We start from the raw sequence: 56,265 nt of genomic DNA, 5'->3' as shown, positions 1-56,265 counted from the left end.
ACGGCCGGGTCCGGCCCCGAGGAGGTGATGTCGGCCGTGCTCTCCACGGGCCGGCCGTCCACCGCCCACACGGTGCCGTCGTCGGCGTAGAGGCGGGCGGTGACGTGGTGGGTGCCGCGCGGCACGAGGCGGGTGTCCAGGCGGTAGGCGGCGGCGCGCAGCCGGGCCACGGGACGGCCGTCGACGAAGAGGTGCGCGAGACCCCGCCCGGCCACCGCGCGGCCCGCCGCCCCGGCCGGGGAGAAGCGGAAGTTGCGCACGCTCAGGCGTACGTCCCAGCCGCCGGCGGCGTCGGGCTGTACCTCGATGCCGATGTCGGGGGCGCCGCCCTGCCCGACCTCGCGGTAGGACCTCCCCTCCTGGTCCCGGTCCTGAAGGATCTCGCCCACCGGTGTCGCCGACCCGGCACCCTCCCGGGCACCGCCGGAACCGCAGCCCGCGGATCCGGCCAGCAGGAGGACACAGAGCGCGAGCGCGGCACCGGGTCTCCGTGTCCACGTCATGTTCGGGAGCGTAGAACAGGCGTCCGGTCCGGCGGATCGTTCTCAAGTCGGGTTCAGGTCATCCCCCGAGAGGATGCCGCGCGCCCCCCTTGCGTCGGGGAAATCGCAATCCTACGGTACTCCATAGGAATCGAGCGGCAAGGGAGCAGCGATCATGGGCGATGGGGGCAACCCCCGCACGAGCGGGTTCGAGCACGGCGAAGCGCGGAAGACCGCCGAGGGGCTGGCCTACCTCTCCGGCTTCGGCAACGAGCACAGCTCGGAGGCCGTCCCGGGCGCACTGCCCGTGGGCCGCAACTCGCCCCAGCGGGCCCCGCTCGGGCTGTACGCGGAGCAGTTGAGCGGTTCGGCGTTCACCGAGCCGCGGGCGCACAACCGCCGCTCGTGGCTGTACCGGATCCGCCCGTCGGCCGCGCACCCGGCGTTCACCCGGAGCCACAACGGCTCGATCCGCACCGCCCTCTTCACCCAGACCGTCCCCGACCCCAACCGTCTGCGCTGGAACCCGCTGCCCGACCCGGCGCCCGAGACCGACTTCCTGGCGGGTCTGTGGACGCTCGGCGGCAACGGTGACGTCACCCAGCGGACCGGCATCGCCGTGCACCTCTACACGGCCAACGCCTCGATGGACCGGGTGTTCAGCGACGCCGACGGCGAGTTGCTGATCGTCCCGGAGCGCGGGGGGCTGCTGCTGCACACCGAGTTCGGGCTGCTCCATGTGGAGCCGGGACATGTGGCGCTGATCCCGCGTGGCGTCCGCTTCCGTGTGGAGCTGCCCGACACGGCACCCGACGGCGAGCGGAGCCCGGCCTCCCGCGGCTATGTGTGCGAGAACTACGGCGCGCCCTTCACCCTCCCCGACCTGGGCCCGATCGGCGCCAACGGGCTCGCCAACCCCCGGGACTTCCGTGCGCCGGTGGCGGCCTACGAGGACGTCGAGGGGCCGGTGGAGGTGGTGAACAAGTTCTGCGGCAACCTGTGGACGGCCACCTACGACCACTCCCCGCTCGATGTCGTCGCCTGGCACGGCAACCATGTGCCGTACACCTATGACCTGCGCCGGTTCAATGTGCTCGGCTCCATCAGCTATGACCACCCCGACCCGTCGATCTTCACGGTGCTGACCTCCCCGTCGGACACCCCTGGCCTGGCCGGTGTCGACTTCGTGGTGTTCGCGCCGCGCTGGCTGGTGGGCGAGGACACCTTCCGGCCGCCGTACTTCCACCGCAATGTGATGAGCGAGTACATGGGCCTGATCGAGGGCGCGTACGACGCCAAGGCGGAGGGCTTCGTCCCGGGCGGCGGCTCGCTGCACAACATGATGTCGGCGCACGGCCCGGACCGGGAGACCTTCGACCGGGCGAGCGCCGCGGAGCTGCGGCCGCAGAAGATCGACGACGGCCTGGCGTTCATGTTCGAGACCCGCTGGCCGCTCACCCTCACCCCGCACGCGGCCCGCGCCGAGCACCTCCAGCAGCGCTACGACGACGTCTGGCAGGGCCTGGAGCGGCACTTCCGCGCCTAGCAGGCCCCTTGCACTGATCATTTCCTACCGGTACGGATGGCCCGTGACCTCCTTCGCCCCGGACTCCATCGTCCTGAACCGCAAGCTGCCGCTGTGGTACCAGGTGTCGCAGTCACTGCGCGCCTCGATCCTCGGCCGCTCGCCCCAGGACCCGTTGCGGCTGCCCACCGAGGAGCAGCTGGCCGGGCACTACGGCGTGAGCGTGCTGACGATGCGCCAGGCGCTGAAGGAGCTGGAGGACGAGGGGCTGATCTCGCGCCACCGCCGGCGGGGCACCTTCATCGAGCCGCACGCGCGCCGGGGCTCCCCGGTGCGCCTGCTCGGCTCGGTGGACGCGATCGTGGCCCAGCAGTCCGGCATGACGACCGAACTGCTGGACCACGGCAGCGCGCCGGTGCCGGGCGAACTCGCCGAGTTCTTCCCGGATGTCCGGGAGGTGTCGACGTACCACCGGCTGCGCAGCGACGAGAAGACCGGTGAGCCGACGAACCACGCCCGCAACTACGTGCGCCCCGAACTGGCCGCCCGGATCGACCTGGACGACCTCGTCCGGTGGCCGATGACCAAGGTGCTGCGGGACGTGGTGGGGGCGGACATCAGCCGCATCACGGACACGGTGGAGGCGCGGCTGGCCGACCCGGAGACCTCGAAACTGCTCCAAGTCCCGCTGCTGAGCCCGATCCTGCACTACACCGGGGTGACGTACGACCCCGACGGGCGGCCCCTGGACGTGGCCGTCATCCACTACCGGGGCGACCGGTTCTCCTTCACGGTGACCCTGGACGCGACATGAGCGCTCCGCCCGCGTCGTGGTGTCCGACCGCGCGCCGCCGGGTGCCGGTCGCGCCGTTCCCCGCGCCCCTGCGGGGTGCCGGACACGTCGTACGATGCCCAGCGTGACGCACGACGACGCTCCGCCGCTGGCGGACCTCATGCCGTGGTCCGTCGCACCGCCACGGCTCGGCCGGGGCTGGCCGGCGGCCCCCGACGCGGGGTCCCTGAAGGCCCGCTGGGACGCCCTGGTCAAGGCCGAGGGCCCCGACCGCGAGGCGCTGTTCGAACCGACCCGTTCGCGCACACTGCACACGGCGGTCGGCCAACTGCCCGGCCGAAGCGGCACCGACAGCGGCAGCGGCACGGAGAAGCTGGTGCGCGCCTCGGGACCCTGCCCGGAGCCGGTGCGCGTCCTGCTCGCGCCCTACGACGAGCAGTGGCTGATCCCCGACCAGCGGCTGATCGACGCGGCCCGCCCGGAGCTGTGGCGGGTGGCGGACGAGCGGCAGGTCTTCGTGACGGAGACGCCCGGGGCCGCCCCTCCCCTTCTCGTCACCTCGCTGCTCCCGCTGCTGCGCCCCGGCCGCGTCCGCCCGCTGTTCCGCCGCCCGGGCGGTCGCGAGCCCAACCTCGCCCCGGGCCTGCTGGAGCACCTCGGCAGCAGGCTGGGCGGCACCCCGGCACCGCTGGACATGCTCGCCTGGATCACGGCCACGGCCCGCCCGGACCTCACCGTCCCGCTCACCGGCGACGCCGGCACATGGCAGCGGGGCCTGGAGTTGGGACACCGGATGCTGTGGCTGATGCGCCGCGCCGGCGAACGCCCGAAGCTGCCCGGCGGCCGCCGCCCCTACGTCCGCGCCCCGCTGCCCTCCCGGCCCGTGACCCTGCGCTACGACCGCGACGAGGAGGCGCTGTTCCTGGACGAGGGCCGCATCTCCCCGGTGCCGCCACAGGCCTGGGACTTCGAGGTCGGTGGAGTGCGCGTCCTGGAGCAGTGGTTCACCACCCGCGTCGCCCTCCCCGAGCCGGGCACGCTCGCGGCGATCCGTCCCGCCACCTGGCCCCAGACCTGGACGTCGGAGCTGCTGGAGCTGATCACCGTCCTCGCCCTCCTGGCCGAGCTGCGCCCCCTGGCGGAGCCGGAGCTCCCGGACCCGGTCACGGCTGCGGACCTGCGCGAGGTTGGTGTCCTCCCGGTGCCGAACGCGGCCCGTCGCCCGGCGTCGGTGCTGGAGGGGCCGGAGGAGGGCCCCGAGGGGCAACTGGCGCTGCTCTAGCCGCGCCGGCGCTTCAGCGCGCCTCGGGGTCGAAGGCGTCCAGGACGCGTTCGAGCGCCCGCCGGAAGACGCCCTCCAGATCGACCGGCCCGCTCTGCTCCATGAAGGCCGCGGTCATCCGCGGATAGGCGCCGGTGGCGATCTGGCTGCCCAGATAGGCCATGCGGACCGCGTTCTCCTCCTCCGCCGTCCACGGCATGGAGCGGGTGCGCTCGGCGGTCGCGATCTCGTTCCCGGTGTAGGTCGTCACGACGCCGTTGAGGAGCGCGATCAGCTCCGTCTTGGTGCCGCCCGGCGCGTCGAGCGGTTCGAGGCAGGCCAGGCAGTGCTCCAGGTAGCGCAGGGTGTTGGGGCTGAAGCCGAACACCCCCGGCATCAGCCGCGGCACCCAGGTGTGGCGGTACATGATCGCGCGCGTCTCCTCCGCGTTGCGGAGCATGTCGGCGCGCCAGTCGCCGGTGGGCTCGAACATCTCGTGCTCGGCGCCGATGGCGTCGATCATCAGCTCGTACAGGTCCTCCTTGCGGGGGACGTAGTTGTACAGCGACATCGTGCCGCAGCCCAGTTCGGCGGCGACATGGCGCATCGTCACCCCCTCCAGCCCGTCCGCGTCGGCGATCCGCACCGCCGCCGCAGCGATGTCGGCACGGGTGAACGCCGGTTTCGGCCCACGGCCGGTGCGCTCGGGGCGCGCCCAGATCACTTCGGGTACGGCCGCTCGGCCCGCCATCGATCATCACCTCGGCCTCCATCCTAGTTACGTACAGCGTACGTAGTGCGCTATGGTCCTGCCATGACTTCTACGTACGCTGTACTTAGTGAGGGTCTGGAGAAGCGGTTCGGGGAGGTCCATGCCCTGCGCGGGCTGGACCTCGCGATCGCCGAGGGCACCGTCTGCGGGATCCTCGGGCCGAACGGCGCGGGCAAGACGACGGCCGTACGGCTGTTGACGACGCTGCTGCGGCCGGACGCGGGCTCCGCCCGGGTCGCGGGGCACGACCTCGTCCGCGAGCCCGCCGCCGTACGCGCCAGGATCGCCGTCACCGGGCAGGACACCTCGATCGACGGGGACCTCACCGGCCGCCAGAACCTCCGGCTGTTCGGCCGGCTGCACCGGGTGCGCGGCCCGGCCGACCGGACCGCGGAGCTTCTCGACCGCTTCGGCCTGACCGAGGCCGCCGACCGCCCCGCGTCCACCTACTCCGGTGGCATGCGCCGCCGCTTGGACCTCGCGGCCAGTCTGATCCGCCGCCCCGACGTGCTGTTCCTCGACGAGCCGACGACCGGCCTCGACCCGGCCAGCCGCACCCTCATCTGGGACGTGGTGCGCGCCCTGGCCGCCGAGGGCACGACCGTGCTGCTCACCACCCAGTACCTGGAGGAGGCCGACCAACTGGCCGACGACATCGCCCTGGTGGACCGGGGCCGGGTCGCGCACACCGGCTCCCCCGCCCAGCTCAAGTCGCTCGTCGGCGCGCACGCCGAGGTGGTGGTGCCGGACGCGGAGGTACTGGCGCGGGCCGCGGCCGTGCTCGACCGGCTGACGGGCGCGCAGCCGTCGTTCGACCACGAGCGCAACGCCGTCGGCGCGGTCAGCAAGGACCCGACGCTCACCATCCCGCTGCTGGTGCGCGCCCTGGACACGGCCGGGGTGCCGCTGCTCGACGTGAGCCTGCGCCCGCCGACCCTCGACGACGTGTTCCTGCGCCTGACGCAGACCACGACCGCCACGACCGACGAGAAGGAGCGTGCCGCATGAGCATGCTGGCGTACGACGGGACCGCGATGCTGGGCCGCCAGCTGCTGCGGATGCGGAACAACCCCGGGCTGCTGATCCTCACCCAGACGATGCCGATCAGCATGCTGCTGTTCTTCGGCTACGTCTTCGGCAGCGCGCTGGCGGTGCCGGGCGAGGCGTACCGGTCGTTCCTGGTGCCCGGCCTGCTGGTGGCGACCGCCTCGGGCGGCATCATGACCGGCATGTTCCAGGCGGCCGGGGACACGCACCGGGGCGTGACGGACCGCTTCCGCACACTGCCGATGAGCCGGGCGGCGGTGCCCCTGGGGCAGGCCGCGGCGGATCTGGTCGCCACGGCGGTCGGGACCGTGCCGTTCCTGCTGGTGGGTCTCGCGGTGGGCTGGCGGGTCGAGGGCGGTCCGCTCGCGGCTCTGGGGGCGTTCGCGCTGCTGATGCTGTTCCGCTTCGCGTGCACCTGGGCCGGGATCTACCTGGGGCTGCTCACCCGGAACGAGGAGGCGGCCGGTCAGCTGGGCGGTGCGACGTTCCTGCTGCCGCTGCTGTCCAGCGCCTACATCCCGACGAGCGGACTGCCGGGCTGGCTGCGGACGGTCGCGGAGTGGAATCCGATCAGCGCGCTGGCGACGGCCCTGCGGGACCTCTTCGGCAACGCGCCGGTGCCCGACGGGGCGGCCTGGCCGGTGGCTCACCCGGTCGCGGGGTCACTGCTGTGGTGCGCCGTACTGCTCGGGGTGTTCGTGCCGCTGGCCGTGCGCCAGTACGCGCACGGGGAACGGTGAACGGGCGGCCGTGGCCGCGGACATGGCCCCCGGTCGCCGCCGGGCGGGGATGAGGCACCGACGGGGGACGTGCCGCGCTCGGGAACACACCTGGCGACGCTGCGAGCCGCGGGGATGACGGACGACGAGTGTCGCAGCGCTGCGCCAGGGGCGGTGTGACCGCCCGAGCGCGGACCCCTACCTGCTGCCGAACAGTGAGCGACGCAGTCGGCGCAGCGGCGCGAAGAGCGAGACGCGACGCACGCGCGCGCCCCTGCCACTGCGGTCGTGCGGCTGACGTGCGGTCAGTTCCCGCATCAGCGAGGTCGCCTCGACCGTCTCCCGCTGGGGGACGGCGGGGCCGCCCAGCACCGAGAGGTGGCGGTCGAGGCGCGAACTGGTCGCGCTGCTCCCGCAGGTGATCGCAGGGACCCTGGCCCTGCTGCGCACTGTTATCTGATCCATGTCACTCCCCACCCGTACGAGTCCACCCGGCCCGGGCAGGTTAACCCTATCGCCCCGGCCGGGCACTCGTGTATCGCGGTCACAGGATTCACCTTCCCCATAAGGGGGTTGACGATGTATCTCCGATTACTCTCCGAATCCAACAGATTTCAGGGCGAGTTGGACGATCGGCGGGGTAGTGGGCTGCGGCGATCCCCCGCCGGGCTCGACGGTCACGGCCAGTGACGTCGCGGAGGTGCCCAGACCCGTCGCGACCAGGGGCGTGTCGCCCTCGAAGAGGCCGAGGGAGCGCGGTTGCGCGCCCGGGCGCATGAGCCACAACTGGTGCACGCGGCCGCCCGCGGGCGTCCCGTATCCGCCGAGGGTGACCACCGCGCTCCCCTCCGTGGCGGAGGCGACCACTCCGATGGTGCGGCCCCGGCCGTCCCGGCCACTGCTCGCACGGGCGTCCGGAGCTGCCAGAACGTGGGCGATCTCACGTGACCGATCTTGCTCGGCGGTCAGCCGGTCCTGGGTCCGGTTCGCCTGCACGGCGAACAGCGACGCGACGACGAGGGCCGCGGCGGCGGTGGCCGTGGCGAAGGGGACGAACAGCGGGATCCGGCGCCGTCTCGGTGGCGGCTGGGCACCCCACACATGGGGCGGGAGCTGCGTCGCACGCGCGCGTGCCGGCTCGCGCGCCGCGCTCGGCTGCGGCGCCGGGTCCTGGGGGGTGGTCCGTACGGCGAGCATGACCCGGTCGCGCAGGGCGGGCGGCGGCGGGGCGGCCGTGGACCATGCGAGCCGGACGGCGTCCTCGGTCAGGGCGCGCACCTCGGCGGCGCAGCGGCCGCAGTCGCGCAGGTGCTTCTGGAAGCGGACCCGCTCCGGGGGTTCGAGGGCGTCCAGCGCGTAGGGCGCGGCGAGCGAGTGCAGGTCCTCGCGGCGGAAGAGGCTCATGCCACTCCTCCCAGGCACTCGCGCATCCGGGTCAGCCCGTCCCGCATGCGGGTCTTGACGGTGCCCAGCGGCAGGGAGAGCTGCTCGGCCACTTCACGGTACGTGTAGCCCTCGTAGTAGGCGAGGGTCACCGACTGGCGTTGCAGGACGGTGAGCCGGTCCAGGCAGCGGCGCACCCACTCGCGTTCGAGGCCGGCCTCCACCTCCTCGGTGACCTGGTCGAAGGCCGGCTGGTTGGCGCGCAGTGCCTCGCGCTGCTCGCGCTCCCCGGCTGCCCGGGCGCTGCGGACCCGGTCGACGGCGCGGCGGTGGGCGAGGGTGAGGATCCAGGACATCGCACTGCCCCGGCCGGGGTCGAACCTCGCCGCGGAGCGCCACAGTTCGAGCAGCACCTCCTGAGCCACCTCCTCCGACTGGGCGGGGTCGCGCACCACGCGCCGTACGAGTCCGAACACCGGGCCGGACACCACCTGGTACAGCTCCTCGAAGGCTTTCTGGTCCCCACCTGCCACGAGCAGCAGCAGCTCGTCCGCCTCCACTCGGTCCCCCTCTCCGAGGCCGCACCGGGCCTGTCCCCTCACGCGAGGCATTCGCAACGCACACACCTCCGGACGGTGTTACGGATCAGCGCGCCGAAAACGCGGGTCGCCCGGCGATGAAACAACTTTCCCCACTCGCCGTAAGAACGTTTGAGATTCGACCAATCCGCTCTGCCGACCGCTCCGAATGGCGTGTGTCAGGCAAGTTGGCACCGAGGACGGACGGCATGACACCTACCTTCAGGACCGGCGCGGGGCGCCGGAGCATCGCGACCGTGATCTGTGGTGCGCTGGCGACCGGCGGGCTCGCCGCCGCCGGTGTGACCGCGCTGGCCCCTGAGGAGGCCTCCGCCTCCAGCCACCGCGAGGCTCCGCTGATCTCGGGGACTCCGCAGTACGACAACACCGACGTGTACGCGTTCGTCAGCCCGGACAAGCCGGACACGACGACCATCGTCGCGAACTGGATCCCCTTCGAGGAACCGGCCGGCGGGCCCAACTTCTTCCCGTTCGCCGAGGACGCCCAGTACGACCTGCGCATCGACAGCAACGGCGACGCGCAGGAAGACCTGCTCTTCCGCTACACGTTCAAGACGCACACGAAGAACGACAAGACCTTCCTGTACAACACGGGCCCGGTCGAGAGCCTCGACGACCCCGACCTCAACATCACGCAGACGTACGACCTCGAGCTGATCAAGCTGAAACACCTGAAGGCCGTGTCGAAGACCAAGGTCGCCGACGACGTGCCGGTGGCGCCGTCGAACGTGGGCAAGGCGTCGATGCCGGACTACAACACCCTGCGCAAGCAGGCGGTGCATGAACTCGCCGGTGGCGCCCAGACGTTCGCCGGGCAGGCCGACGACCCGTTCTTCCTGGACCTGCGCGTCTTCGACCTGCTGTACGGCGGGAACCTCTCCGAGGTCGGCAACGACACCCTCAAGGGCTACAACGTCAACTCGATCGCCCTCCAGGTGCCCAGCAGCCTCATCACCGAGTCGCACGAACAGCCGATCGTCGGCGTCTGGTCGACGACCCAGCGCAAGAACGCCAAGGGCTACTTCTCCCAGGTCTCGCGCCTGGGCAACCCGCTGGTGAACGAGGTCGTCAACCCGCTGAAGGACAAGGACAAGTTCAACGCGTCCACGCCGCGGGACGACGCGGACTTCCTGGAGAACGTCACCAACCCGGAGCTGCCCAAGCTCATCGAGGCGATCTACAAGATCCCGGCGCCGGCCGAGCCGCGCAACGACCTCGTCGACGTCTTCCTCAAGGGCGTCAAGGACCTCAACCAGCCGCCGCACGTGACGCCGTCGGAGCAGCTGCGCCTCAACACCTCCATCAAGCCGGCCGCCAAGCCCAAGCGGCTGGGTGTCCTGGACGGTGACAACGCGGGCTTCCCGAACGGCCGTCGCCTCACCGACGACGTGATCGACGCCTCGCTCCAGGTCGTCGAGGGCGAGCTGCTGGGCGAGAAGAACGACCTCGGTGACGCGGTCGACAAGAACGACAAGAAGTTCGAGAAGTCCTTCCCGTACGTGGCCCTGCCCACGGAGGGTTCGCGCGGCCCGCTCGCCAAGGGCGTGGACGGCGGCAACGACGTCCGCAGCCAGCTGGGCGACGCGCTGCGGCCGGCCGGCGCCGAGGGCTCGGACGACACGCGCCTGATGGCCGCCTCCGCCGGGGCCGGGGCGGGCGGCATCGTCCTGATCGGCGCGGCCCTGATGTGGTGGCGCCGTATGCGGAACCGGGCCTACTGACCCGCTCCGCTCCCCCGAACCGGCGCGGTCCGTTCCCCGTCCCCCACGGCGCGGGCCGCGCCGCCGACTCCACCGCCCCACCAGCACATCCGATCGAGGAGAGGTCATGCCTGCGCGTACGACCGACAGCACACCGGAGACGCCCGACGACGACCGCGCGCCGTCGACGGCCCCGGAGCCCTGCGCCGGTGACGACGCGCACGCCCCTTCTCCGGCCGGGGAGACAGCCGAGGGCAAGGGAGAGGAAGCGGGCGGGACCGAGGCCGACTCCGGTGAGCGGGTCGCCGCGGTGCGGCGGGCCGCCGACGGGGGGCGGCGGTGGCGGGCCCTGCATCTGACCGGGTGCGCCGTGTTGCTGGCGGTCGCGGTGACCGGTGGGGCCGTCGCGGTCGGGGGCGGGCAGGACCGCGGGGCCGGTGCCGACGCCGTCTCGGCGGCCGGGGCGCTGTCGCCCGGCGATCTCGCCCGGGGGGATCTCGACGCGGGGGTCGCCTCCCTGCAGAAGCATCTGCGGGCCCAGCCACGGGACTTCGGCAGTTGGGCCACCCTGGGGGTCGCCTACGTCGAGCAGGCCCGCACGAAGGGTGACCCCTCCCGGTATCCCCAGGCCCAGAGCGCCCTGAAGCGCTCCCTCGCCCTGAAGCCCGGCAACGACCAGGCCCTGGCGGGGCAGGCCGCCCTCGCCGCCGCCCGGCACGACTTCCCCGGCGCGCTGGCCCACGCCGACCGGGCCCTGAAGCAGAACCCCTACAACGAACGCGCCCTGTGCACCCGGATCGACGCCCTCGTCGAACTCGGCCGGTACGGCGACGCCGCGAAGGCCGCCGACACCGCCGACGACAGGCGTCCCGGGATCCCCGTCTTCACGCGGTACGCGTACGTGCGCGAGCTGCGCGGTGACGTCCGCACGGCGCGTGAGGTGCTGGAGCGCGCCCTGGACTCGGCGCACGGGCCCGCCGACGTCGCGTACGTCGCCACCGCTCTCGGTCAACTCGCCTGGAACCAGGGCGAGTACAAGACGGCCCTCGACCACTACGCCCGTGCCCTGGCCGCCGACGACGCGTATCTGCCCGCCCTGGAGGGCCGCGCCCGCGCCCAGGCCGCGAGCGGTGACCGGAAGGCCGCCGTGCGGGGGCTGGAGCAGGTCGTCGCCCGGTTCCCGCTGCCCGGCCCGCTCGTCGCCCTCGGCGAGCTGTACGAGGACCGCGGCGCCGACGGCGACCGGGCGAAGGCCGGCGACCAGTACGCCCTCGTCGACGCCTGGACCGCCCTCGCCCGCGCCGGCGGCGCCAACACCGACCTCGAGACGGCCCTGGCCGCCGCCGACCACGGCGACGAGAAGGAGGCCCTGCGCGCCGCCCGCGCGGAGTGGGACCGGCGGCACAGCGTGCACACCGCCGACGCCCTCGCCTGGGCCCTGCACATCAACGGCCGCGACGAGGAGGCCCTGCCGTACGCCCGCCGGGCGACCGCCACCGGTTACCGCAACGCCGTCTTCCTCTACCACCGCGGCGTCATCGAGCGCGCCACCGGCGACCAGCGAGAGGCCCGCGCACACCTGAAGGCCGCGCTGGATCTGAATCCCGGTTTCTCGCCGCTCGGCGCGCGTGAGGCCCGTACCGCACTCAAGGACCTGGAGGGCAACCGGTGACCTCGCGCCGGCTGTTCGCGTCCGGCGCCGCCGTCCTCACGGCCGCCTGCGCGCTCACCCTGCTGCCCGCCGCCACGGCGAGCGCCCACCCGCTGGGCAACTTCACCGTCAACCGCTACGACGGCCTGGTCGCCGCCCCCGGCGAGCTGCGGATCCACCACGTCGAGGACCTCGCCGAGATCCCGGCGACCCAGGCGGGGCCGGACATCGAGCGGCTGGGCATCGCCATGTGGGCCCGCGAGCGGTGCGCCACGGCCGCCGAGGACAGCCGCGCGACCGTCGACGGACGCGCGGTCGCCCTCACCGCCGAGCGCAGCCGCGCGCGCGTGCGGCCCGGGCAGGCGGGGCTCGACACCCTCCGGGTGGAGTGCGAGCTGACCGCGCCGCTCCCGTCCGAGCAGAGGACGCTGTCCCTCGGATTCCGTGGCGCGGGTGCCTCGTCCGGCCCGGGCTGGCGGGAGATCACGGCCCGGGGCGACCGTATGACGCTCGCCGCCTCGGACGTGCCGGAGAAGTCGATCTCGGACGAACTCACGAGCTATCCGGAGGAGTTGCTCTCCTCCCCGGCCGACACCGCGTCGGCCGCCCTGCGGGTGCGTCCCGGTGGCGCCGCCTTGGACGAGGAGGAGTCGGACGCCCCTGCGGCCTCCGTGCTGCCGCGCGGCGCGGACCGCTGGACACGCGCCCTGGACGATCTGGTGGCCCGGCAGGACCTCACCGCCGGTTTCGCCGCGCTGGCCCTGCTCATCGCCGTCGTCCTCGGGGCGATGCACGCGCTCGCGCCGGGCCACGGCAAGACCATCATGGCCGCGACGGCGGCGGCCCGGGGCGGTCAGGCGCGGATGAAGGACGTCCTGCCCATGGCCGCCTCGGTGACCATCACGCACACCCTGGGCGTGGTCGCCCTGGGCCTGCTGGTCACGGCCGGCTCGGCGGCGGCCCCCTCGGTGATCGCCTGGCTCGGCGTCGCCAGCGGCCTCCTGGTGACGCTGGCGGGCGCGAGCCTGGTCCGCCGCGCCCTGCGCAACCGCGCGCACACCCACCCACCGCACGGCCACCACCACCACGATGACGGCCACACCCACGACCACGACGGCAAACACGAGCCCAAGCCCGCCCACGACCACGACCACGCCCACGACCACAACCACAACCACAACCACAACCACCCGCACGATCACAGCCACCCCCACGCCCACCCCCACACGATCGAGCACACCCACGGCGGTTCCACCCACAGCCACGCCATCGCCCCCACCCTGCGCGGCACGATCCTCATGGGGTTCGCGGGCGGCCTCGTGCCCAGCCCGTCCGCCGTAGTGGTGCTGGTCGGCGCCGCCGCCCTCGGACAGGCCTGGTTCGGTCTGCTGCTCGTCGTCGCGTACGGCGTCGGGCTGGCGCTCACCCTCACGGCCGCCGGGTACGCCGTCGTCAAGGCCGGCAGCGGCATGACCCGGCTCCTGGACCGGCGCCCCCGCTGGACGGGAGGCCCGATGGCGGCCCTGGTGCGCCGCACCGCGCCCCTCGGTTCGGCCTTCGCCGTGGTGGTTCTCGGGGCCGGACTGGTGTTCAAGGGGGCGGCATCCGCGCTCGGCTGAGTTACGTTCGTGAGACATCGGGCGTCAGGAGAAAAGCGGACGTCGTGAGGAAAACCGACCTCATGGGGAAGACACACCCCATGGAGATTTCGCCCGGCTGCGAATGGGGGCGCCGTGTTCGAAGAACCGGGCCATGAACGTGTGATCGCGGGCCGCTACCGCCTCCTGGCGCCGCTGGGCGAGGGCGGCATGGGAACGGTGTGGCGCGCCCGCGACGAGGTGCTGCACCGCGAGGTCGCCGTCAAGGAGGTGCGGGCCCCGTCCGGGCTTGCGGGCGACGACGTGCAGCGGATGTACGCGCGGCTGGAGCGGGAGGCGTGGGCGGCGGCCCGGGTCGCCAACCGCAATGTGGTGACGGTGTACGACGTGGCCACGGACGACGGCCGGCCCTGGATCGTGATGGAACTGGTCCGCGGTCTCTCCCTGGCCGAGGTCCTCGACGCCGAGGGCCCGATGACGCCGCAGCGCGCCGCGCACATCGGCGCCGAGGTGCTCGCCGCGCTGCGGTCCGCGCACGAGGCCGGGGTGCTGCACCGCGATGTGAAGCCGGCCAACGTGCTGATCTCGAACGACGGCCGGATCGTGCTCACCGACTTCGGTATCGCCATGGTCGAGGGCAGTTCGGCGCTGACCATGACCGGAGAGGTCATCGGCTCGCCCGAGTTCCTCGCCCCGGAGCGGGCGCTGGGCCGTACACCGGGCCCGGAGTCGGACCTGTGGTCGCTCGGGGTGCTGCTGTACGCGGCGGTCGAGGGCCACTCCCCCTTCCGTCACGACACCCCGCTGAGCACACTGCGGGCGATCGTGGACGAGGAGTTGCCGCCGCCGTACCGCGCCGGGCCGCTCGCCCCGGTGATCGAGGGGCTGCTGCGCAAGGATCCGGAGCAGCGGCTGCCGCCCGGGCGGGCCGAGGAGGAGCTGCGGGTGGTCGCCGCAGGGGGTGCGCCGCGCGCGGACACCACGCGGGCCGCCGCGCTCCCGCCGACGGTCGTGGGCCACCCCGAGCCGTCCCCCACTCCCCCGATGCCGTTCCCGGGCGGTACGGCGGCGTCCGGGCCGACGGCGACCACGACGGCCACCGGCCGGGACGGTGAGCGCAGGGCCGGGCGGGTGCTGGTCGCGGGCGTGATCGCGCTGGCGCTCGCGGTGGGCGGGCTGACGTACGCGCTGCTGAACAACGGGGACGGTTCCGGCGGCGACGACCAGGGTGCCGGGGACGGTACGCCGACGGCGACCAAGAGCCCGCCGCGCGACACCGCGACGGAGAAGTCCAGCCCGTCGCCGACCCCGAGCGAGTCGAAGGAGAGCAGTGCGCCGCCGCAGTCGGTGCGGGTCGCCCTGGAGGGCCGGCGTACGGACTACACGGGGCCGTGTCCGCCGCCGAACGCCCGGGCGCCCGAGTTCACGGCGACGCTCACGGTGGGCCGGTTGCCGGCCGAGGTGAGCTACCGCTGGGTGACGCAGGACGGCCAGGTCCTCGACGGGGGCTGGAAGACGCTGTCGTTCGCGGAGGGCGGCGGCCGTTCGAAGCGGGACACGGTGCGGGTGACGACCCAGGAGGAGAGCGGGACGTTCGAGAACGAGATCGGCGTGGAGGTGCGCGAGCCGGTGCGCACGACGTCCGAGTCGGTGCCGTTCTCGGTGACGTGCGAGTCGGAGACCCCGACGGGCGGGGCCTCCCCTTCTCCCTCCGCTACGGACTCGGACCCGGGTACGGATCCGGAGTCGAACCAGGACACGGACTCCGGCTGAGCGGTCAGTCGTTGCTGTTGAGCACGGGCAGATAGCCGCCCGACTGGCCGGGTGCCTTCGGGTGGTACGACTCGCCGATGTTCAGCCAGTTGACGCTGTGCAGCCAGGAGTCGCCGGAGCAGATCTCGTGGCCGCTGAAGGTGGTGCGTACGTCGCCGAACGCGAAGCCGTGGTTCGCGGCGCGCTTGGCGATGGCGGTGTTGAGGTGGTCGGAGGCGTCGTTGATGGCCTTGCGCTTGGTCTCGGACAGACCGAGGCAGGTGGCGCCGAGCTTGTAGAAGCGGGGGTAGCCGAGGACGACGACCCGAGCGGCGGGGGCCTTGGAGCGGATCGCCGAGTACACGCCGTCGAGCTTGCCGGGCAGCGTGGAGTCGACGTACGCGCGGGCGGTGTTGATGCGGGAGATGCAGGAACTGTCGGACTGGGTCACACAGGTCGTCATGACGTCGGCGAACCCGGCGTCGTTGCCGCCGATGCTGATCGAGACGAGGGCGGTGGAGGCGCTGAGCGGGGTGAGCTGACTCGCCAGAACATCACCCGTTCGGGCGCCCGAGCAGGCGGTGAAGGCGAAGGTCGAGGGTGAGTGGGCCGCAGCCCAGAGGTAGGGGTAGGCCTTGGTGCTGCGCTTGCAGTCGCCGCTGGATCCGATGTAGCTGCCGGCCCCGACTCCCGAGGAGTAGGAGTCACCGAGCGCCACATAGCCGCCAGTTGCGGCGAGTGAGGACGCCTGCGCCGTCGCTGCCCCGGTGAGGGCGGTGCCGACGGCGAGGAGGAGCGAGCTCACGAGGACGACAAGTCGGGAACGTCTCATGGAACCTCCCTTTAGCAGGATCTCTGCCATAACCGTCGTAGCAGCTACGCGTGTTGACAGGAAGTGTCCATGCCAAGTATTTCCGCGACGACCGGTCAGCGAACATGCGTTCCCCGGAGGCCCGATCGCCTCCGGGGAACGCATGTTTATGGGACGGGAACGTGCAACTTGCGTCGCTCAAGGCATCCGACGCAACGGCCAAACCAACAAAAACGTGAGCGGCCGTTCCAGGTCTTGCCATACGGGTTCAATCGTCAATACCGTCATACATCTCACCCGCATCGGTCCGTCAGTACGCGGCTCCAGGGGAGGGCTCAAGGACCGCGACGAACCGGCGCGGGGCGCGGTAGGGGGGTGCCGTGCTCGGTGACCGCACGTGGTGACCGGGCCGTGCCGCGCGGTCGGCTGCCGTTCTCGCGGCCGGTCAGCTTTGCCAGCTCACCCGGCGTGCCCGAAGTTCCACTTCGGCATGCCCGAGTGAGAACCCCCCTTTCGAACCGGATTGGATCCGGACTGCCCTGGGGGGGCGGTCCACCGGACGAGAGGGACCAGACTCATGAGCTCAGTTCTGCAACCGGCCGCCGCGGAGCAGCATCCGCCGGTCGCCGGGAAGTACCGGCCCGTCTCCTCGCACCTGGCCATCGCGCCGCCGGTGAGCGTGGTCATCCCGGCCATGAACGAGGCGGAGAACCTTCCGTACGTCTTCAAGACACTGCCCGACTGGATACACGAAGTGGTCCTGGTCGACGGCAACTCCACCGACGACACCGTCCGGGTGGCCCGCGAGCTGTGGCCCGAGGTGAAGGTCGTCGAGCAGCGCGGCAAGGGCAAGGGCGACGCCCTGATCACCGGGTTCCAGGCCTGCACCGGCGACATCATCGTGATGGTCGACGCGGACGGCTCGGCGGACGGGGGCGAGATCCTCAGTTACGTCTCCGCCCTGGTCTCCGGCGCGGACTTCGCCAAGGGCTCCCGCTTCGCCAACGGCGGCGGCACCGACGACATGACCTTCATCCGCAAGCTGGGCAACTGGGCGCTGTGCACGGCCGTCAACCGCAAGTTCGGCGCCCGCTACACCGACCTCTGCTACGGCTACAACGCGTTCTGGCGGCACTGCCTCGACAAGATCGACCTCGACTGCACCGGCTTCGAGGTCGAGACCCTGATGAACATCCGCGTGGTCAAGGCCGGGCTGAAGGTGCAGGAGATCCCGAGCCACGAGTACCTGCGCATCCACGGCGTCAGCAATCTGCGGGCCGTGCGGGACGGCCTGCGCGTGCTGCGGGTGATCCTCCAGGAGCGCTCCAACCGCCGTGCGCTGCGCCGCCGTTCGTCCCGGTCGGCGATGCCGGACGCGATGCGGGGAGAGGTGTCTTGAGCGGTCCCGGCATCTCCGTCGTGATCTGCGCGTACACCGAGGACCGCTGGGAGGACATCCTCGCCGCGGTCTCCTCGGTCCACGCGCAGTCGCGGCCGGCCCTGGAGACGCTGCTGGTCGTCGATCACAACGAGACGCTCCGGGAGCGGCTGGCCAAGGAGTACAAGGAGTACGAGGGGGCTGCCGACGGCGCCGCGGTGCGGGTGCTCGCCAACGCGGGCCCCCGCGGGCTGTCCGCGGGCCGCAACACCGGCATCGCCGCGGCCCGCGGCGAGATCGTGGCCTTCCTCGACGACGACGCCGTGGCCGAGCGCGACTGGCTGCGGCACTTCGCCGAGGCGTACGCCGACGAGCGGGTCATGGCGGTGGGCGGGCGCACGGTGCCGGTCTGGGCGTCGGGGCGGCGGCCGCACTGGTTCCCGGAGGAGTTCGACTGGGTGGTGGGCTGCACGTACCGGGGCCTGCCGCGCGGCCGGGTGCGGGTGCGCAACGTGCTCGGCGGCAACGCCTCGTTCCGCCGCAGCGCCTTCGACGCGGCGGGCGGCTTCGCCACCGGCATCGGCCGGGACGGCGACAAACGCCCGCTGGGCTGCGAGGAGACGGAACTGTGCATCCGCCTCAGCCGCGCCCGGCCCGACGCGGTCCTGCTGATCGACGACCGGGCGGTCATCCACCACCGGGTGCCCGAGGTCCGCGAGCACTTCCGCTACTTCCGCACCCGCGCCTACGCCGAGGGCCTCTCCAAAGCCCTGGTGGCGCGCAGTGTCGGCGCCGGGAAGGGCCTGGAGTCGGAGCGCCGGTACGCCACCCGGGTCCTGCCGGCCGGGGTGGCCCGGGGGCTGCGGGACGCCCTGCTGGCCCGGCCGGGCGGCGCGGGGCGGGCCGGTGCGATCGTGGCCGGAGTGCTGACCGCGGCGGGCGGTTACGTCGTCGGCAGCGTCCGGGCGCGGCGGGGCGGGACCACGTTCCGGGTACCCGAGGTGGAGGTGGCGGCCCGTGAGTGACGCCGACGCACGCGTACCGATCCTCATGTACCACGCGGTGGCGACCGAACCGAACGAGGCGACCCGCGCCCTGTCGGTGACCCCGGAGGCCTTCGCCGAGCAGCTGGCGGTGCTCGCCGACCGGGGCCGCACGCCGCTCACCACGGCCGAACTGGCGGCGTGCTGGCGCTCCGGCCGCGCGCTGCCCGAGCGGCCCGTCCTCATCACCTTCGACGACGGCTACGAGGGCGTGCACCGGCACGCCCTCCCCGCGCTCGCCAAGCACGGCTTCCCGGCCACCCTGTTCGTCTCGACCGGGTGGCTGAGGGGGCCGTACGACACCGGGGGCGGCCTGGACACCATGCTCGACTGGGACCAGGTCCGCGAACTGGCGGCGGCGGGCGTCGAGATCGGCGGGCACAGCCACAGCCACCCGCAGCTCGACCAGGTCTCCCACGCCACCCTGCGGTTCGAGCTGATCCACTGCAAGGAGATCGTCTCGGACCAACTGGGCGCCGTCCCGGCCTCGTTCGCCTACCCCTACGGCTACTCCAGCCGCCGGGTCCGGCAGGCGGTGCGCGAGACGGGCTGGGCCCAGGCCCTCGCCGTGGGCAACGGCCTCGCGCGGCGCGCGCAGGGGCCGTACGCGCTGCGGCGGGTGACGGTGCGCCGCAGCACCGGCATCGAGGAGTTCGAGCGGGTCGTGGCGGGTCGCGCGATCGCCCGCACGTTCGCCGGGGACCGGGCCCTGACCAAGGGGTACGCCGTGGTCCGCGGGGTCCGGCGGGCCCGCCGGCTGGTCTCCCCCGCCGCGGGCTGACCTGCGCGGAGGCGACATGCCGCGTGCACCTGGAAACCGGGTGCACGCGGCGTCCCCGTGCCGGATCATGGCGGGCATGTCTGGAAACCCGCACGAGGCGCTGCCGATCCGGCTCAACGTCGACGACTCCGACTCACCGTCCGACGTCGTCGACGCGCTGTTCCTCGGCCGCTTCGCGACGGGCGAGCAGCCGTTCTCCCACGCGGTGAACATCGACCGCGTGCGCTCCGGTGCGACGCTGATGCCGCCCGGCGCCCGGGTGCTGCGCGTGGCCCGGGACGACGACCGCAGCGCGACGCTCGCCGAGGGCGACGGCTGGACGCTGCTGGTCTCCCGCTGGAACCGGGGCGCCGACGTCACGGTGACGGCGACCGGCGAGGACCTCGCGAAGAAGATCCTCGACCAGGCCACGGACGGCGCGGCCGACGAGCCCGAACCGCAGCCGGAGAACGTCACGATGGGCTTCTGGTACGTCTCCCCGCGCCGCGGCCCGCACCGCACGACCCGTCAGATCGCGGCGGGCACCTGGGACGAGGTCCGGCCCAACTACACCGCGCCGGTGGCGGACGCGATGGACCGCCTGATGAAGACGACCCCGGAGGACATCGCGGGCCGTCTCCTGCTGCTGCACGGGCCGCCCGGCACCGGCAAGACCTCCGCGCTGCGCACCCTGGCCCGGTCCTGGCGCGACTGGTGCCAGGTGGACTGCGTCCTGGACCCCGAGCGGCTCTTCTCCGACGTCGGCTACCTCATGGACATCGCCATCGGCGAGGAGGACGCGACGGGCAAGGGCCGCTGGCGGCTGCTGCTCCTGGAGGACTGCGACGAACTGATCCGCGGCGAGGCCAAGCACACGGCGGGCCAGGCCCTGTCGAGGCTGCTGAACCTGACGGACGGCCTGCTCGGCCAGGGCCGCAACGTCCTGGTCGGTGTCACGACCAACGAGGACCTGGAGCGTCTGCACCCGGCCGTGGTCCGCCCGGGCCGCTGCCTCGCCCGGATCGAGGTCGGTCCGCTGACCCGCTCCGAGGCGGTGACCTGGCTGGGCCAGGAGGACGGCGTGGGCCGCGAGGGCGCGACGCTGGCCGAGCTGTACGCGCTGCGCCGGGGCACGTCCCCGACGTCCCTGCCGGAGCCGCGCGGGGGCGTCGACGCGGGCCTGTATCTGTAGGAGGCCATCTGTAGGAGGCCGGTGCCCGCCGGTGTTTTGATGGGGGTATGACCCTGTTCGTCGGTACGTCCGGGTGGCAGTACAAGGACTGGCGTGACGTCCTGTACCCGTCCGGGCTGCCGATGCGGCTGTGGCTGGAGGAGTACACGCGGCACTTCGCCACCGTCGAGATCAACAACGCCTTCTACCGGCTGCCCGCGCGCGAGACGTTCCAGGACTGGCGGGAGCGGGTGCCCGGGGACTTCGTCGTCGCGGTCAAGGCCAGCCGCTATCTGACGCACATCAAACGGCTCAAGGACCCCGAGGAGCCGGTGCACCGCCTGATGAGCCACGCGGCGGGCCTCGGCGACCGGCTCGGCCCGGTCCTGCTCCAGCTGCCGCCCACGCTGCGCGCCGATCCGGGCCTGCTGGACACGTGCCTGGCCTGCTTCCCGGCCTCGACGCGGGTCGCGGTCGAGCCGCGCCACGACTCCTGGTGGACGCCCGAGGTCCGCCGCGTCCTGGAGTCCCGTCGTGCCGCCCTGTGCTGGGCCGACGTCCTGGCCCGCCCCGCGACCCCGCTGTGGCGCACCGCCGACTGGGGCTACGTCCGCTTCCACCAGGGCCGCGCCCGACCCTGGCCCCGCTACGGCCGCCGCTCCCTGGCCACCTGGCTCGACCGCATCGCCACGACCTGGCCCGGCGGCGAGGACGTCTACACATACTTCAACAACGACCCGGGCGGCGCGGCGGTGGAAGACGCGACGGCCTTCGCCCGGGCAGCGAGATCGGCGGGCCTGACCATCACACGAACCCCCGAGCACGTCACGCGGACCGGCTGAACCGGATCCCACCCCGGCACCGTCACCCCGAGGGCACGGGACCGTATCGACCTGCGGCTCCGCCGCGCGAGCACGAACAACCCCCACCGTAACGACCTGCGGCTCCGCACCCACCGCAGCACCATCGCCCTTCCTGGGGGCGCGGGGAACTGCGCGAACAACCCCCACCGGACCCGCACCCGAACGCTCACCGCACAAGGCCCACCCCACCCCCGGCGGCCCAACGCCCTACTCCCCGTAAGCCGCCCGCAGGGCATCCCGTACCGCCGCCACCGCATCGGCCTCCGTGAGCCCGAGCCGCCGGGCACGCTCCGCGTAGGCCTGGGCCGCCGAGGCCAGCTCACGGTCCGCCGCCGCCCCCGCGGCGGCCACGAACGTACCGTTGCGCCCCCGCGTCTCGATCACGCCGTCCGCCTCCAGCGCCCGGTACGCCTTGGCGACCGTGTTCGCGGCGAGGCCCAGCGACTCGGCCAGCCCGCGCACGGTCGGCAGGCGGTAGCCCACCGGCAGCGCACCCGACCGGGCCTGCTCGGAGATCCGCGCCCGCACCTGCTCGTAGGGCGGGGCACTGTCGTCGATGTCGATCTTCAAGGTCACAGCCCGATTGTCGCGCACCCGGCGGAAAATGAGAGGCACCCCGGTCGGCTCCACGCGTAGCGTGCGCCACCATGACCGTGATCGTGCGCGACCTGCGCCCCGACGTCCGAGCCGATGCCGAGGGGTTCTCCGACACCCGCCGCCTCGCCCTGCCGTACATGCTCTCCACACCCGAGTCGGTGCTGCACACCCTGACGCACGTCCACCCCGACGCCCACTTCGGTCAGCTCGTCGCCGAGGAGGACGGCGAGATCATCGGCACCGCCCAGGTCAGCGTCGCCCACGACAGCCCCGAACCGGGCCAGGGCTCGGCCAACATCTATGTGCGCCCCAACCGCCGGAACCACGGCGCCGGTTCGCTCCTGCTGCGCACCGCCGAGGAGCGCCTGGGGCGGCTGGGCGTCTCGAAGCTGTTCACCTGGGTGCTGGACGAGCCGGAGAACCTCGCCTTCGCCGAGCGGCACGGCTTCCGGGCCAGCCGTTCCGCCTGGTTCCTGCGCCTGGACCTGACGGGCGCGCTGCCGCCCCTGGCCGATGTCCCCTCCGGCGTGGAGCTGCGTACGGCCGCCGACTTCGCGGACGACCCGCGCCCGCTGTTCGAACTGGACGCGGCGGCGTCGTCGGACGAACCGAGCGACATCGACGTCGAGTTCACCGACTACGAGGCCTGGGTGGAGGAGCACTGGAAGCACCCGCTCCTGAACCGCGAGCTGACCACGGTCGCGGTCGTCGACGGCCGGCCCGTCGCGTTCAGCGTGGCGTACACCGACGGCCAGTCGCGCTACGCCACGGCCATGACCGGCACCGTCCGGGAGTTCCGCGGCCGGGGCCTGGCGAAGCTCGCCAAGAACGACTCCCTGCACCGCGCCCGCGCGGCGGGATGCACGGAGGCGTTCACCGGCAACGACACCGGCAACGAGCCGATGATCGCCATCAACAAGTGGTTCGGCTACGAGATCTGCGCGAAGGAGGTGCGCCATGTCCGCGAACTCGGCTGACCCGCCCGCGCGGCTGGAGGTCGTGCTCGTCAAGGCGGGCCGTACGAAGATCCGTTACGCCGGTGAGCTGCTGGCGGACGACGGGACGCGGGTGGCGGTGCGGGCGCCCTGGGCGGGTTCCGGCGTCCGCGACTTCGGGTTCGTACGCTTCGAGCCCGGGGACGTCTTCACGGAGTACTACTGGCGCGACCGGTGGTACGCGGTGAAGGAGGTCCGTTCCGCCGCGGGCGCGCTGAAGGGCTGGTACTGCGACGTCACCCGCCCCGCGCGGCGCACCGGCGGGGAGCTGGTCGTGGAGGATCTCGACCTGGACCTGTGGCGCTCGGCGGACGGCACGGACGTACGGCGCCTGGACGAGGACGAGTTCGCCGAGAGCGGCCTCGGCGAGGCGGACCCGGACGCGGCGCGGGCCGCCCTGGCCGCGCTGGACGAACTGGAGTCACTGGCCCGCGGCGGAGACTTCACCGCGCTCCTGGCCTGACGGGCTCACCTCGGCGACCACCGCGTACCGCTCGTCCGGCACCTCCCCGCCCCACAGCAGCGGGTCGCCCGAGAGCCGCTCCACCCGTGGCTGCCCGGCGATCGGGGCGAGCAGCGCGGTGAGCCGCTCGGCGGGTATGCCGACCGGGTCGATGTCGCCCCACACGCACTCGACCAGCACGAGCCGCCCGCCCGGCCGCAGCAGCCCGCGCCAGTGCCGCAGGGCGCGGCCGGGGTCGGGCAGCGTCCACAGGACGTGCCGGACGAGCACGGTGTCGAAGCGCTGCTCCCCGACCGGCGGTGCCGCCGCGTCCCCCACGAGGAACACCGCCTCGCGCCCGGCGAGCTTCTCCCGGGCGAGCGCGACCATGGCCGGGGAGAGGTCCACGCCCGTCACCCGGTGGCCCTGCTCGGACGCGAGGAGTGACAGGCTGCCGGTGCCGCAGCCGAGGTCGAGGACGTCCCCCGCCCGTCCGGGCAGCCAGTCACGCAGCCGTCCGGCCCAGGCGCGGCGCACCTCGGGGTCTCGCAGGCCGTGGTCCGGCTCCTCGTCGAAGGAGGCGGCCTCGGCGTCCCAGTCCCGGTCCCTGTTCGTCATGGGCCCAGAGTGACACCCGCCACTGACAGTCCCATGGTGACAGCCGCCACAGACAGACCGGGACCGATGAGGAACTCTCCCCCGAAAGGTCTACCTCCGTGAGAACGCGGAACCCGGTAGGCCGTCAAGGAGGCAGCCATGCGCCGTGTGACCGTGCTGAAGCCCCTGAAGAAGACGGATGTCCGCCGGGTCCGCGAAGAGGCCGACGAGCGTCCCGCGGGGCGCCCCGAGGTGCGCAAGGACATCGCCCGCGCCTGGTGGCCGGACGCCTGAACGGCCAATGCCGATCATGAGACGCACGCCTTGGAGCAGCCGCACACCTCAGAGCAGCCGCTTGCGGTAGTGGACGCGGTCGTAGGGCCCGAGAGCCTGATCTCGGGCAGCCCCAGCGCACGCGCGTGTGCGTCCACGAACCGCAGCAGCCGCCGCCCCGTTCCCTGGCCGTGCGCGGCACCCGCCCGATGCGCGCGATGTAGGGGCGGAAGGCCGCGTCGATCACGTCCGTGACGACCGGCACGTCGGCGGCCAGGGCCGGCCGGATCTCCTCGTCCGGCATGCCGTGACGGTACCTACCTGATGCCAGTCCGAACACTCCCTTAAGCGGGCCATAAGGATCTCCTCCACCCGCCCTCAGCAGGCGATTTCACGGTTCGCAAGGGCTAGTTTCGGACCACCCCCCACGGGGCCCGGCCCACGCGGGCCGGGCCCTGTCCCACGCACCACTTCGAGGAGCCCCGCATGCCCGCACGCCGCCAGGCCGTCACCGTCGCCGCCCTCGGCGGCCTCCCGCTCGCCCTGACCGCGCTGACCGCCACCCCGGCCGCCGCGCACGGTTCGATGGGCGACCCGGTCAGCCGCGTCTCGCAGTGCTACGCCGAGGGCCCCGAGAGCCCCAGGTCGGCCGCGTGCAAGGCGGCGGTCGCGGCGGGCGGCACGCAGGCCCTCTACGACTGGAACGGCATCCGCATCGGCGACGCGGGCGGACGCCACCAGCAGCTCATTCCGGACGGCAAGCTGTGCAGCGCGAACAACGCGGAGTTCAAGGGGCTCGACCTCCCCCGCGCCGACTGGCCCGCGACCGGCGTCCGCAGCGGCAAGCAGACCTTCAAGTACCGCGTGACGGCCCCTCACAAGGGCACCTTCAAGGTCTACATCACCAAGCCGGGTTACAACCCGGCCAAGCCGCTCGCCTGGAAGGACCTGGATCTCGCGAAGCCGGTCGCGACCTCCACCGACCCGGCCGCCACGGGCGGTTTCTACACGTTCTCCGGCACTCTGCCCCAGCGCTCGGGCAAGCACCTGCTGTACGCGGTCTGGCAGCGGTCGGACAGCCCGGAGGCGTTCTACTCCTGCTCGGACGTCAGCTTCGGCGGGGCCGCCGCGGGCGGCGGCTCGGCGGGCGGCGGTGGCGGCGCGGCTCCGGCCCCGTCCGCCTCCGCTCCCAGCGAGAAGCAGATCAAGGACGGCAACGCCAAGTCGACCATCGAGCACCACGGGCACGGCGACAACGACCCCAGCACCTCGGCGAAGCCGGACGCCGCCCCGGAGGCGGAGGAGAAGGGGGCGAAGGAGACGACGGAGACGGCGGACCGGCCCAAGGCCGCCGCGCCCGCGCCCGACGGGGCCAACCAGCCCGAGCCCGCCGGTGCCAACGAGAACCTCGCCGAGACCGGCGGTGACAGCGGCACCACGTACCTCGCGGTCGGCGGTGCGGCCGCGCTGGCGATCGGCTCGTCGGCCCTGTTCCTGGCGGCCAGGCGCCGGGCGGTGAGCGGCGGTCGCCGCTGATCCGCACACCCCATGACCCGGGGCCTGTCCGGCGGCTCAGGCCGGACAGGCCCCGACGTGTTCGCCCTGACACGTGTCACGGGATGACACGTGTCATTCGAAGGCCGAGAGACAGGTGGTGCGCTTGGCCCGCCCCGGATCGAGGGCGTTGGCCACCTCGTGGAAGACGATCCGGTCCAGCAGCCCGACGGCCACGTGCTCGGACAGGTCGAGGGCGCACAGGTCCTGGAGCAGGACGTTGCGCACGTCCGGTCCGTTCAGGAACTGACTGCGCCACGGTGTGACCACCTCGTCGTACTTGGTGGCGATGACGGTGTACCGCACGCCGGGCACGGTGTCGCCGCCCGCGTTGAGTTTGGTGAGGAAGGCCGAGCCGACGACCTGGTCGGCGAGGGCGGGGGTGTTCTTCGACAGCAGGTCCGCCGCGCCGGGGAAGTAGGGCAGCAGCTTGGTGAAGCCGTTCAGGTCGGTGCCGTGGTTGCTGGGCGCGATACCGACCAGGGCGTTCACCTTGGCGGCCCCGCCGAGGAACTTCAGGTAGTAGCGGGGCATCATGCCGCCCTGCGAGTGCCCGACGACGTCGGTCTCGGTGGCGCCGGTCGCGGCGAGCACCTTGTCGACGAAGCTCTTCAGTTGTTCGGCGGACTTCTCGGCGGGTCCGAGGCCGTGGAAGAAGGGGACGCCCGCCAACTGGCCGTAGTCGAGGGAGAAGACGCAGTAGCCGCGGACCTTCAGGTAGGGGGCGAGGCCCAGCCAGTTGTCGACGGAGTTCCCGAGGGTGCCGTGGACGAGGACGACCGGGCGGGGGTGGGCGGCGGACGGCTTGCAGGAGTAGTCGTTCCAGCCGGAGCTCGGGGCGCCGGCGGCCTGGGCCGTGGTGGCGGGGACGGTGAGGGCGGCGGCGGTCAGCAGCAGCGCGGACAGGGGTCTGAGGACTCGCTTCCAGGGCAGCATCGGGTGATCTCCTTGCGGCTCAAGGGGGATGCGACGGCACTGGGCCCTGTGATCCGGATCACGAGGATGCTGTTCACTCGTCAAGTTACGGGCGAGTAGTCAAACTGGGAAGTTACGCGTCAGTAAAACTTGCAGCGGTAACCGGCGTGCGATGTCCCGGCCGACACGCCTCACCAGGCAGGCCGGATGGGTCCGTGCGGAGCGATGCGGAGCAACTGCTCGCCCAGCGCGTGCACTTCCCGCTCCCCCAGCAGCTCGCCCCACTCCCGTACGGCTTCCGCTGCCGCCTCCTCCGCCGCCCGGGTGCAGGCCCACCCGCGCTCGGTGAGCACGACCAGCCGCGCCCGCGCGTCCCCGGGGTGCGGCCGCCGCTCGACATACCCCTTGCGCACCAGCTCGTCGACGAGCTGGCCGGCGGCCTGCTTGGTCACCCCGAGGTGGGCGGCGAGGTCGGTGGCCGTGGCGCCGTCCGGGGCGAGCCGGGTGAAGGCGAAGCCGTGCGCGGGCCGCACCCCTTCGAAGCCACGGGCGAGCACGCCCTCGTGGATGCGTTGCGTGAGCCCACCGGCGACGGCGAGCAGGGCGGCGGACACGGCCATGGCCTCGGAGTTCTGCACGCCTGCATTGAAACACCCTTGACGCGACGGTCAAGTAGCTTGACTATATAGTCAAGCTACTTGACCACTTGGAGGCAGCGTGCCCATCGTCCGATCATCCGAAGCCGTCGTCCACGAAATCCACGGCGCCCGTTTCGTCTCGTACGCCACCCCGGGCAGCGGCAGCGAGGAGCTGTGCGCCTGGCGCGGTGAGATCCCGGCCGGCCTCAAGGCGCCCGCGCACACGGTCAGCCGGGAGGAGATCTTCCATCTGCTCGACGGCGAGCTGCTGATCACCCTCGACGGCCACACCGAGCGGGTCGCGGCGGGCGACACGGTGATCATCAACCCCGGCGCCACCCTGACCGTCGAGAACCCCACCGACCGGACCGCGCACTCCTGGGTCACCACCTCCATCGGCCTGGAGGCACGGCTGGCCGACGGCACCCGCATCGTGCCGCCGTGGGCCAACTGACGTCACGAGCGGGGATCTACGCCGCCCGGCCCCCCAACCCCCCGGGCATCACCGCCCGCGGCCCGTACTTCGCCCGGGCCTGGTCCGCGATCTCCTCGATACGGCGGACCTTCTCGTCCACCGGGTCGAAGGTCAGCTGGTGGGAGGCCCGGTCGGCGGGGTCGAGCCCCTCGGCGCGCAGGGCGACGGCCCGCACCCGGGCCCGCTGCAGCCCGAGTGCCTCGTACATGCCGTACGCGGCCCTGGTCAGCGCCGGGGAGTGCGCGGTCGGTTCGGTCAGGGTGCGGCTGCGGGTGGTGGCGGACCGGTCGGCGTAGCGCACGGTGAGGGTGAGCGTGCGGCAGACCTTCTCCAGGGCGCGCAGCCGGGCACCGATCTCCTCGGCGGCCGACAGCAGGGCCCGGCGGTGCCGCTCCGGGTCCAGCTCGTCGCGCCCGAAGGGGCGTTCCGTCGCGAGGGACCGGGAGACGGCGTTCGGCACGACCCGGCCGCGGTCGACGCCGTTCGCCTTCTCGCGCAGCTCGCGGCCGGGTTTCGCGCCGATCAGCCGTTGCAGCGTGGACAGCGGGGCCGCGGCGACCCGGCCGAGGGTGTCGAGGCCGTAGTCGCCCAGTGTGCGGGCGGTCGCGGTGCCCACGCCGGGCAGTGCGGCGACGGGCTGTTCCGCGAGGAACTCCGCGATGGCGTCCGGCTCGTCGGGCACCGTACGGGTCACCCCGGGGGCCGCGTCGCGCAGCGCCATCCGGGCCAGCATCGGCCCGGGTCCGGCCCCGATCACACAGTCGACGCCGTGCAGCGCGAGCGAGCGCACCCGGATCACCGAGGCCAGTTCGACGGCGTCCCGCCGGAAGTACCGCTCGGCGCCGCGCAGATCGGCCAGCGCCCCGTCCGGCGGCAGGGCCTGGACGACGGGGGTGAACTCCTCCAGCATCCCGAGCAGCTGGGGCAGATCCGCCTCGCTCGTCGGAGGCAGCTGGAAACGTACGCAGAGGATGGTCATCCCGCACTCCCCGGACTCTGGTGCCACAACTTCCTTGTGTTCGCGGTTCCTTCACCCGCCGGACGCAGATCGGCCCAGGGGTGCATCTCGTACCCCGTGGACATGCGGATCTTCCGCTGCTCCATCGGATCCCCGGCCGCGGAACCCGCCGGCGCGGGCGCCCCCTCCGACCCGGCGAGCCGCCGCCGCACGGCCCCCTCACCATCGTCGCCGGGAGCACCGTCACCCCCGGAATCACCGGGCCCGGTTCCGGCCAGCCGGGCCGCGACCCCCTCCAGCCCCTCCTCCCGGCGCACCTCCAGCAGGTCCGCGAGGTTCCAGGCGGCCGACCCCACCACGCTCAGGCTGCGCGGGCCACGCCGCTGCACGACCCCGCGCACCAGCAGCAGCCAGGAGTGGAAGACGGTGTGGGCGCAGGCGTCGTGGGAGTCGTCGAAGAAGGCGAGGTCGACCAGGCCCGTGCCGTCGTCCAGGGTGGAGAAGATGACGCGTTTGCCGGACCGGATCGGCGGTGTCTGGGTGGCCGCCTTGGCGCCCGCGACCAGCACGGTCTCCCCGTGCCGGGCCTCGCGCAGCCGCCGGGCCGAGACGACGCCCAACTCGTCGAGGAAGACCCGGTGGTCGTCCATCAGATTGCGTGAGGCGTCCATGGACAGCACGCCCAGTTCGGCGCTGAGCCGCTCCGAGGAGGTGAGGTCGGGCAGCCCGGCCGGCGCGGTCCTCCGCCCCCCGGCCAACGGCAACTGGCCACCGCCCCCGCCCCGGGCGCCCCGGTGCAGCTCGGTCAGATGCAGTTGCAGATCACGGCGGTTGGCGCCGAACGCGTCCAGCGCTCCCACCTGCGCGAGCCGCTGGGCCAGCGGACGGCTGGGCCTGCCCCGCTCCCAGAAGTCGACCAGCGAGTCGTAGGGCTGCCCTGCGGCGATCCGTGCCGCCTCGGCCTCGCTGATGCCGTGGACATCGGAGAGGGCCAGCCGCAGCCCCCACTTACCGGACACCAGTTCGATACGGTGTGCGACTCCCGACGCGTTCACATCCAGGGGCAGCACCGGCACCCCCCGCCGCCGCGCGTCCGCCAGCAGCAGCCGCTTGGGATACATACCGGGGTCGTGCGTCAGCAGCCCCGCGTAGAAGGCGGCAGGGTGATGCGTTTTCAGCCACGCCGACTGGTAGGTCGGCACGGCGAAGGCGACCGCGTGGGCCTTGCAGAAGCCGTAGCTGCCGAAGGCCTCGACGATCTCCCAGGTCCGCTGAATCGTTTCCGCGTCATATCCGTTCGCCGCCGCGTGCTGCGCGAACCACACCTTGATCCGCGCCTGCGACTCCGGATCGGACAGCCCCCGCCGCACCCGGTCCGCTTCACCACGCCCGCACCTGGTCATGATGTCGACGATGTCGATGATCTGCTCGTGGAAGACGACGACCCCGTACGTGTCCCGCAGCGGCCCCTCCAGATCAGGGTGCGGATAACGGATCGGCGCCCGCCCGTGCCGGGCCTCGATGAACGGACGCACCATGTCGGCGGCGACCGGCCCGGGCCGGAACAGCGAGATGTCGACGACGAGGTCGTGGAACGTGGCCGGCTGGAGCCGTCCGACCAGGTCCCGCTGACCGGGCGACTCGATCTGGAAGCACCCGAGCGTCTCGGTGGACTGGATCAGCCGGTACGTCTCCGGGTCCCCGGGCGGCAGGGTGTCCAGATCGACCCGGACCCCCGACACCCGCTCCACTTCCCCCACCGCGTGCGCCATGGCCGACTGCATCCGCACGCCCAGCACATCGAGCTTCAGCAGCCCGAGGTCCTCGACGTCGTCCTTGTCGAACTGCGACATCGGAAAGCCCTCACCACTGGTCGGCATGACCGGCGTACGCGCGAGCAGCGAGGCGTCCGACAGCAGCACCCCGCACGGATGCATGGCCACCCCGCGCGGCAGAGCGTCCAGCGCCTCGACCAGCTCCCACAGCCTCCCGTACTTCTCCTTCTCCCCGGCCAGCGCCCGTAGCTCGGGCAGCTCCTCCAGCGCCGCGCGGGCGTCCCGTGCCCGGATGTGCGGAAAGGACTTGGCGATCCGGTCGATCTCGGCCGGATCCATCGACAGGGCGGCCCCCACATCGCGAATCGCGTGCCGTACGCGATACGTCTCCGGCATCGCGACCGTCGCGACCCGCTCGGTGCCGAACCGGTCGATGATCGCGCGGTAGACCTCCAGCCGGCGCGCGGACTCCACGTCGATGTCGATGTCGGGCAGCACGACCCGCTCCTTCGACAGGAAGCGTTCCATCAGCAGCCGGTGCTCGATCGGATCGGCGTGCGCGATACCGAGCAGATGGTTGACCAGCGACCCGGCCCCGGACCCACGGGCGGCGACCCGGACGCCCATGTTCCGGACATCCTCCACCACCTGGGAGACGGTCAGAAAGTAGGAGGCGAAGCCGTGATGGGCGATGATGTCCAGCTCATGGTGCATCCGCTCCCAGTACTCCCGCCGCCGGTCGTACCCGCGCAGCACCATCCCGGCCGCCGCCCGTGAGGCCAGCGTCCGCTGGGCGGTGCGGCGCCCCGCCCCGACCAGCTGCGGCTCGGGAAAGTGGACGGTGCCGATCCCGAGATCGTCCTCGGGGTCGACCAGGCACTCGGCGGCCGTGGCCTCCGTCTGCTCCACCAGCCGGTGAGCGGTCTCCCGCCGGAACCCCGCGGCCTCCACGACCCGCTCCGCCACCTCGAACATGTCCCCCGCGCCCTTGAGCCAGGCCGCACCGGAGTCCAGCCCCTTGGCCGGGTCGATGGGCACCAGCCGCCGGGCGGCGTCCAGTACATCGGCGACCGGCCCGAGCCCAGGGTCGGCGTACCGCACCGCGTTGGTGAGCACGGGCCGGATCCGCTGCTCGGCGGCGAACCCGACGGTACGGGCGGCCAGCCGCAGCGATCCCGGCCCCGTACCCTCCCGGCCGTGCCAGACGGCCTCCAGCCGCAGGTCGTCGCCGTAGACGTCCCGCCAGGGCGCGAGCAGTCGCGCCGCCCGGTCGGGCCGCCCCGCGGCCAGGGCGCACCCGACGTCCGACGCGGGCCCGAGCAGCACGGTCAGCCCCTCGCCCCGGTGGCGCCCCCAGGGCAGCAGGGGCGTCGCCTCCCCTTCATGGGCGGCCGAGACAAGCCGGCACAGCTCCGCCCACCCCCGGGCACCGTCCCGGGCGAGAAAGGTCACGCGAGGGGCCGACTCATCGACAAAGGCACCACCCCGCACCGGGGTCCGCCGCCGCCGCTCGGTCCTGGGCTCCATCCCCGCCACCGCCAGATCAACCCCGAACAGCGGCCGGACCCCCACCCTCCCGCAGGCCTTCGAGAACCGGACCGCACCGGCGAGCGTGTCGCGATCGGTCAGCGCCAGGGCGTCCATACCCCGCTCGGAGGCACGTTCGGCCAGCCGCTCCGGGTGCGAGGCTCCATAGCGCGACGAGAATCCGGAGACGGTGTGCAGATGCGTGAACCCCGGCACACGCACCTCCCGCACTCAGCTCTCGAACATCTGTTCCCAACTACCTCACCCCCACCATACCCCCATCCTCGAATGTATGTGCGACATCCGTTCGGCCCCGCCCCACCTGCGGAAACACCCCAGAACCCCCGACCGTGGAGGCATGCCGCACAGCTCGTTCCTCACCGAGGTGAGAGACGCCGTCACCCCCCGGGCCACCCTGCTCGTGGTCGGCGTGATCGCGCTCCAGCTGCTGTTCATCGCCTCGTACGTGGGAGCGCTGCACGACCCGAAACCCAAGGACGTGCCCTTCGGCCTCGTCGCCCCCCAGGCCGCGGCCGCACAGGCGGTCACCCGGCTCGAACGCCTCCCCGGCACCCCCCTGGACCCCCGCGCCCTGCCCGACGAGGCAACAGCACGGAGCCGGATCGCCCAGCGCGACATCGACGCGGCCCTGATCATCGACCCCAGGGGCAGCACCGACACCCTCCTGGTCGCCTCCGGCGGCGGCAGGATCCTCTCCACCACGCTGACGACCTTGGTCACCACCCTGGAGAAGTCCGAGCGGCGCACCATCCGGACGATCGACGTCATCCCGTCCGCACCCCGCGACCCCAACGGACTCTCGTCCTTCTACCTGGTGATCGGCTGGTGCGTGGGCGGCTATCTGGGCGCCGCGGCCCTCGCCATCAGCGCCGGGGCGAAACCCTCCAACCCCACCCGCGCCGCGATCCGTCTGGCGGTCATGGCCCTGGTCGCGATCGCCGGCGGCCTGGGCGGAGCCCTCATCACGGGCCCGATCCTGGACGCCCTGCCGGGCAGCACCGCGGCCCTCTGGGGCCTGGGCACCCTAATCATCTTCGCCGTGGGCGCGGCCACCCTGGCCCTCCAGGGCCTCTTCGGCACGATCGGCATCGGCCTGGTCATCCTGCTGGTGGTCATCCTCGGCAACCCCAGCGCGGGCGGCGCCCTCCCGCCACCCCTCCTCCCACCCTTCTGGAAGGCGATCGGCCCCGCCCTCCCCCCGGGCGCGGGCACCTGGTCGACCCGCTCCATCGCCTACTTCGACAACAACGCGATGACGACCTCCCTCCTCGTCCTCGCGGCATGGGCGGCGGCAGGAACAGCGATCACCCTGACAGCAGCGGCACTACGAAGCCGCGCGGGACAAACGTAAAACCACACCGCACCCGCACCCGCACCCGCACCCGCCGTCGTACGCAAGGGGCCGTGTCGGGGGGTGTCCGCCCGCAGCGGTTGGCGCGTCAACGCCAGTCAGTCGGTAAAAAGGTCCATCGCGCCGTTCCGAGGACGGACACCCCCCGGCGCGGCCCCGACCCCCACCGGCGAGATGGCGCGGACGCGAACCCCCACCCGGACACAGGACGAAACTCCACAACCCGCCCCACACAACGAAAGCCCCGCCCCCACAAGGGGGGACGGGGCTCCACAAACTCCGAGGTGTCAGCCGATCTCGGTCCCGGTAGCCGACAACGCCTCGGTCACCGGCTGGAAGAACGTCTCCCCGCCCGAGGTGCAGTCACCGCTGCCACCGGACGTGAGCCCGACGGCCTTGTCGCCCGAGAACAGCGACCCACCACTGTCACCCGGCTCCGCGCACACATCGGTCTGGATCAGCCCGTTGACGATGTCGCCGTTGCCGTAGTTCACGGTGGCGTCCAGCCCCGTGACCTTGCCCTCGTGCACCTGCGTGGTCGACCCGCTCCGGGTCACCGCCATGCCGACGGTCGCGTCCGCCGCACCCGAGATCTTCTGGGTGGACCCGTTGTACAGGTTCACCTCACTCGGGTGAGCAACCTCCGCGGTGTACTTGACCAGCCCGTAGTCGTTGTCCGGGAAGCTGGAGTCCGCGTTGGTGCCGATCTCCTTGCCGCTGGAGTCCGACCACGTGGAGATGCCCTCGGTGCAGTGCCCGGCGGTCAGGAAGAACGGCTCACCGCCCTTGACCACGTTGAAGCCCAGCGAGCAGCGCCCGCCGCCCCCGGTGATCGCGTCGCCACCGGCGATGAAGGGCTTGTACTCCCCCTTCGACCGCTTGAGTTCGGCCTTCGCCCCGAGCCCGTCCACGACCTTCGTCAGCGTCGCCCACTCGGCCTTGGACACCGTGCGGTCGGCGGTCACGACGACCTTGTTCGTCGTCGGGTCGGTCACCCAGGCGGTGCCCGGGATCGTCGCGTCCTGCTTCAGCGTGGTGCGGGCGCTCTTGAGCTCGGCGAGGGAGTTCGCCACGACTCTCGCCTTGGCGCCGGCCTTCTCGACGGCCTGCGCGGCGGCCTCGTCGAGCACGTTCACCACGAGGCTCTTGCTCTTGGTGTCGTAGTACGTCCCGGCCGCGTCGCCGCCCAGGTCCTCGGCCAGCGTGGAGGCGAGCTTTCCGGCCGCGGTGACCGACAGGGTCCGGGGTGCGGACGCCTCGGGGGTCTCACTGGCGTTCGCGGTCTGGAACGTCACTCCCGCGGCAACCAGCGCGGCTATGCCCGCGCCCGCCACGGCTGCACGCCGCTTGGGTATGCGTCGGTGCTTCAACTTCTGTCCTCCTGTGGGGGGTCGGCACGAGAGGTTGTGGGGACCTCACGAGCCGGAAGGCTTGGTTGACGCGCCCACTATTCCGAGGACAACGGGGAGCACACAAGGGTGAGTTCGAGACGCGCGTAGACAGCGCTTGCACGCCCCCTCATTTTGACCGTCCGCGATCAAATCGGACCCAACTCCCGTACGTTCAGACTGCAAACATTACGCGTGAGTAATGTGTGCGCACTCTGTGAGGTCTACGTGTGGCTGAAAATCGCCCCTTTGACGAAATCCCGCACACCCCACGAAACCCGTACACACCACGACGCCCCCGCACGCGAAGCGTGCGGGGGCGCTGAACCGTGATGTGCCGCTATGTGCCGCGAACTACCGCCGACCTAGTAGACGCTGACGCCGTAAGCGCTCAGGGCCTCCGTGACGGGCTGGAAGAACGTCGTGCCACCGGAGGAGCAGTTGCCGCTGCCGCCGGAGGTCAGACCGTACGCCGTGCCGTTGCTGCCGTAGAGCGAGCCGCCGGAGTCACCGGGCTCGGCGCAGACGGTGGTCTGGATCAGGCCGGACACGATGTCCCCGCCGCCGTAGTTGACGGTGGCGTTGAGGGCCGTGACCCGCCCACTGTGCGTACCGGTCGTGGAGCCGTCGCGAATGACGGTGGTGCCCACACTCGGCGTGGCGGCGCGCGTGATGTCCACACCGTTCGCGGTACCGGGACGGCTGACCGACCCGCTGTAGCGCACGATGCCGTAGTCGTTGCCCGGGAAGCTGGAACCGGCGGTGGAGCCGATGACCGTGGTGCGGCCGGAGTTGGAGTACCAGGTGCCCGCGCCGTCGGTGCAGTGACCGGCGGTCAGGAAGTACTCGGTGCCGTTGCTGGCACGGACGTTGAAGCCGAGGGAGCAGCGCCAGCTACTCGCATAGATGGCGTCGCCGCCCTGGATGAGCTTGCTGAACTTGCCGGGAGTGCGCTTGATCGTGAGCGCGTCGGCGTTGCCGCCGGCCTGCTGCTTGATCTTCGCGATCTCGGCCTGCGTGACCGTGCTGTCCACGGTCAGGAGCACGCGGTTGGTCTTGCTGTCGACGGCCCAGGCGGTACCCGGGATGTCGGCCTTCAGCAACGAGCCGCTGGCGCTCTTGAGTTCGGCGGCGCTGAAGGTGGTGGGGGTGTCGGCCGCGTTCGCGCTGGGGATCGCGATCGCTGCGGCGGCAACGAGGCCGGTGGAGACGGCGATCAGCCGGGTCCGTCTCGAGATGCCACTGCGAGGGGTGGTGCGCTTGATCCTCACTTTTCGTTCCTCCACAAAGGAAGTCGGGGGCCCTCGTGGGGTTTCGGGCCCGTGAGGCGCAGTCCGGGACCGGCATGTCCGGATTCCGAACATGCCGTGCCCCTGACAAGCGCTGAGGGGGAGTATTCGGCCGAACGGCCGGTCGGCGCAAGAGTGCCTTTCGGACTTCAACCTTTGACGGTTCTTTACGAAGCTGCTCCCGGAACATCCCAGAACGGTGCGCGCTCCCCCGCCGCGACCTGCACCTCCAGATGCCGCGGCCCCGCCCGGCCCGGGTCGCAGGGCGTGACGCGCAGCCCTGCGAACCCCGGGCGCATGGAGGCATCCGGGTCGAAGTCCCGCACGCCCCACGCCCCCTCACGCACCAGCACGACCAGCCGCCGCCCCCGTACGCCACCCGGGCCGCGCTCGCGGGCCCCCAGGCCGGTCGCGCGCCGCACCTCGCCACCGAAGGACTGGGCCCGCCGGGACCCGGGGATGTCCGGAAGTCGACCGTCTGGGCCCCCTGCCACACCGGACGGGTCAGCCGTCGCAGGGGCAGCAGCAGTCGCACCCGTCGCAGTCACAGTCCCGGCAGACGCCCTCGCGCTTCTTACGGGACCAGGGCCCCTCGTACTCCTTGGCGCAGCACATCTTGCAGGTGCAGCACAGCAGCCAGAACATCCCGCAGCCGGCCCAGAACCCACGCCGCCGGGGCGGCTGGGGCACCGGAACGCCCCCACCGAAACCGCCGCCGCCACCGAACCCACCACCGAACGCGTCGCCGCCGTACGCCCCTCCCCCACCGGCGTACGGATTCCCGCTACCGCCCGCGTAGGGGTGCTGCGGTCCACCACCCTGATGGGAAGCGCACACCGGCACCGTGCCGAAGGCGCGGTCGACCGAGCGCCGCAGTTCGTGCACGAGCAGCAGATGCACGAGCTGCGCGTCGGTGAACTCGGCGTCGCGCAGCGCGAGCCGCACGCCGTGCACCGCGTCGTCGGCGAGCCGCCGGACCTCCATCAGGGAGGTGCCGGTCGCGGCGATCGGGTTCCAGGCGCCTGACGCGGCATCAGTGTGCAGGTCCTCCACGGCGTCCAGCAGATGCGCGAGCCGCCCGAAGAGCCGCCCGGCCTCGGCGAGCGGCCCGGCGTTGTCCGGCCGGCCGGCGAGGACCGCGGTGTGCGCGAAGGCCGCGGCGGTCGCGGTCTCGGTCGGTTCGGTGACGGCCAGCAGCGGCGTCCCGGGCCCGGCCAGCGCCTCGATCCCGCCCTGCCGGTCCACGGCGTCGACCAGCAGCGCGGTGTCGAATCCCACAGCCGAGCCGGTCCGGGCACCGGCCGTGTCCCACCTCACGGCGACCCGGCGCGCGGCACGGGCCACCGGCTTGCGGGCCAACAGCCCGTCACCGTCGGTGACGTGGTCGCGCACCTTCGCCGAGGCCAGTACCAGGGACACGGCCGCCGCGAGCCGGGCGCCCTCGCCGTGCGCGACGGAGGCGGTGCGCATGCCGCGCAGCGGGCACGGCCCGGCCGTACGCCGTCCGCCGCCGCCCGTCCCCGCCTGAGCCTCCGTCAGAACGGAGACGAGCAGCCCGTCGTAGTTCGTGACAACCCGGGCGAACTGCCCGTGATCGCCGCGCAGCGCGAGGCAGAGCCCGCACAAATGCGCCATCCACTGCCCGGCGAGCTTCTCCCCGAGCCGGTGCCTGCAAGGCCTGACGATTCCGAACACGACGCTCCCCCGAACTCCATGACGACGATGAGCTGCGGCATCGTACCGGCCTCGTATTCACCCGTACGCCCCGGCCGTCACCCGTACGCCGAGAAGAATCATATTTCACTCACAGTCAGCAGCCGTTTGGGAAACGGCCCTTGGGACACACGGACTCTCGACGGATTCGCTGTGCACCAGTACCGTCACAAACCCCCCGTGCGGCGTCTATCCACTTGGCGCGCCATCCGCATCATGGACGACCATAGGGATGCGGAAAGCAGAAAGACCGCTGTGAGAGGAGGCGTCCATGGGATCGGTACGCAAGGCAAGTGCCTGGCTTGGCCTCGTCGACGACAACGAAGACGAGCGTTACTACGACGACGACGACTACTCCGACGGAAACGAGCCCGGGGAGGCCTGGGTCACCGATCCGCGCGTCAAGGTGGCCTCGGACGTCGCCGAGGAGAAGGGCCGCCGCATCGGCACGGTGACCCCGGACAGCTTCCGGGACGCGCGCGCCATCGGCGAGCTGTTCCGCGAGGGCGTGCCGGTCATCATGAACCTCACGGCCATGGAGGCCTCCGACGCCAAGCGCGTGGTCGACTTCGCGGCCGGGCTGATCTTCGGTCTTCGCGGTTCGATCGAGAGAGTGTCGACGCGCGTGTTCCTGCTGACCCCGGCCAACACGGAGATCGTCAACGGCGATCCTGCCGGGCACCGCACGGACGGCTTCTTCAACCAGAGCTGAGGCAGGGCCGCTCACCGGCCCTGCCCCCGCGCGGGGTTACCGGACCGGCCTACCGGAAGGCATCGAGTCCGGTGAGCGCCTTACCCAGCACGAGCTGGTGCATCTCGACGGTGCCCTCGTAGGTGAGCACCGACTCGAGGTTGGTCGCGTGGCGCATCACGGGATATTCGAGCGAGATCCCATTGGCGCCGAGAATGGTCCGGGCGGTGCGGCAGATCTCGATCGCTTCCCGGACGTTGTTGAGCTTGCCGAAGCTGACCTGCTCGGGACGCAGGCGGCCGGCGTCCATCCGCCGCCCCAGATGGTGGGCGAGCAGAATCCCCTTGTGCAGTTCGACCGCCATGTCGGCGAGTTTGGCCTGGGTGAGCTGGAAGCCGCCGATGGGCCGCCCGAACTGCTCCCGCGACTTCGCGTAGTCGAGCGCCGCCTCGAAACTGCTGCGGGCCGCGCCCATGGCGCCCCAGACGATTCCGTAGCGGGCGTGGGACAGACAGCTCAGAGGACCGCGCAGGCCGGTGACCTCCGGCAGGACGGCGTCGGCGGGCAGCCGGACGTCGTCGAGCACGAGCTCGCTGGTGACGGAGGCCCTGAGGGACCACTTGTGCTTGATCTCGGGAGCGGAGAAGCCGGCGCTGTCGGTGGGCACCGCGAACCCACGGATGCCCTCCTCGGTCCGCGCCCACACGACGGCGACACCGGCGACCGACCCGTTGGTGATCCACATCTTGCGGCCGTTGAGGATCCAGTCGGAGCCGTCGCGCTTGGCGTACGTCCGCATGGCGGCGGGGTCGGAGCCGTGGTCGGGCTCGGTGAGCCCGAAGCAGCCGATGACCTCGCCGGCGGCCATCCGCGGCAGCCACCGCTGCTTCTGCTCCTCGCTGCCGAAGCGGTGGATGGCGTACATGGCGAGGGAGCCCTGCACGGAGACGAGGGAGCGGATGCCGGAGTCGGCGGCCTCCAGCTCCAGGCAGGCGAGCCCGTACTGCACGGCGGACGCGCCGGCGCAGCCGTACCCCTCCAGGGACATCCCGAGGGCCCCGATGCCGCCGAGCTCCTTGGCCAGCTCCCGGATCCCCGGCAGCTCCCCCTTCTCGTACCACTCGGCGACGTACGGCAGCACCCGGTCCGCGGCCCAGGCCCGCACGGTGTCCCTGATCCCGAGGTCCTCCGGATCCAGCAGGTCGTCCAGGCCGAGGGGATCGACGGGATCGAAGGCAGGCAGCTTGGACGAACCGGACATCATCGACACCCTCCGAGACTCTTTAACTAGCACCGCTAACCAGAGACGCTACGACGCCCACCCATCCCCGCACCACCCGTAGCCGCCGATTGCGACGTGAACCCGCCCGTGACAGTCGGTCCACCGGCGGCGGCCGCCGACCGTGCCAAGGACGGACGCGCGTGACCGGCGGCGCGTGGGTGGGCGAAGAAGGGGGGTCAGACCGAGACGCGGGACTCCGCCGCGTCCCTCGGGGCAGGGAGTTCCACCGGCCCCGCCTCACACTGCATGACCCGCGGCAACCGCAGCGCCATCACCGCCCCGAGCAGCAACAACCCCGCACTCACCAGCAACGTCACATGCAGCCCGTGCACGAACGCGTCCCGGGCGGCATGCCGCAGCGCCGCACCGGCCGACCCGCCCAGCTGCGCGGCGACCTCGTACGCCTCCCCCAGCGAATGCCCCGCCGAGGAGGACGCCGACGCCGGAACCCCTGGCACCCCGGCCAGCCCGGGCGCGTACGCCGCGTTCATCACCGTGCCGAGCAGCGCGATCCCGATACCCGCCCCCAGCTGGTACGACGTCTCCCCGATCGCCGCCGCCCCACCGGCCTGCTCCGGCGGCGCCTCACTCAGCATCGACTCGTACGCCCCGAAGAGCGTCGTCTCGAGCCCGAACCCGAGCAGCACGAACCCGCTCACCATCAGCGCACAGTCGTCGGTCCGGCCCAGCGCGGTCAGCAGGACCACCGCGAACGCCGTGAGGCAGAACCCGGCGCACACCATCCGCCGCGGCCCGAACCGCCGCAGCATCCGCGCCCCGGCCAGTCCGGCCGCCATGGCCGCGAACGTCAGCGGCAGCAGCCGCAGCCCGGTCTCCAGCGGCGACAGCCCGAGCACCAGTTGCAGATACTGCGCCGCGATCAGTTCCAGACCCACCAGCGCGAGCATCGCCAGCACGATGCACCCGACGGACGTGCTGAACGCCGGCCGCGCGAACATCGTGAGGTCCACCAGCGGATACGTCCGCCGCCGCTGCCGCCGTACGAAGGCGACCAGCAGCGCGGCGCCCACCACCAGCGACGGCACCGTGAGCAGGCTGCCCAGCGACTCCCCACTGCCGAGCCGCTTCACGCCCAGCACGACACCGAACAGGCCGGCCGCCGCCATCAGCGCACCGACCACGTCCCAGGGCCCCTTGCCGTCGCCCTTCGACTCGGGCAGCAGCAGCCGTCCGACCGGAAGGCTGACCAGCATCAACGGAATGTTGACGAGGAACACCGAGCCCCACCAGAAGTGCTCCAGCAGGAAGCCGCCGAGCAGCGGACCGACCGCCGCGCCGACCGCGGCCACGGCGCTCCAGATGCCGATCGCGAGCGCCCGCTCGCGCCGGTCCGGGAAGACCTGCCGCAGGATGGACAGGGTCGCGGGCATGATCATCGCGCCGCCCACACCGAGCAGCGCCCGCGCCACGATCAGCACCTGGGCGCTGTCGGCCAGCGCGGCGAGGCCGGAGGCGACACCGAACAGCGTGTAGCCGAGGAGCAGGACTCTTCGACGGCCGATGCGGTCGCCCAGCGTGCCGAACAGGATCAGCAGCGAGGCGCAGACCAGTGGATAGACGTCGACGATCCAGAGCAGCTCGATCCCGCCGGGCCTGAGGTCCTCGGTGACGGCGGGGACCGCCACGTGCAGCACGGTGGCGTCGACGGCGACCAGCAGCAGGCTGACGCAGAGGACGACCAGAACCACCCAGCGGTTGGCACCGGCCCCGGCCGCCCGACGGCGCAGCGCGGCGGCGGCCGTGGTCGTCCCGGACATGTACGTACCTCCCAGATGTTCCTCGCGATCGGCGGGCTCGCGGGGTGGGGGACGCCCCCGCGACTCGGCCGGAGAGGAGCGGAGGTCCCCGGCCAGCGCAAACGAAAAGCGAGTGACACGTCAGAGTACGCGAGTCCTCGACACAGACCAGTGGCGGACCTCTCACACCTTCGACGGAGGGATGTGGCGTACACCACTTCCTCCCACTTCCTCCCACCTCGTCCACGCCCCGGCCGGACGGACGGTTCCGGCGCGGGTCGATAATCGGGCGCGTGACCGATCTTGAGACGCGCGCGGCCCCGCCCCGCGCCGGGGCGCTGCGCCGGGCGGCCCCGGCGCTCGCCGGGTACGTGGCCGTCCGCGCCCTGGGCCTGCTGGCTCTGTTCCTGTGGAGCGCGGCGCGGGACAAGAGCGCGTACACGCTGCTGACCGCCCGCTGGGACGCGCTCTGGTACGTCAGGGTCGCCGAGCTCGGTTACGGCTACGAGGTGCGGCTGGCCAACGGGGACGTGCACTCGAATCTGGCGTTCTTCCCGCTGCTGCCCTGGCTGGAGCGGCTGGTGGCGGCGGTGTCACCGCTGTCGTACGCGGACGGCGGGTTCCTGGTGAGCCTGGTCTCCTCCCTGGCCGCGGCCTGGGGCGTCTTCGCGGTCGCGGACCGGGTGTACGGCCGCCGGGCGGGGGTGTGCGCGGTGCTGCTGTGGGCCGTGCTGCCGGTCGGGATCGTGCAGTCGATGGCGTACAGCGAGTCCCTGTTCACGGCGCTCGCGGCGTGGTCGCTGTACGCGGTGCTGACCGGCCGTTGGGTGACGGCGGGGACGCTGGCCCTGTTCGCGGGGCTGACCCGCCCGGTGGGACTGGCCGTGGTGGCCGCGGTGTGGGTGGCGGCGCTGGCCTCCTTCGCCCAGGACAGGCGCGCGGCCGCCGCGGGCGAAAGGAGCGCACAGGACGACGCCCTCGAAGCCTGGATCGGCGCCCCGGTCCGCCCCGGAACCCCGTTCCGGCGGATCCTCGGCATGGCCCTGGCCCCGCTCGGCGCCGCGGGCTACGTGCTGTGGGTCGGGCATCACACCGGCAAGGGCCCGCTGGGCTATCTGGACGTGCAGGCCGGCTGGCGCAACGGCTTCGACGGCGGCTGGGCCTTCGCCCGGTTCGTCGCCGAGAAGTTCACGTCGTTCCCGGCGGCCCTGGCCGGTGTGGGGCTGATCATCGGGGTCGCGTCAGTCGTCTGGCTGTATGTGACCGGAGTACGTCAGCGCCAGCCGCTGCCGCTGCTGGTCTACACGGGCGTCGTGACCGCGCTCGCCCTGTGCGCGTCGAGCTACTTCGGCTCGAAACCGCGCCTTCTGCTGCCTGCCTTCCCCCTGCTCCTGCCTCTCGCGCTGGCCCTGGCGAAAGCGCGTATCCGCAGGTCAGCGGCGGTGCTCGGGGGTGTGGCGGTGGCCTCGGCGGTGTACGGGGCGTTCTGGCTGAACGGCTCCGGGCCCCCCTGACCCGCTGTGAGCGCGAGGGGAATTGCGCGCCATGCTCCGGTGAACGAATTCAAAAGCGCAATAAAACCCGCATCCGGAATGATCAAAGGAATTGAAGGCCGCAGCGGCCGAGGATTACGGATTCGCTGGAAATAAACACACTCCTGAGAGGAATCCCACATCACATCGTCATCACAAACCCGTTGATTCGCCCGGGATCAGAGCTCACTCGCTGTAACGTCGATTGGGTGCGTACCGAACCGAAGCTCACCCGTCTGGACCGGGTCTTCGCCCGGCTGGACCGTGAGCCGGAACGACCGGCCCACATCGATGTGCCGAAGATGAGCAGGCACCGCATCGTGCTCTTCGCGGCGACCCTGGCCTTCTACGGCGCCATCGTGTGGGCCGTGGTGATCACATCCTGGCTGGTCCGGCTCGACTGGCAGGTCATGTTCTTCCGCCCGTACCAGCAGTGGTCGCAGATCCACTGGTTCGTCGACTACTACGTGGTCCTCGGCCAGCGCGGCCCGACCGCCGTGATGGTCGCGGCCTGGCTGGGCTGGCGCTCGTGGCGGCAGCACACCCTGCGCCCGCTGCTCGCGCTCGGCGTCTCCCTGCTGCTGCTGAACATCACGGTCGGCGCCGCCAAGTACGGCATGGGGCGCCTGGGCCCGCACTACGCGACCGTGATCGGCTCGAACGAGATGTGGCGCGGCGGCGATATATTTCCGAGCGGTCACACCGCGAACGCCGTGGTGACCTGGGGAATCCTGGCCTATCTGGCGTCCAGCGCGAGAGCCCAGCGCTGGCTGTCCGCCGTGTCCGCCGTCACCTCGCTCGGTGTCGGGATGGCCACCGTCTACCTCGGTACGCACTGGCTGAGCGATGTGCTCCTCGGCTGGACCGCGGGGCTGCTGATCATGCTCGGCCTGCCGTGGTTCGAGCCGCTGATCGCCCGCGCCGAGGACGCCATCTTCGACCTGCGCGACCGTGTGCGAGCCCGTCGGCGCCGCACCCCGGTGGTATCGGTCGACGCGCCTCCCGTGCTGGTCACGCCCGTGGCGGCCGACCATGAGGAGGTCGCGGCCCGCTCACCCCGGGCCCCGGTCTATCTGGCGCCGGGCCCCCACACCACCCGCTCGGAGCGCACCCCCATCACCCCGGCCGGCAGCCGCCGCCCGCCGCACCCGGAGCGTCACCCACGCGGCTCGGCCTCGTCCGCCCGTCCCGTGACAGGCGGCTGACCACCGGTCGGCACACACTCCGCACGGCATGGTGAAGGCCCCGGTCCCACAGCGGAGCCGGGGCCTTCACCGGGTCTCAGCCCTTCCAGGCCCGCGCCACGCGGCCGCCCTTGACCTCGAAGTTCAGCCGGCCCACGCGGTACTCCATCGTGATGATCGCCCCGGACGGCAGCGCGCGTACCGTCGGCCAGCCGCGCTCACGCGCGAGGCGTTCGGCCCGGCCGGCCTCCAGGCCGACGTAGGTGTCCGGGCTGTCGTCGGGTTCCGCGGGAGGTGTCGGAGTCGGTGCCATGCGGCCACGCTATGTCCTGCCCGGCGAGCGCGGAAGTCCGGGGCCTCGGCCGGTCACTGTCCGCCTCCGGTCACGCTTCTGTCACAAGATCACGACAGGAGTTTCCGGCGTCGCCCGTCACTCGGACGAGCGGATCCGTACGCCTTCCGCAGGCATTCGATCGTAATTCGCGCGTGTCACATGAGCTCATGGAAAGGCCCGGCGGAAAGTGCCGGGAGAAGTGCCGCGGAGGCCACCGTCCATTCCGGTTCCGCACCGGCCCGGCGGCGTCGGCACGGTACGGGAAATACCGGGATTCGGCATACGGAGGCCGGTACGCCCCCTGTCGGAGCGCGCGGTGACGCGAGCATCATGGCGTGAGCTCGCGGGCAGGTGGGACGCGGGCTGCGGCGGGCCCGGCACGCGAGGAGCGAAGGGGCGAGCGAGCGATGGGGACGCAGACCGTACAGGCCGCGGCGCCGTCCGTACCGCGCACACGGCACGGACGGGTGGTCGTCGACTGGCTGACGACGACGGACCACAAGAAGATCGGCCATCTCTACCTGGTCACGTCGTTTCTGTTCTTCCTGGTCGCCGGGGTGATGGCGCTGGTGATGCGCGCCGAGCTGGCCCGTCCCGGCCTGCAGATCATCGACAACGAGCAGTTCAACCAGGCGTTCACCATGCACGGCACGATCATGCTGCTGCTGTTCGCGACGCCGAGCTTCGCGGGCTTCGCGAACGAGCTGATGCCGTTGCAGATCGGCGCGCCCGACGTCGCCTTCCCGCGGCTCAACATGCTCTCGTACTGGCTGTTCCTGTTCGGCGGGCTGATCGTGCTCGGCTCGCTGCTGGTGCCCTCCGGGCCCGCCGACTTCGGCTGGTTCGCCTACGCCCCGCTCAACAGCGCGGAGCGCTCGCCGGGTCTCGGAGCGGATCTGTGGATCATGGGGCTCGCGCTGTCGGGGTTCGGCACCATCCTCGGCGCGGTCAACTTCATCACCACGATCATCGGGATGCGCGCCCCGGGCATGACGATGTTCCGGATGCCGATCTTCGTGTGGAACACCCTGTTCACGTCGATCCTGATCCTGATGGCGTTCCCGGTGCTCGCGGCGGCGCTGCTGGTGCTGGAGGCGGACCGGCGGTTCGGCGCGCAGGTCTTCGACGCGGCCAACGGCGGGGCGATCCTGTGGCAGCACCTGTTCTGGTTCTTCGGCCATCCTGAGGTGTACATCATCGCGCTGCCGTTCTTCGGCATCGTCACGGAGATCATCCCGGTCTTCAGCCGCAAGCCGTTGTTCGGCTATCTGACGCTGGTCGGCGCGACGATGGCGATCACCGGCCTGTCGATGATCGTGTGGGCGCACCACATGTTCGCCACGGGCGCGGTGCTGCTGCCGTTCTTCTCCTTCATGAGCTTCCTGATCGCGGTGCCGACGGGGGTGAAGTTCTTCAACTGGGCCGGAACCATGCTCAAGGGCTCGCTGTCCTTCGAGACGCCGATGCTGTGGGCGACGGGCTTTCTGGTGACGTTCCTGTTCGGCGGGCTGACCGGGGTGATCCTGGCGTCGCCGCCGATGGACTTCCATGTGACGGACTCGTACTTCGTGGTCGCGCACTTCCACTACGTCGTCTTCGGCACGGTCGTCTTCGCGATCTTCGCCGGGTTCTACTTCTGGTGGCCGAAGTTCACCGGGAAGATGCTCGACGAGCGGCTCGGCAAGATCCAGTTCTGGGCGCTGTTCGTCGGCTTCCACACCACGTTCCTGGTGCAGCACTGGCTGGGCGCCGAGGGCATGCCCCGCCGGTACGCGGACTACCTCGCCGCTGACGGGTTCACCGCGCTCAACACCGTGTCGACGATCGGCGCGTTCCTGCTGGGCATCTCGACCCTGCCGTTCCTCTACAACGTGTGGAAGACCGCCAAGTACGGCGAGAAGGTCCAGGTCGACGACCCCTGGGGCTACGGCCGTTCCCTGGAGTGGGCGACCTCCTGCCCACCGCCGCGGCACAACTTCACGACGCTGCCCCGGATCCGTTCCGAGTCCCCGGCGTTCGACCTGCATCATCCGCAGTACGCGGCGGTGACTGCGCAGCCCGAGCCAGAGCGCCATCAAGCCGGTCCCGGGTCCTCCTGATCGCCTCGATCAGCTCGACCGGCTCCAGCACCTCGAACTCGAAGCCCAGCATCACCACGTGGATGACCATCACGTCGAGGCTGCCGGCGCCGCAGCGCAGCAGGCAGGTGTCCGCGCTCTCCGCCTCCAGCACCCCGGCGGAGGGCGAGATGTGCTGGGCGGCCTCCTCCAGGGGCGCCAGGAGCCGCACGAGGGCGTGGGTGGCGTACGCGCGCGTGGAGACGCCCTGGGAGACATAGGCGGCCAGGTCCTCGGCCGGTGGGTCGCGCGGCACGAAGCGCGGGCCGTGCGGGGGCCTGGGCGAGACGCGGTCCACGCGGAAGGTGCGCCAGTCGTCGCGGTCGAGGTCCCAGGCGACCAGGTACCAGCGGCGCTCGGTGCACACCAGGCGGTGCGGTTCGACAGTGCGGCGGGTGGGGGTGCCGTCGTGGCCGCGGTACTCGAAGCGCAGCCGTTCGGCGTCCCGGCACAGGTGGGCGAGTTCGGTGAGCACGGCCGGGTCGACCGCGGAGGGCAGGGTGCTGCGCAGCATCGGCACGGTGACGGCGTTGAGGGCGCCCACCCGGCGGCGCAGCCGGTTCGGCAGTACCTGCTCCAGTTTGGCGAGGGCGCGTACCGAGGTCTCGCCGATGCCGTCGATGCCCTGTCCGGCGGCGGTGCGCAGGCCGACCGCGACGGCGACGGCCTCGTCGTCGTCCAGGAGCAGCGGCGGCAGTTCGGCTCCGGCACCGAGCTGGTAGCCGCCGCCGGTGCCGGGGCTGGCGTTGACCGGGTAGCCGAGTTCGCGCAGCCGGTCGACGTCCCGGCGCAGGGTGCGGGCGCTGACGCCGAGACGGCCGGCCAGGTCGGGGCCGGACCACTCGCGGTGGGCCTGGAGCAGGGACAGCAGACGCAGCAGGCGGGCCGAGGTCTCCAACATGGGGGCGAGTCTGCCAGGCCTTGCGGACAGCCACTGTCCTCAAGGCTGGTAGGCCAGTTGCGGAACGGTGAAGCAGGTGCGGTTCATGTCGCCCTGGCTCACCCAGCCCTTGCCGTCCTGCCAGCGGGCCACCGACAGGCAGGTCCGGCTCGTCCTCGGCGGCTCGGGCAGGCGGTCGAAGCGGACCGGGAGCAGCAGCCCTTGGGCGGTGTAGCCCTCGCTGCGGTCCATGTGGGCGTCGACGCACGCGCGCGTGATGCCCGTGGCCGCGCAGGAGGTCGCCGCGTCCGTGAACCAGCGCGCGGCGGCCCACCCCTCCAGCTGCCACTGGGAGTGCGTCTTCAGGTCTTCGGTCGCCTCGCGGAACTCCCGTACGGCCGGGTTGCCGGTGTCCTCGAAGTTGCGGCTGGCCCCGGTCGCCCACAGGGCGTTGCGGCAGCGCGGGGCGTCCTTGTAGTCGTCGGCGACGGTGGACGTCCAGTTCTGCACGTTGGTCACCTTGGCGGTGACATGGGCGCCGGTCTCGTCCATGGCCTGGCAGAGCCGGGCGTTGCCGTGCGCGTCGATGGCGTCGAACACGAGGTCCACGCCCCGCTCCTTGAGGTCGGCGGCGACGGCGCGGAAGTTGGGCAGGGCGAAGTCGACCTGCTCGGTGACGACCTGGTAGCCCTCGGCACGCAGGCCGCGTTCGACGAGCCGGGCGTAGCCGGCCGAGGCGGACTGGTTGTAGGAGACGACGGCGGCGGTACGGGCGCCGTGCTCGCGTTTGAAGTAGCGGTAGACCTCGGTGCCGCCGTACAGCTTCCCGTCCCAGCCGGGGGTGCCGTCGCGGGGCGCGAGACTGCCGTAGATGCCGTAGAGGTGCGGGTAGGTGTCGTAGGCGGCGCCGATGGGCTGGCCGCCGATGTCGGGGACGCCCGCGCGGGAGACACGGGAGGCGCCCGCGTAGTCGAGGGCGGTGGTGGCGACCAGGGCGACGACCTCGTCCTCCTCGACGAGCTTGTGCACGCACTCGTTGTTGCCGACGCCGCTGCCGCCGTCGTCGCAGGCGCGCACCTCGACGCGGCGCCCGTCGATGCCCCCGCGCGCGTTGAGCCGGTCGAAGAAGGCCCGGGCGCCGTCGCGCGGGCCGGTGAAGGCGCTGCCGCCGACCGGGCTGGTGGCGCTGGTGATGATGCCGACCCGCAGCGGCGCGGCGTCGCGGGGTGCGGGGGTGCGGTCGTCGTGCGTGAAGTCGCTCTCGGGGAGCCGGCTGCCGCAGGCCGCGCTCAGGGCGAGCAGCAGCGCCGCGGCTATGGCCTCAGCAGCCCGGGACCGGTGACGCATTGCCGCTCAGTTGCACCAGCGCGCACAGCGTCTTCGCGGACACCTTCCAGGTGCCGTCCTGCTCGACGGCGCTTCCGGAGGCGTCCGGCAGGGCGGTGGCGCCCTTCAGGGTGAGGGTGTACGTCACGTCCGCGCCGGTCGCCGAGGTGAACTCGACCTTGGTGACCTTCGCCTGGACCTGCCCGCCGCGCTCGTCACCGCTGAAGGCCTGAAGGACCGGGCCCATCCGGTCGCCGTTCTCCAGGACGGCCTGCTTCTCCTCGGCCGGGGTCTTCGGATCGAAGAACTTCTGCCAGTTCTCTCTGATCTCCGTCTCCGCCGCGGCCCGGTCCGCCGGTGCGGAGGCCGGGGCGCTCGTGGTCCGCTCCGCGCTCGGCGTGGGAGGTGTGGACTCGCTGCCGCCGCCGCTGTCGTCGCTGCAGGCCGCCAGGGCCGGGGCGAGGGCGAGGACCAGGGCGGCGGCGATCGCCGTACCCCGTCCCGCGGTGCGTGGAGCCCCCGTCGCGTTCCCCCGCTTGAGGTCGCTGCCGAGAACCATCTGGCTCACCACCGGGTGTCGGTCCGGGCCATGGGCGCCCGGTGCTTTCAGGGTCAGCTTCCACAGGGCATAGTGCAAGCGATCGGCGGACTTGAACAGGCAGCCCGACGCACGCACAGCCGATTCCGACGTGTGGGAGCCAGCGATGCGGACCAGCCGACTGCGGACCGTGCATCCCGTCCTGTGGGCCGGCTGGGCGGCCCTGGCCGCCGGCGGGGTGCTGTGCGTCGTCGGCTGGTACGGAGTCTCCGGCGAGCGTTACGCCGAACGGCAGCTGCCCTACCTGGCCTCCTGCACGATCCCCGGCGCCGCGCTGATCATCGCGGGCGCGGTGCTGCTGGCCCGCGGCCGGGAGTCGATCGCCGCCCGGCGCGTGGAGGAGCTGTACGGCCTGCTGACGGAGGAGGCGTCGGCCGGGCCGCAGGAGACGGGCCGGGCCGGGCTCGCGCCGCTCGCGGTCAGCGGCGATCTGCTGATGGTGCCGGGCGGCACGTTGTGGCACCGCGCGGACTGCCCGCTGGTCGCGGGCAAGGCGGAGGCGGTCCCGGTGGACTCCAAGCTGGTGGCGAGCGGCGAGCTGGACCCGTGCCCGATCTGCGAACCGGCCGAAGAAACCGACTGATGTCCTCGCTGACGTACGACCTCACCCTCGCCGGGCTCTCGGTCGGCGGTGCGGCGGCGCTGACCGGGATCGGCCTGATCGTGACGTACCGCGCGACGGGCGTGCTGAACTTCGCGCACGGCGCGATCGCGATGGTGTGCGCGTACGGCCTGCGGCAGTGCGTGGTCGAGTGGGGCTGGCCGTTGTGGCTCGGGGCGGTGGTGACGCTGCTGGTGCTGGCGCCGGGGCTGGGTGTGGTCCTGGAACGGTTCGTGTTCCGGCCCCTGGCGGTGCTGGGCGGTGATCCGGCGCAGACGCTGGTGGCGTCCATCGGGGTGTTCGTGCTGCTGGTGGGCGGGGCGGCGCTGCTGTGGGGGCAGGGGGCGCGGGACGACGCGCCGGTGCTGGTGCCGGACGAGCCGTGGGGACAGCTGGCGGTGGTGCTGGTGCTGGCGGCCGGGGTCACGGCGGTGATCCGCTGGACGCGGTTCGGGCGGGAGCTGCGGGCCGTGGTCGACGACCGGCGGCTCGCCGAGCTGGGCGGTGTCGACGCGGACCGGGTCGCGGCCACGGGCTGGGCGTTCGGTGCGTTCACGGCCGGTCTGACGGGTGTGCTGCTGGCGCCGTACGTGCGGCTGGACCCGTACGGTCTGTCGCTGCTCGTGATGGAGGTCGTCGCGGTCGCGGTGGCCGCCCGGATGCGGAGCCTGACCGTCGCGGTGGTGGTGGCGATCGGCATCGGGGTGGCGCAGAGCCAGCTGACCCGGCTGCACCCCTCGGGCTGGGCCGAGCCGCTGCTCCAGGCGGCCGGCACCAACCTGTTCGTCGTCGCGTTGCTGGTCGCGGCCCTGGTCCTGCCCGGTGTCGGGGAGCGGGACGCCCTGCCCCGCACGGCCACGGCCCGCGCGGCGACCCCGCCGGGCGCCTGGATCGTGGTGCTCGTGCTGTTCCTGCTGCCGCTGGGGCTCGCCGGCCGGGATCTGCACACCTCGGTCCAGGTCCCGGCGCTGGCCGTGATCCTGCTGTCCCTGGTGGTGGTCACCGGCCGCGGCGGCCAGATCTCGCTGGGGCAGGCGGCGTACGCGGGCCTGGGCGCGCTGTTCACGGCCCTGCTGGCGGCGGGCCGCTTCCCCGGACTGCCCGCGCTGCCGGAACTGGCCGCCCTCGCGGTGGCGGTGGTCCTGGTGGCACCGCTCGGCCTGCTCACGGGCTGGCCGGCGATCGGCCGGCGGGGCCTGGCGCTGGCGCTGGCGACGTTCGCGGTCGGGGTGGGGGTGAGCCGGTTCGTCTTCGCCCAGCCGTACGCCACCGCGGGCCTGTCCCTGGGCCGTCCCGCGGGCTTCGACGGGGACCGGGCGTACTACGTCCTGGAGCTGCTGCTGCTCGCGGTCGCGCTGCTGGCGGCGCACGCCCTGCGCCGGGGGCGGACGGGCCGGGCCCTGGCCGCCATGCGGGACCACGAGCGGGGCGCGCAGGCGGCGGGCGTCGGTGTGCCCTCCCTGAAGCTGCTGGCCTTCGTCGCGGGCGCCGCGCTGGCCGCGCTGGGCGGCGGCATGCTCGGCATGGGCCTGCGCGCCTTCGACGCCGCCGCCTACGACCCCGTGCGCGGCCTGCTGTGGTTCGCGGCGGTGGTGGTGCTGGGCGCCGACAGCACGCTCGGCGCGCTCGCCGCGGCGGCTCTGCTGGTCGGGCTGGACGCGGGCACCCGTGGCGGGTTCGCGGCGGCCCTCATCGGCGTCCTGGCGATCCTGGCGGGCCGTTTCCCCGGCGGTCCGTACGAGGCGCTGCGCACAGCGGCGGAACGCCTGCGGCTGCACCGGGCCCCGGCCCTGACGGCGGTGGGCACCCGGGCCCGCGCGAGGCTGCGCCCGGCGAAGCCGGAGGCGGCCCGCAGGGCACGGATGCCGAGCGGGGCGACGGGCCTGGCACGGAGCGCGAAGGGCGGGAAAGCGGCCGGGTGGCGCGAGCACCGGGACACCGGGAGTACGCGGCGCGGCCCGTCGGGCCGGGCGGCCACCCGCCTGCCCGGCGACTCCGGCCGCCCGCCGGCCGGAGGGCCCGGCAGCTCCACCGGCCCCTCCGAGCCACCCCCCGGCCGCCCCGAGGCGACCACCGGTCCCGGAGCGTCCCCCGGGCCCTCTTCGGCCCCCGCCGGTCCCCTCCTCACCGCCCGCCACCTCCACGCGCACTACGGCCGCTTCACCGCCCTCGACGGGGTGGATCTGGACCTCTCCCCGGGGCGGATCACCGCGGTCGTGGGGCCCAACGGGGCCGGGAAGAGCACCCTGTTCCACTGTCTGGCCGGGACGCTGCGGCCCGCGCGGGGGACGGTGCGGCTCGACGGGCGGGACATCACCGCGCTGCCCGCCCACACCCGCACCCGGCTCGGTGTCGCCCGCACCTTCCAGCAACTGGCCGTCTTCCCCTCGCTGACCGTCGCCGAGAACGTGCGGGTGGGTGCCGAGCAGGGGCGGGTGGCCGACCCGGGTGCCGTGGAGCGCACCCTGCGGCTGCTCGGCCTCGACGGCCCCGTACGCGCCCTGCCCGCCGCCGGGCTGCCCACCGGGACACTGCGCCGCGTCGAACTGGCCCGGGTCCTCGCGGGCAGCCCGCGTGTCCTCCTCCTCGACGAGCCCGCGGCGGGTCTGGACACCGCCGAGGTGTCCGCCCTGGCCCGGGTGCTGAGGGCGCTGGCCGCCGAAGGCGCGGCTCTCCTCGTCGTGGAGCACGACCTGGATCTGGTGGCCGGTCTCGCCGACGTCGTGCACGTGATGGCCGCGGGCCGGATCGTCGCCTCCGGCCCGCCCGGACGCGTCCTGGACGCCCTGGAACCGGAGGCCGGCCGATGACGACCGTCGCCCTGCGCCACGCGCGCGTGCGCTACGGCCCCCTGGAGGCCCTGCACGGCGTCGACCTCACCGCCCCCGGCCCGGGCCTCACCGTGCTGCTGGGCCGCAACGGTTCCGGCCGCTCCACCGCCCTGCGCGCCCTGGCCGGCACGGTGCCCCTGTCGGGCGGCGCGGTGCTGTGGGACGGCACCGACGTGACCCGCGTGCCCGCTTACGAACGGGCCCGGCGCGGGATGTGCCTGGTGCCGGAGCGGCGTGCGGTGTTCGGCTCGCTCACCGTGCGCGAGAACCTCGAACTCGCCTCGCCCGACCCCTCCGTGGCCCTCGACGCCTACCCGCGGCTGCGGCCCCTGCTGCAACGGCGCGCCGGCACTCTCTCCGGCGGGGAGCAGCGGATGCTCGCCCTCTCGCGGGCGCTGCTGGCCCGCGCGCGCGTGGTGCTCGTCGACGAGCCCGCCCAGGGCATGTCGCCCGCGGCCGCGGCCCGGACGTACGAGCTGCTGGGCGCGCTCGACGCGTGTGTGGTGATCGCCGAGCAGCGGCTGCCGCCCGCCCTGCGGGGCCGGCCCGCGATCGTCTACGAACTGCGCCGCGGGGGCGTCGCGTTCGCCGGGGAGGCGGGTGAGCTCGACGGCTGAGCAAGGACGCCGAGACCCCGCCCGGTCGGTCGACCGGACGGGGCCCGTGTCCCGGCGAGGGGGAGCGGCGCCTCAGAACTCCAGGCGCAGACCGGGCACGATCATGTCGGGATCCGCGCCGATGGCGGCCTTGTTGGCGGCGTAGAGGCGCTGCCAGGTGGTCCCGTGCCGGGCGGCGACGCCGCTCAGTGTGTCGCCCCGGCGGACGGTGTAGTCACCGCCGTCGCGGGAGGAGCCGCGGTCCGCGTGTTCCGTGGAACGCGCCGGGGCCTTCGGCGGTTCGGCCTTCCGCGGTTCGGCGGGAGCCTTCCGCGGTTCGGCGGGGGCCTTCCGCGGTTTCGCCGGTGCCTGCTCGGTGGAGGTGGCCGGGTCGGCGGCGGGTGCGCCGCCGCTCGCCCCGGCGCGTGCCGAGCAGACCGGCCAGGCGCCCCACCCCTGGGCGCGCTGGACCTTGGTGGCGACGGCGATCTGCTGGGACCTGCTCGCCCGGTCGGCGGTGGGGGCGTAGGCCGTGCCGCCGTAGGCGTTCCAGGTGGAGGGGGCGAACTGGAGTCCGCCGTAGTAGCCGTTGCCGGTGTTGATGTGCCAGTCGCCGCCGCTCTCGCACTGGGCGATGCGGTCCCACACTCCGCTGTCGGCCGCCGTGGCGTTGCCGGTCGCGGCCAGCAGTCCGAGGGGCGCGAGCAGGGCCGCACCGGCGAGGACCGCCGTGGTTCGAACCGGGTTCTTCCGGACGGTGGAGCGAGTGGTATCGGCACATTCGGACATGTAGGTCCCTTTCGGAACACCCGGGCTTCCCCCAAGGCGGAACGCCACGTCCGCGCCATGGGGCACGGAGGTCGCGCTCGCCCCGTCCGCCGGTGTGGTGCCGTGCCCGGTTCCTGGGAACCCGGCGGCCGGTGGACGTACCCGAGCGGTGCTCGTTGCACACGGCGGAGGAATCTAAGGAGGCGGGCGGCTTCGGACAACCAGTCGCCCGTCCTGGCAGGCCAGTTCACCGATACCACGGGTAACGGCAATTTCCGGACACCCACTTCATTCGCGGATTTCCGGATTTGTCGACCCACCCCCTCCTCGATCTGTGACCCACTTCACCCCGGCAACACCCTTGCCAGAACGGCGAGTTGACGGTGAGTGCGGGATTCCGCGCCGAGCGTGACCCTGTGCGCTGGTTGGTTCGATTCGGTTCGCCTTGGGGCGTGACTCCCGCCACAGATCACCCGTTGTCATCTTCATGAGCCGGGACCTACCCGGACCACGGGCCGGGAGCCACCCGGCTCTGCCACGCACCGCATCCCCGAGGGAGCCACCCGTGCCGCGCATGCTCGACGTCAGCGACGAGGTACGCGCCGAGATCGGCGACGAAGAAGCCGACCGCCTGCTCGCCGGAGAGACCGCCCCGGGCAGCTACGACTGCACGTCGTGCCGCACTCCGGGCGACTCCGAGCAGGAGCGCACCAGCACCGTCCTGTTCATCGGGGACGAGACCGCCGTCCTCGCCTTCGCCCACGCCGGCTGCCTGCCCTCGCAGGTCGTGCAGGTCACCGAGGAGCAGCTGCGGGGCGCCGTGAAGTCCATCACTGGCGACACCGTCGACCTGGAGCCCGACAAGATGGTGCCCGAGCAGGCGGTGCTGGGCGTGACCAGCGGGCTCGTCCTGATCGGCGGGGAGCTGCACCCGGCCCTGGTGGTGGAGCCGACCGGGCCCATCGCCCGGCCCGGCAGCACCGGCGCCGGCGACGACTTCCTGCCGCTCCTCATCGAGCAGGGCTTCATGCCCCTGACCGACCTGTCCGCCGTACCGCCGGTGCTGCACGGCTGGTCGGTGCTGCTCGCCGTGGGCCGGCTGCACGCGGTGCTCCAGCCGGGCAGCAACGGCGGGCAGCCGGTGGCCTGGTGGCAGGCGCACCAGCCGCTCCAGGTGACCGACCCCTGGCGCGCGGCCGCCAACAAGCACCAGCAGGTGCTGATGTTCGCCGCGCCCGTCGGCTCGATCGGCCGCCAGCCGCGCGAGGACCTGCTGCGGGACGCGCTGGACAAGGCGGCGGCCAACGGCAAGCTGGTCGCCTCTGCGCTGCCGCTGGCCGGCACCTGAGCCCCACGTCACCCGCACAGCCCGTACACCCGCGAAAGCCGTACCCGGGCCGCATCCCTTGACCCGCGGGGTCGTTTGGACATACGTGCACGCATACGACGTTCCCCGCCGCCACTCCTTCTCGCCGATCCCGTCCGCGCGATCGGCTCAGGACTCCCCGGGCGGCCCATCGGCCACGCCGATCTACGACGCGCTCTACGCCGAGTACGTCAAGTCCTTCCGCGCACTGCCCGGCGATCGCAGCGGCGAGGAGAAGCTGGGCTTCACCGCCTTCGGGAACACCCCGCACGGCTCGGGCTCCTACGGGGGGTCGTACGGCAGCTCGTACAGCGCCTACAGCGCGGGCGCCCAGAGCGCCCGGCATGCCGCCGGGCAGCAGCCGCAGTGGCAGCGCGTCGGCACGGTCGGCGGGCACGGCACGGGGATGCACTACGTGCCCGCCGGGCTGCCGCCGGGGCGGCGCGGCGGCGTCTGAGCGAGCACCGGACACCGGGAAGGGGGGGCCCCCCCCGGGCCCCCCCCCCCGGGGGGGGGGGGGCGGGCCGCGCCCCCCCCCCCCCCCCCCCCCCCCCCCCCTAAGGGGGGGCGGGCCCGCCCACCCCCA

Annotated in this window: 51 protein-coding genes and 2 pseudogenes (1 of these 53 only partly in view); 29 read left to right on the top strand and 24 right to left on the bottom strand. The window is 72.4% G+C overall.

Going from position 1 to position 56,265, the window contains the following annotated elements:
* Positions 1-503, bottom strand: the 5' portion of a protein-coding gene (locus ACFZDE_RS28785; protein ID WP_391204622.1) for a hypothetical protein. 94 nt of this gene lie to the left of the window's left edge; 503 of the gene's 597 nt are visible here — the first part of the coding sequence; the start codon lies at positions 501-503; its stop codon lies beyond the left edge, outside the window.
* A 154-nt stretch (positions 504-657) separates the two neighbouring features.
* Here ACFZDE_RS28785 and hmgA point away from each other — a divergent pair, with 154 nt between their 5' ends.
* From hmgA to ACFZDE_RS28770, 3 genes are all read left to right on the top strand, one after another.
* Complete coding sequence (gene hmgA, locus ACFZDE_RS28780; protein ID WP_391204618.1) at positions 658-2,028, top strand: homogentisate 1,2-dioxygenase; 1,371 nt, start codon at positions 658-660, stop codon at positions 2,026-2,028.
* A gap of 43 nt (positions 2,029-2,071) precedes the next feature.
* Positions 2,072-2,821, top strand: a complete 750-nt coding sequence (locus ACFZDE_RS28775) for a UTRA domain-containing protein (protein WP_391002722.1) — start codon at positions 2,072-2,074, stop codon at positions 2,819-2,821.
* A gap of 94 nt (positions 2,822-2,915) precedes the next feature.
* The gene (locus tag ACFZDE_RS28770; RefSeq protein WP_391204615.1) at positions 2,916-4,082 is read left to right on the top strand and encodes a type ISP restriction/modification enzyme; all 1,167 of its coding nucleotides are present in this window, start codon (positions 2,916-2,918) and stop codon (positions 4,080-4,082) included.
* A gap of 13 nt (positions 4,083-4,095) precedes the next feature.
* Here ACFZDE_RS28770 and ACFZDE_RS28765 read toward each other — a convergent pair whose 3' ends face one another.
* Positions 4,096-4,812: a TetR/AcrR family transcriptional regulator C-terminal domain-containing protein gene (locus ACFZDE_RS28765; RefSeq protein ID WP_391002727.1), complete on the bottom strand. Its 717-nt coding sequence runs from the start codon at positions 4,810-4,812 to the stop codon at positions 4,096-4,098.
* 63 nt (positions 4,813-4,875) lie between these two features.
* Here ACFZDE_RS28765 and ACFZDE_RS28760 point away from each other — a divergent pair, with 63 nt between their 5' ends.
* Positions 4,876-5,841 carry an ATP-binding cassette domain-containing protein gene (locus ACFZDE_RS28760; protein WP_391204611.1) on the top strand — a complete coding sequence of 322 codons (966 nt, stop codon included), beginning with the start codon at positions 4,876-4,878 and terminating at the stop codon, positions 5,839-5,841.
* The gene (locus tag ACFZDE_RS28755) at positions 5,838-6,620 is read left to right on the top strand and encodes an ABC transporter permease (RefSeq protein WP_391204608.1); all 783 of its coding nucleotides are present in this window, start codon (positions 5,838-5,840) and stop codon (positions 6,618-6,620) included. Before ACFZDE_RS28760 ends, ACFZDE_RS28755 begins: the two co-directional genes overlap by 4 nt.
* Positions 6,621-6,797: 177 nt before the next feature.
* On the opposite strand, the gene ACFZDE_RS28750 is transcribed toward ACFZDE_RS28755, so the two are convergent.
* From ACFZDE_RS28750 to ACFZDE_RS28740, 3 genes are all read right to left on the bottom strand, one after another.
* Entirely contained in the window at positions 6,798-7,064 is a 267-nt protein-coding gene (locus ACFZDE_RS28750) for a hypothetical protein (protein ID WP_030850794.1), read from the bottom strand.
* A gap of 126 nt (positions 7,065-7,190) precedes the next feature.
* Positions 7,191-8,003: an anti-sigma factor domain-containing protein gene (locus ACFZDE_RS28745; protein ID WP_391204605.1), complete on the bottom strand. Its 813-nt coding sequence runs from the start codon at positions 8,001-8,003 to the stop codon at positions 7,191-7,193.
* Complete coding sequence (locus ACFZDE_RS28740; RefSeq protein ID WP_391002734.1) at positions 8,000-8,542, bottom strand: ECF RNA polymerase sigma factor SigK; 543 nt, start codon at positions 8,540-8,542, stop codon at positions 8,000-8,002. The genes ACFZDE_RS28745 and ACFZDE_RS28740 overlap by 4 nt, the downstream gene beginning before the upstream one ends.
* Positions 8,543-8,769: 227 nt before the next feature.
* Here ACFZDE_RS28740 and ACFZDE_RS28735 point away from each other — a divergent pair, with 227 nt between their 5' ends.
* From ACFZDE_RS28735 to ACFZDE_RS28720, 4 genes are all read left to right on the top strand, one after another.
* Positions 8,770-10,302 carry a DUF4331 family protein gene (locus tag ACFZDE_RS28735; RefSeq protein ID WP_391204602.1) on the top strand — a complete coding sequence of 511 codons (1,533 nt, stop codon included), beginning with the start codon at positions 8,770-8,772 and terminating at the stop codon, positions 10,300-10,302.
* Between the two features lie 106 nt (positions 10,303-10,408).
* Entirely contained in the window at positions 10,409-11,953 is a 1,545-nt protein-coding gene (locus tag ACFZDE_RS28730; RefSeq protein WP_391204599.1) for a tetratricopeptide repeat protein, read from the top strand.
* The gene (locus ACFZDE_RS28725; RefSeq protein ID WP_391204596.1) at positions 11,950-13,551 is read left to right on the top strand and encodes a nickel transporter; all 1,602 of its coding nucleotides are present in this window, start codon (positions 11,950-11,952) and stop codon (positions 13,549-13,551) included. Before ACFZDE_RS28730 ends, ACFZDE_RS28725 begins: the two co-directional genes overlap by 4 nt.
* Positions 13,552-13,665: 114 nt before the next feature.
* On the top strand, positions 13,666-15,303 hold the full coding sequence (locus tag ACFZDE_RS28720) for a protein kinase (RefSeq protein WP_391204593.1): 1,638 nt from the start codon (positions 13,666-13,668) through the stop codon (positions 15,301-15,303).
* Positions 15,304-15,307: 4 nt separating this feature from the next.
* On the opposite strand, the gene ACFZDE_RS28715 is transcribed toward ACFZDE_RS28720, so the two are convergent.
* On the bottom strand, positions 15,308-16,114 hold the full coding sequence (locus tag ACFZDE_RS28715) for a GDSL-type esterase/lipase family protein (protein ID WP_391002744.1): 807 nt from the start codon (positions 16,112-16,114) through the stop codon (positions 15,308-15,310).
* A 556-nt stretch (positions 16,115-16,670) separates the two neighbouring features.
* Between ACFZDE_RS28715 and ACFZDE_RS28710 the strand changes: the two genes are divergently transcribed.
* The 5 genes from ACFZDE_RS28710 (at position 16,671) to ACFZDE_RS28690 (ending at position 21,287) form a co-directional block, all read left to right on the top strand.
* Positions 16,671-17,492 (top strand): glycosyltransferase, encoded by an 822-nt coding sequence (locus tag ACFZDE_RS28710; RefSeq protein WP_391002746.1) that lies wholly within the window; start codon positions 16,671-16,673, stop codon positions 17,490-17,492.
* Positions 17,489-18,496, top strand: coding sequence for a glycosyltransferase (locus ACFZDE_RS28705; protein WP_391002748.1), 1,008 nt, complete (start codon positions 17,489-17,491; stop codon positions 18,494-18,496). Before ACFZDE_RS28710 ends, ACFZDE_RS28705 begins: the two co-directional genes overlap by 4 nt.
* 25 nt (positions 18,497-18,521) lie before the next feature.
* Positions 18,522-19,295 (top strand): polysaccharide deacetylase family protein, encoded by a 774-nt coding sequence (locus ACFZDE_RS28700; RefSeq protein WP_391205024.1) that lies wholly within the window; start codon positions 18,522-18,524, stop codon positions 19,293-19,295.
* Positions 19,296-19,371: 76 nt separating this feature from the next.
* Entirely contained in the window at positions 19,372-20,466 is a 1,095-nt protein-coding gene (locus tag ACFZDE_RS28695; protein WP_391204590.1) for a DUF5925 domain-containing protein, read from the top strand.
* A 47-nt stretch (positions 20,467-20,513) separates the two neighbouring features.
* Positions 20,514-21,287, top strand: coding sequence for a DUF72 domain-containing protein (locus tag ACFZDE_RS28690; protein ID WP_391002752.1), 774 nt, complete (start codon positions 20,514-20,516; stop codon positions 21,285-21,287).
* A 228-nt stretch (positions 21,288-21,515) separates the two neighbouring features.
* Here the strand turns inward: ACFZDE_RS28690 and ACFZDE_RS28685 are convergent, their stop codons facing one another.
* A complete protein-coding gene (locus ACFZDE_RS28685) occupies positions 21,516-21,884 on the bottom strand; it encodes a GntR family transcriptional regulator (protein WP_391002754.1) in 369 nt (122 codons plus the stop codon).
* 71 nt (positions 21,885-21,955) lie between these two features.
* On the opposite strand from ACFZDE_RS28685, the gene ACFZDE_RS28680 reads away from it, so the two are divergent.
* Complete coding sequence (locus tag ACFZDE_RS28680) at positions 21,956-22,882, top strand: GNAT family N-acetyltransferase (protein WP_391204587.1); 927 nt, start codon at positions 21,956-21,958, stop codon at positions 22,880-22,882.
* Positions 22,863-23,363 (top strand): DUF402 domain-containing protein, encoded by a 501-nt coding sequence (locus tag ACFZDE_RS28675; RefSeq protein ID WP_391204584.1) that lies wholly within the window; start codon positions 22,863-22,865, stop codon positions 23,361-23,363. Before ACFZDE_RS28680 ends, ACFZDE_RS28675 begins: the two co-directional genes overlap by 20 nt.
* On the opposite strand, the gene ACFZDE_RS28670 is transcribed toward ACFZDE_RS28675, so the two are convergent.
* Entirely contained in the window at positions 23,322-23,960 is a 639-nt protein-coding gene (locus ACFZDE_RS28670; RefSeq protein WP_391204581.1) for a methyltransferase domain-containing protein, read from the bottom strand. The genes ACFZDE_RS28675 and ACFZDE_RS28670 overlap by 42 nt on opposite strands.
* A gap of 138 nt (positions 23,961-24,098) precedes the next feature.
* On the opposite strand from ACFZDE_RS28670, the gene ACFZDE_RS28665 reads away from it, so the two are divergent.
* Positions 24,099-24,233 carry a hypothetical protein gene (locus ACFZDE_RS28665; protein ID WP_391204578.1) on the top strand — a complete coding sequence of 45 codons (135 nt, stop codon included), beginning with the start codon at positions 24,099-24,101 and terminating at the stop codon, positions 24,231-24,233.
* Between the two features lie 48 nt (positions 24,234-24,281).
* On the opposite strand, the pseudogene ACFZDE_RS28660 reads toward ACFZDE_RS28665, so the two are convergent.
* A pseudogene (locus tag ACFZDE_RS28660) lies at positions 24,282-24,516 on the bottom strand (hypothetical protein).
* A 182-nt stretch (positions 24,517-24,698) separates the two neighbouring features.
* Between ACFZDE_RS28660 and ACFZDE_RS28655 the strand changes: the two are divergent.
* Positions 24,699-25,748 carry a lytic polysaccharide monooxygenase gene (locus tag ACFZDE_RS28655; protein ID WP_391204575.1) on the top strand — a complete coding sequence of 350 codons (1,050 nt, stop codon included), beginning with the start codon at positions 24,699-24,701 and terminating at the stop codon, positions 25,746-25,748.
* A 93-nt stretch (positions 25,749-25,841) separates the two neighbouring features.
* On the opposite strand, the gene ACFZDE_RS28650 is transcribed toward ACFZDE_RS28655, so the two are convergent.
* Positions 25,842-26,702: an alpha/beta fold hydrolase gene (locus ACFZDE_RS28650; RefSeq protein ID WP_391002767.1), complete on the bottom strand. Its 861-nt coding sequence runs from the start codon at positions 26,700-26,702 to the stop codon at positions 25,842-25,844.
* Between the two features lie 170 nt (positions 26,703-26,872).
* Positions 26,873-27,319 carry a MarR family transcriptional regulator gene (locus ACFZDE_RS28645; RefSeq protein WP_391204573.1) on the bottom strand — a complete coding sequence of 149 codons (447 nt, stop codon included), beginning with the start codon at positions 27,317-27,319 and terminating at the stop codon, positions 26,873-26,875.
* Between the two features lie 79 nt (positions 27,320-27,398).
* Here ACFZDE_RS28645 and ACFZDE_RS28640 point away from each other — a divergent pair, with 79 nt between their 5' ends.
* Positions 27,399-27,773, top strand: a complete 375-nt coding sequence (locus tag ACFZDE_RS28640; RefSeq protein WP_391204570.1) for a cupin domain-containing protein — start codon at positions 27,399-27,401, stop codon at positions 27,771-27,773.
* A gap of 16 nt (positions 27,774-27,789) precedes the next feature.
* Here the strand turns inward: ACFZDE_RS28640 and ACFZDE_RS28635 are convergent, their stop codons facing one another.
* A complete protein-coding gene (locus ACFZDE_RS28635; protein ID WP_391204568.1) occupies positions 27,790-28,773 on the bottom strand; it encodes a hypothetical protein in 984 nt (327 codons plus the stop codon).
* A complete protein-coding gene (locus tag ACFZDE_RS28630; RefSeq protein ID WP_391204565.1) occupies positions 28,770-32,270 on the bottom strand; it encodes a DNA polymerase III subunit alpha in 3,501 nt (1,166 codons plus the stop codon). Before ACFZDE_RS28630 ends, ACFZDE_RS28635 begins: the two co-directional genes overlap by 4 nt.
* Before the next feature lie 142 nt (positions 32,271-32,412).
* Between ACFZDE_RS28630 and ACFZDE_RS28625 the strand changes: the two genes are divergently transcribed.
* A complete protein-coding gene (locus tag ACFZDE_RS28625) occupies positions 32,413-33,426 on the top strand; it encodes a DUF3533 domain-containing protein (RefSeq protein ID WP_391204562.1) in 1,014 nt (337 codons plus the stop codon).
* Between the two features lie 287 nt (positions 33,427-33,713).
* On the opposite strand, the gene ACFZDE_RS28620 is transcribed toward ACFZDE_RS28625, so the two are convergent.
* The 4 genes from ACFZDE_RS28620 to ACFZDE_RS28605 form a co-directional block, all read right to left on the bottom strand.
* Positions 33,714-34,796 (bottom strand): alpha-lytic protease prodomain-containing protein, encoded by a 1,083-nt coding sequence (locus tag ACFZDE_RS28620; protein WP_391002779.1) that lies wholly within the window; start codon positions 34,794-34,796, stop codon positions 33,714-33,716.
* Between the two features lie 383 nt (positions 34,797-35,179).
* Complete coding sequence (locus tag ACFZDE_RS28615) at positions 35,180-36,085, bottom strand: trypsin-like serine protease (protein ID WP_391204559.1); 906 nt, start codon at positions 36,083-36,085, stop codon at positions 35,180-35,182.
* Positions 36,086-36,270: 185 nt separating this feature from the next.
* Positions 36,271-36,525, bottom strand: a complete 255-nt coding sequence (locus tag ACFZDE_RS28610; RefSeq protein WP_391204556.1) for a hypothetical protein — start codon at positions 36,523-36,525, stop codon at positions 36,271-36,273.
* 82 nt (positions 36,526-36,607) lie between these two features.
* Positions 36,608-37,798, bottom strand: a complete 1,191-nt coding sequence (locus ACFZDE_RS28605) for a DUF5685 family protein (protein WP_391204553.1) — start codon at positions 37,796-37,798, stop codon at positions 36,608-36,610.
* A gap of 289 nt (positions 37,799-38,087) precedes the next feature.
* Here ACFZDE_RS28605 and ACFZDE_RS28600 point away from each other — a divergent pair, with 289 nt between their 5' ends.
* Positions 38,088-38,528: a cell division protein SepF gene (locus ACFZDE_RS28600; protein WP_030850887.1), complete on the top strand. Its 441-nt coding sequence runs from the start codon at positions 38,088-38,090 to the stop codon at positions 38,526-38,528.
* Between the two features lie 49 nt (positions 38,529-38,577).
* On the opposite strand, the gene ACFZDE_RS28595 is transcribed toward ACFZDE_RS28600, so the two are convergent.
* Positions 38,578-39,768, bottom strand: coding sequence for an acyl-CoA dehydrogenase family protein (locus ACFZDE_RS28595; RefSeq protein WP_391002928.1), 1,191 nt, complete (start codon positions 39,766-39,768; stop codon positions 38,578-38,580).
* 197 nt (positions 39,769-39,965) lie between these two features.
* The gene (locus ACFZDE_RS28590) at positions 39,966-41,567 is read right to left on the bottom strand and encodes an MFS transporter (RefSeq protein ID WP_391204550.1); all 1,602 of its coding nucleotides are present in this window, start codon (positions 41,565-41,567) and stop codon (positions 39,966-39,968) included.
* Positions 41,568-41,839: 272 nt separating this feature from the next.
* On the opposite strand from ACFZDE_RS28590, the gene ACFZDE_RS28585 reads away from it, so the two are divergent.
* On the top strand, positions 41,840-43,060 hold the full coding sequence (locus ACFZDE_RS28585) for a mannosyltransferase family protein (protein ID WP_391204547.1): 1,221 nt from the start codon (positions 41,840-41,842) through the stop codon (positions 43,058-43,060).
* Between the two features lie 227 nt (positions 43,061-43,287).
* Positions 43,288-44,283 (top strand): phosphatase PAP2 family protein, encoded by a 996-nt coding sequence (locus tag ACFZDE_RS28580; RefSeq protein ID WP_391204544.1) that lies wholly within the window; start codon positions 43,288-43,290, stop codon positions 44,281-44,283.
* Between the two features lie 76 nt (positions 44,284-44,359).
* Here the strand turns inward: ACFZDE_RS28580 and ACFZDE_RS28575 are convergent, their stop codons facing one another.
* Positions 44,360-44,575 (bottom strand): proteinase inhibitor I78, encoded by a 216-nt coding sequence (locus tag ACFZDE_RS28575; RefSeq protein ID WP_221759932.1) that lies wholly within the window; start codon positions 44,573-44,575, stop codon positions 44,360-44,362.
* Between the two features lie 428 nt (positions 44,576-45,003).
* Here ACFZDE_RS28575 and ctaD point away from each other — a divergent pair.
* Positions 45,004-46,680, top strand: a pseudogene (gene ctaD, locus ACFZDE_RS28570) (cytochrome c oxidase subunit I); the annotation flags it as partial.
* Here the strand turns inward: ctaD and ACFZDE_RS28565 are convergent.
* Genes ACFZDE_RS28565 through ACFZDE_RS28555 form a run of 3 tightly spaced genes read right to left on the bottom strand, consistent with a single transcriptional unit; the run spans position 46,574 to position 49,478 of the window.
* Positions 46,574-47,614: a WYL domain-containing protein gene (locus tag ACFZDE_RS28565; protein WP_391204541.1), complete on the bottom strand. Its 1,041-nt coding sequence runs from the start codon at positions 47,612-47,614 to the stop codon at positions 46,574-46,576. The pseudogene ctaD and the gene ACFZDE_RS28565 sit on opposite strands and share 107 nt — an antisense overlap.
* Before the next feature lie 39 nt (positions 47,615-47,653).
* Positions 47,654-48,940 carry an ABC transporter substrate-binding protein gene (locus tag ACFZDE_RS28560; RefSeq protein WP_391204538.1) on the bottom strand — a complete coding sequence of 429 codons (1,287 nt, stop codon included), beginning with the start codon at positions 48,938-48,940 and terminating at the stop codon, positions 47,654-47,656.
* Positions 48,915-49,478: a hypothetical protein gene (locus tag ACFZDE_RS28555; RefSeq protein ID WP_391204535.1), complete on the bottom strand. Its 564-nt coding sequence runs from the start codon at positions 49,476-49,478 to the stop codon at positions 48,915-48,917. The genes ACFZDE_RS28560 and ACFZDE_RS28555 overlap by 26 nt, the downstream gene beginning before the upstream one ends.
* Before the next feature lie 145 nt (positions 49,479-49,623).
* Between ACFZDE_RS28555 and ACFZDE_RS28550 the strand changes: the two genes are divergently transcribed.
* From ACFZDE_RS28550 to ACFZDE_RS28540, 3 genes are read left to right on the top strand one after another with little or no spacing between them, the layout of a single operon-like run.
* Positions 49,624-50,100 carry a hypothetical protein gene (locus ACFZDE_RS28550; protein WP_391204533.1) on the top strand — a complete coding sequence of 159 codons (477 nt, stop codon included), beginning with the start codon at positions 49,624-49,626 and terminating at the stop codon, positions 50,098-50,100.
* Positions 50,100-52,928: an ATP-binding cassette domain-containing protein gene (locus ACFZDE_RS28545; protein WP_391204530.1), complete on the top strand. Its 2,829-nt coding sequence runs from the start codon at positions 50,100-50,102 to the stop codon at positions 52,926-52,928. Before ACFZDE_RS28550 ends, ACFZDE_RS28545 begins: the two co-directional genes overlap by 1 nt.
* On the top strand, positions 52,925-53,566 hold the full coding sequence (locus ACFZDE_RS28540) for an ATP-binding cassette domain-containing protein (protein WP_391204527.1): 642 nt from the start codon (positions 52,925-52,927) through the stop codon (positions 53,564-53,566). The genes ACFZDE_RS28545 and ACFZDE_RS28540 overlap by 4 nt, the downstream gene beginning before the upstream one ends.
* A gap of 72 nt (positions 53,567-53,638) precedes the next feature.
* Here ACFZDE_RS28540 and ACFZDE_RS28535 read toward each other — a convergent pair whose 3' ends face one another.
* Entirely contained in the window at positions 53,639-54,334 is a 696-nt protein-coding gene (locus tag ACFZDE_RS28535) for a transglycosylase family protein (protein ID WP_391204524.1), read from the bottom strand.
* A gap of 544 nt (positions 54,335-54,878) precedes the next feature.
* On the opposite strand from ACFZDE_RS28535, the gene ACFZDE_RS28530 reads away from it, so the two are divergent.
* Together ACFZDE_RS28530 and ACFZDE_RS28525 are read left to right on the top strand one after the other, a co-directional pair.
* Positions 54,879-55,661 carry a hypothetical protein gene (locus tag ACFZDE_RS28530; protein WP_391002805.1) on the top strand — a complete coding sequence of 261 codons (783 nt, stop codon included), beginning with the start codon at positions 54,879-54,881 and terminating at the stop codon, positions 55,659-55,661.
* 85 nt (positions 55,662-55,746) lie between these two features.
* Positions 55,747-56,136 carry a hypothetical protein gene (locus ACFZDE_RS28525; RefSeq protein WP_391002807.1) on the top strand — a complete coding sequence of 130 codons (390 nt, stop codon included), beginning with the start codon at positions 55,747-55,749 and terminating at the stop codon, positions 56,134-56,136.
* The last annotated feature ends 129 nt before the right edge of the window (positions 56,137-56,265 follow it).

Source organism: Streptomyces sp. NPDC007929 (assembly GCF_042959065.1).
Classification (GTDB): domain Bacteria; phylum Actinomycetota; class Actinomycetes; order Streptomycetales; family Streptomycetaceae; genus Streptomyces.
This window is presented reverse-complemented; position numbering and strand designations above follow the sequence as displayed.

Coding starts and splice junctions, on each gene's coding strand:
- hmgA (WP_391204618.1), top strand. CDS start 658: ATGGGCGATGGGGGCAACCCCCGCACGAGCGGGTTCGAGCACGGCGAA.
- ACFZDE_RS28770 (WP_391204615.1), top strand. CDS start 2,916: ATGCCCAGCGTGACGCACGACGACGCTCCGCCGCTGGCGGACCTCATG.
- ACFZDE_RS28765 (WP_391002727.1), bottom strand. CDS start 4,812: ATGGCGGGCCGAGCGGCCGTACCCGAAGTGATCTGGGCGCGCCCCGAG.
- ACFZDE_RS28760 (WP_391204611.1), top strand. CDS start 4,876: ATGACTTCTACGTACGCTGTACTTAGTGAGGGTCTGGAGAAGCGGTTC.
- ACFZDE_RS28755 (WP_391204608.1), top strand. CDS start 5,838: ATGAGCATGCTGGCGTACGACGGGACCGCGATGCTGGGCCGCCAGCTG.
- ACFZDE_RS28750 (WP_030850794.1), bottom strand. CDS start 7,064: ATGGATCAGATAACAGTGCGCAGCAGGGCCAGGGTCCCTGCGATCACC.
- ACFZDE_RS28745 (WP_391204605.1), bottom strand. CDS start 8,003: ATGAGCCTCTTCCGCCGCGAGGACCTGCACTCGCTCGCCGCGCCCTAC.
- ACFZDE_RS28735 (WP_391204602.1), top strand. CDS start 8,770: ATGACACCTACCTTCAGGACCGGCGCGGGGCGCCGGAGCATCGCGACC.
- ACFZDE_RS28730 (WP_391204599.1), top strand. CDS start 10,409: ATGCCTGCGCGTACGACCGACAGCACACCGGAGACGCCCGACGACGAC.
- ACFZDE_RS28715 (WP_391002744.1), bottom strand. CDS start 16,114: ATGAGACGTTCCCGACTTGTCGTCCTCGTGAGCTCGCTCCTCCTCGCC.
- ACFZDE_RS28710 (WP_391002746.1), top strand. CDS start 16,671: ATGAGCTCAGTTCTGCAACCGGCCGCCGCGGAGCAGCATCCGCCGGTC.
- ACFZDE_RS28700 (WP_391205024.1), top strand. CDS start 18,522: ATGTACCACGCGGTGGCGACCGAACCGAACGAGGCGACCCGCGCCCTG.
- ACFZDE_RS28695 (WP_391204590.1), top strand. CDS start 19,372: ATGTCTGGAAACCCGCACGAGGCGCTGCCGATCCGGCTCAACGTCGAC.
- ACFZDE_RS28690 (WP_391002752.1), top strand. CDS start 20,514: ATGACCCTGTTCGTCGGTACGTCCGGGTGGCAGTACAAGGACTGGCGT.
- ACFZDE_RS28680 (WP_391204587.1), top strand. CDS start 21,956: ATGACCGTGATCGTGCGCGACCTGCGCCCCGACGTCCGAGCCGATGCC.
- ACFZDE_RS28675 (WP_391204584.1), top strand. CDS start 22,863: ATGTCCGCGAACTCGGCTGACCCGCCCGCGCGGCTGGAGGTCGTGCTC.
- ACFZDE_RS28670 (WP_391204581.1), bottom strand. CDS start 23,960: ATGACGAACAGGGACCGGGACTGGGACGCCGAGGCCGCCTCCTTCGAC.
- ACFZDE_RS28665 (WP_391204578.1), top strand. CDS start 24,099: ATGCGCCGTGTGACCGTGCTGAAGCCCCTGAAGAAGACGGATGTCCGC.
- ACFZDE_RS28655 (WP_391204575.1), top strand. CDS start 24,699: ATGCCCGCACGCCGCCAGGCCGTCACCGTCGCCGCCCTCGGCGGCCTC.
- ACFZDE_RS28650 (WP_391002767.1), bottom strand. CDS start 26,702: ATGCTGCCCTGGAAGCGAGTCCTCAGACCCCTGTCCGCGCTGCTGCTG.
- ACFZDE_RS28635 (WP_391204568.1), bottom strand. CDS start 28,773: ATGACCATCCTCTGCGTACGTTTCCAGCTGCCTCCGACGAGCGAGGCG.
- ACFZDE_RS28625 (WP_391204562.1), top strand. CDS start 32,413: ATGCCGCACAGCTCGTTCCTCACCGAGGTGAGAGACGCCGTCACCCCC.
- ACFZDE_RS28600 (WP_030850887.1), top strand. CDS start 38,088: ATGGGATCGGTACGCAAGGCAAGTGCCTGGCTTGGCCTCGTCGACGAC.
- ACFZDE_RS28595 (WP_391002928.1), bottom strand. CDS start 39,768: ATGTCCGGTTCGTCCAAGCTGCCTGCCTTCGATCCCGTCGATCCCCTC.
- ACFZDE_RS28590 (WP_391204550.1), bottom strand. CDS start 41,567: ATGTCCGGGACGACCACGGCCGCCGCCGCGCTGCGCCGTCGGGCGGCC.
- ACFZDE_RS28575 (WP_221759932.1), bottom strand. CDS start 44,575: ATGGCACCGACTCCGACACCTCCCGCGGAACCCGACGACAGCCCGGAC.
- ACFZDE_RS28565 (WP_391204541.1), bottom strand. CDS start 47,614: ATGTTGGAGACCTCGGCCCGCCTGCTGCGTCTGCTGTCCCTGCTCCAG.
- ACFZDE_RS28560 (WP_391204538.1), bottom strand. CDS start 48,940: ATGCGTCACCGGTCCCGGGCTGCTGAGGCCATAGCCGCGGCGCTGCTG.
- ACFZDE_RS28555 (WP_391204535.1), bottom strand. CDS start 49,478: ATGGTTCTCGGCAGCGACCTCAAGCGGGGGAACGCGACGGGGGCTCCA.
- ACFZDE_RS28550 (WP_391204533.1), top strand. CDS start 49,624: ATGCGGACCAGCCGACTGCGGACCGTGCATCCCGTCCTGTGGGCCGGC.
- ACFZDE_RS28545 (WP_391204530.1), top strand. CDS start 50,100: ATGTCCTCGCTGACGTACGACCTCACCCTCGCCGGGCTCTCGGTCGGC.
- ACFZDE_RS28540 (WP_391204527.1), top strand. CDS start 52,925: ATGACGACCGTCGCCCTGCGCCACGCGCGCGTGCGCTACGGCCCCCTG.
- ACFZDE_RS28535 (WP_391204524.1), bottom strand. CDS start 54,334: ATGTCCGAATGTGCCGATACCACTCGCTCCACCGTCCGGAAGAACCCG.